At 55.8% G+C, this 56,394-nt stretch carries 54 protein-coding genes, 2 tRNA genes and 1 other RNA gene (2 of these 57 only partly in view); 36 read left to right on the forward strand and 21 right to left on the reverse strand.

The genetic code is table 11. The features are described from left to right. Nucleotides 1–497, forward strand: partial view of a fructose bisphosphate aldolase gene (locus Q0802_RS19810; protein WP_298921535.1) — the 3' portion only. 394 nt of this gene lie to the left of the window's left edge; the window shows 497 of its 891 coding nt (coding positions 395–891); the start codon falls outside the window, past its left edge; the stop codon is at nucleotides 495–497. Here the strand turns inward: Q0802_RS19810 and Q0802_RS19815 are convergent. The 3 genes from Q0802_RS19815 to fumC are packed head-to-tail and all read right to left on the reverse strand — an operon-like array spanning nucleotide 479 to nucleotide 2,285. Beyond that, nucleotides 479–724, reverse strand: coding sequence for a ribbon-helix-helix domain-containing protein (locus Q0802_RS19815; RefSeq protein WP_298921537.1), 246 nt, complete (start codon nucleotides 722–724; stop codon nucleotides 479–481). The two genes, Q0802_RS19810 and Q0802_RS19815, sit on opposite strands and share 19 nt — an antisense overlap. Continuing rightward, nucleotides 721–897, reverse strand: a complete 177-nt coding sequence (locus tag Q0802_RS19820) for a DUF4169 family protein (protein WP_298921539.1) — start codon at nucleotides 895–897, stop codon at nucleotides 721–723. The genes Q0802_RS19815 and Q0802_RS19820 overlap by 4 nt, the downstream gene beginning before the upstream one ends. Further along, nucleotides 894–2,285: a class II fumarate hydratase gene (gene fumC / locus Q0802_RS19825; protein ID WP_298921631.1), complete on the reverse strand. Its 1,392-nt coding sequence runs from the start codon at nucleotides 2,283–2,285 to the stop codon at nucleotides 894–896. The genes Q0802_RS19820 and fumC overlap by 4 nt, the downstream gene beginning before the upstream one ends. Before the next feature lie 178 nt (nucleotides 2,286–2,463). On the opposite strand from fumC, the gene Q0802_RS19830 reads away from it, so the two are divergent. Next, nucleotides 2,464–3,075 carry a hypothetical protein gene (locus tag Q0802_RS19830; protein ID WP_298921541.1) on the forward strand — a complete coding sequence of 204 codons (612 nt, stop codon included), beginning with the start codon at nucleotides 2,464–2,466 and terminating at the stop codon, nucleotides 3,073–3,075. A gap of 3 nt (nucleotides 3,076–3,078) precedes the next feature. On the opposite strand, the gene Q0802_RS19835 is transcribed toward Q0802_RS19830, so the two are convergent. From Q0802_RS19835 to Q0802_RS19855, 5 genes are all read right to left on the reverse strand, one after another. Then, complete coding sequence (locus Q0802_RS19835; RefSeq protein WP_298921544.1) at nucleotides 3,079–3,597, reverse strand: ClpXP protease specificity-enhancing factor SspB; 519 nt, start codon at nucleotides 3,595–3,597, stop codon at nucleotides 3,079–3,081. A 91-nt stretch (nucleotides 3,598–3,688) separates the two neighbouring features. Then, nucleotides 3,689–4,936 (reverse strand): chromate efflux transporter, encoded by a 1,248-nt coding sequence (gene chrA, locus Q0802_RS19840; protein ID WP_298921546.1) that lies wholly within the window; start codon nucleotides 4,934–4,936, stop codon nucleotides 3,689–3,691. Then, entirely contained in the window at nucleotides 4,933–5,739 is an 807-nt protein-coding gene (locus Q0802_RS19845) for a chromate resistance protein ChrB domain-containing protein (RefSeq protein WP_298921548.1), read from the reverse strand. The genes chrA and Q0802_RS19845 overlap by 4 nt, the downstream gene beginning before the upstream one ends. Before the next feature lie 131 nt (nucleotides 5,740–5,870). Further along, nucleotides 5,871–6,218, reverse strand: a transfer-messenger RNA (tmRNA) gene (gene ssrA, locus Q0802_RS19850). A 42-nt stretch (nucleotides 6,219–6,260) separates the two neighbouring features. Then, nucleotides 6,261–6,614 carry a DUF4345 family protein gene (locus tag Q0802_RS19855; RefSeq protein ID WP_298921550.1) on the reverse strand — a complete coding sequence of 118 codons (354 nt, stop codon included), beginning with the start codon at nucleotides 6,612–6,614 and terminating at the stop codon, nucleotides 6,261–6,263. A 332-nt stretch (nucleotides 6,615–6,946) separates the two neighbouring features. Between Q0802_RS19855 and Q0802_RS19860 the strand changes: the two genes are divergently transcribed. Both Q0802_RS19860 and Q0802_RS19865 read left to right on the forward strand, forming a co-directional pair. Beyond that, nucleotides 6,947–7,384 (forward strand): GAF domain-containing protein, encoded by a 438-nt coding sequence (locus tag Q0802_RS19860; protein ID WP_298921552.1) that lies wholly within the window; start codon nucleotides 6,947–6,949, stop codon nucleotides 7,382–7,384. Nucleotides 7,385–7,496: 112 nt separating this feature from the next. Further along, the gene (locus Q0802_RS19865; RefSeq protein WP_298921555.1) at nucleotides 7,497–7,844 is read left to right on the forward strand and encodes a hypothetical protein; all 348 of its coding nucleotides are present in this window, start codon (nucleotides 7,497–7,499) and stop codon (nucleotides 7,842–7,844) included. Here the strand turns inward: Q0802_RS19865 and Q0802_RS19870 are convergent. Continuing rightward, entirely contained in the window at nucleotides 7,841–8,587 is a 747-nt protein-coding gene (locus tag Q0802_RS19870; protein ID WP_298921557.1) for a GntR family transcriptional regulator, read from the reverse strand. The genes Q0802_RS19865 and Q0802_RS19870 overlap by 4 nt on opposite strands. A 75-nt stretch (nucleotides 8,588–8,662) precedes the next feature. Between Q0802_RS19870 and Q0802_RS19875 the strand changes: the two genes are divergently transcribed. From Q0802_RS19875 to acuI, 5 genes are all read left to right on the forward strand, one after another. Beyond that, on the forward strand, nucleotides 8,663–9,451 hold the full coding sequence (locus Q0802_RS19875) for a DUF2182 domain-containing protein (protein ID WP_298921558.1): 789 nt from the start codon (nucleotides 8,663–8,665) through the stop codon (nucleotides 9,449–9,451). Nucleotides 9,452–9,455: 4 nt separating this feature from the next. Then, nucleotides 9,456–10,163 (forward strand): DUF1326 domain-containing protein, encoded by a 708-nt coding sequence (locus Q0802_RS19880; protein WP_298921559.1) that lies wholly within the window; start codon nucleotides 9,456–9,458, stop codon nucleotides 10,161–10,163. Beyond that, complete coding sequence (locus tag Q0802_RS19885; RefSeq protein WP_366523342.1) at nucleotides 10,160–10,669, forward strand: DinB family protein; 510 nt, start codon at nucleotides 10,160–10,162, stop codon at nucleotides 10,667–10,669. The genes Q0802_RS19880 and Q0802_RS19885 overlap by 4 nt, the downstream gene beginning before the upstream one ends. A gap of 1 nt (nucleotide 10,670) precedes the next feature. Further along, nucleotides 10,671–11,774, forward strand: coding sequence for a dimethylsulfoniopropionate demethylase (locus Q0802_RS19890; RefSeq protein WP_298921560.1), 1,104 nt, complete (start codon nucleotides 10,671–10,673; stop codon nucleotides 11,772–11,774). A 73-nt stretch (nucleotides 11,775–11,847) separates the two neighbouring features. Then, on the forward strand, nucleotides 11,848–12,840 hold the full coding sequence (gene acuI, locus Q0802_RS19895; RefSeq protein WP_298921561.1) for an acryloyl-CoA reductase: 993 nt from the start codon (nucleotides 11,848–11,850) through the stop codon (nucleotides 12,838–12,840). Nucleotides 12,841–12,937: 97 nt separating this feature from the next. Here acuI and Q0802_RS19900 read toward each other — a convergent pair whose 3' ends face one another. Continuing rightward, nucleotides 12,938–14,779, reverse strand: a complete 1,842-nt coding sequence (locus Q0802_RS19900; protein WP_298921562.1) for a BCCT family transporter — start codon at nucleotides 14,777–14,779, stop codon at nucleotides 12,938–12,940. Nucleotides 14,780–15,059: 280 nt separating this feature from the next. On the opposite strand from Q0802_RS19900, the gene Q0802_RS19905 reads away from it, so the two are divergent. The 9 genes from Q0802_RS19905 to Q0802_RS19945 all read left to right on the forward strand — a co-directional run bounded on the left by Q0802_RS19905 (nucleotide 15,060) and on the right by Q0802_RS19945 (nucleotide 24,935). Beyond that, nucleotides 15,060–16,283 (forward strand): aminotransferase class V-fold PLP-dependent enzyme, encoded by a 1,224-nt coding sequence (locus Q0802_RS19905; protein WP_298921564.1) that lies wholly within the window; start codon nucleotides 15,060–15,062, stop codon nucleotides 16,281–16,283. A gap of 67 nt (nucleotides 16,284–16,350) precedes the next feature. Next, the gene (locus Q0802_RS19910) at nucleotides 16,351–17,769 is read left to right on the forward strand and encodes a deoxyribodipyrimidine photo-lyase (protein WP_298921565.1); all 1,419 of its coding nucleotides are present in this window, start codon (nucleotides 16,351–16,353) and stop codon (nucleotides 17,767–17,769) included. A gap of 73 nt (nucleotides 17,770–17,842) precedes the next feature. Next, a complete protein-coding gene (locus tag Q0802_RS19915) occupies nucleotides 17,843–19,051 on the forward strand; it encodes a cyclopropane-fatty-acyl-phospholipid synthase family protein (protein ID WP_298921566.1) in 1,209 nt (402 codons plus the stop codon). A 28-nt stretch (nucleotides 19,052–19,079) separates the two neighbouring features. Further along, nucleotides 19,080–19,520, forward strand: a complete 441-nt coding sequence (locus Q0802_RS19920) for a TrgA family protein (protein ID WP_298921567.1) — start codon at nucleotides 19,080–19,082, stop codon at nucleotides 19,518–19,520. A 7-nt stretch (nucleotides 19,521–19,527) separates the two neighbouring features. Next, the gene (locus Q0802_RS19925) at nucleotides 19,528–20,640 is read left to right on the forward strand and encodes an NUDIX domain-containing protein (protein WP_298921568.1); all 1,113 of its coding nucleotides are present in this window, start codon (nucleotides 19,528–19,530) and stop codon (nucleotides 20,638–20,640) included. A gap of 54 nt (nucleotides 20,641–20,694) precedes the next feature. Then, complete coding sequence (locus tag Q0802_RS19930) at nucleotides 20,695–21,732, forward strand: cysteine synthase A (RefSeq protein ID WP_298921569.1); 1,038 nt, start codon at nucleotides 20,695–20,697, stop codon at nucleotides 21,730–21,732. Beyond that, complete coding sequence (locus Q0802_RS19935; protein ID WP_298921570.1) at nucleotides 21,729–24,056, forward strand: DUF3772 domain-containing protein; 2,328 nt, start codon at nucleotides 21,729–21,731, stop codon at nucleotides 24,054–24,056. Before Q0802_RS19930 ends, Q0802_RS19935 begins: the two co-directional genes overlap by 4 nt. Continuing rightward, nucleotides 24,053–24,775 (forward strand): alanyl-tRNA editing protein, encoded by a 723-nt coding sequence (locus tag Q0802_RS19940; protein ID WP_298921572.1) that lies wholly within the window; start codon nucleotides 24,053–24,055, stop codon nucleotides 24,773–24,775. Before Q0802_RS19935 ends, Q0802_RS19940 begins: the two co-directional genes overlap by 4 nt. Nucleotides 24,776–24,845: 70 nt before the next feature. Then, nucleotides 24,846–24,935, forward strand: a tRNA-Ser gene (locus Q0802_RS19945). 435 nt (nucleotides 24,936–25,370) lie between these two features. On the opposite strand, the gene rpoN is transcribed toward Q0802_RS19945, so the two are convergent. Then, complete coding sequence (gene rpoN, locus Q0802_RS19950) at nucleotides 25,371–26,669, reverse strand: RNA polymerase factor sigma-54 (protein ID WP_298921574.1); 1,299 nt, start codon at nucleotides 26,667–26,669, stop codon at nucleotides 25,371–25,373. Between the two features lie 131 nt (nucleotides 26,670–26,800). On the opposite strand from rpoN, the gene Q0802_RS19955 reads away from it, so the two are divergent. After that, entirely contained in the window at nucleotides 26,801–27,760 is a 960-nt protein-coding gene (locus Q0802_RS19955) for a hypothetical protein (protein ID WP_298921577.1), read from the forward strand. Here Q0802_RS19955 and Q0802_RS19960 read toward each other — a convergent pair. Genes Q0802_RS19960 through Q0802_RS19970 form a run of 3 tightly spaced genes read right to left on the reverse strand, consistent with a single transcriptional unit; the run spans nucleotide 27,754 to nucleotide 29,370 of the window. Then, nucleotides 27,754–27,936: a hypothetical protein gene (locus Q0802_RS19960; protein ID WP_298921580.1), complete on the reverse strand. Its 183-nt coding sequence runs from the start codon at nucleotides 27,934–27,936 to the stop codon at nucleotides 27,754–27,756. The genes Q0802_RS19955 and Q0802_RS19960 overlap by 7 nt on opposite strands. Nucleotides 27,937–27,962: 26 nt before the next feature. Continuing rightward, nucleotides 27,963–29,090, reverse strand: coding sequence for a WD40 repeat domain-containing protein (locus tag Q0802_RS19965; protein ID WP_298921582.1), 1,128 nt, complete (start codon nucleotides 29,088–29,090; stop codon nucleotides 27,963–27,965). Further along, complete coding sequence (locus tag Q0802_RS19970) at nucleotides 29,083–29,370, reverse strand: hypothetical protein (RefSeq protein WP_298921585.1); 288 nt, start codon at nucleotides 29,368–29,370, stop codon at nucleotides 29,083–29,085. The genes Q0802_RS19965 and Q0802_RS19970 overlap by 8 nt, the downstream gene beginning before the upstream one ends. Nucleotides 29,371–29,420: 50 nt before the next feature. On the opposite strand from Q0802_RS19970, the gene Q0802_RS19975 reads away from it, so the two are divergent. The 9 genes from Q0802_RS19975 (at nucleotide 29,421) to Q0802_RS20015 (ending at nucleotide 39,780) form a co-directional block, all read left to right on the forward strand. Beyond that, the gene (locus tag Q0802_RS19975; protein ID WP_298921588.1) at nucleotides 29,421–29,693 is read left to right on the forward strand and encodes a hypothetical protein; all 273 of its coding nucleotides are present in this window, start codon (nucleotides 29,421–29,423) and stop codon (nucleotides 29,691–29,693) included. A 1,012-nt stretch (nucleotides 29,694–30,705) separates the two neighbouring features. Then, the gene (locus tag Q0802_RS19980; protein WP_298921590.1) at nucleotides 30,706–32,370 is read left to right on the forward strand and encodes an aromatic/alkene/methane monooxygenase hydroxylase/oxygenase subunit alpha; all 1,665 of its coding nucleotides are present in this window, start codon (nucleotides 30,706–30,708) and stop codon (nucleotides 32,368–32,370) included. A gap of 89 nt (nucleotides 32,371–32,459) precedes the next feature. After that, the gene (locus tag Q0802_RS19985) at nucleotides 32,460–33,521 is read left to right on the forward strand and encodes a 2Fe-2S iron-sulfur cluster binding domain-containing protein (protein ID WP_298921591.1); all 1,062 of its coding nucleotides are present in this window, start codon (nucleotides 32,460–32,462) and stop codon (nucleotides 33,519–33,521) included. A gap of 53 nt (nucleotides 33,522–33,574) precedes the next feature. Next, nucleotides 33,575–34,639, forward strand: coding sequence for an aromatic/alkene monooxygenase hydroxylase subunit beta (locus tag Q0802_RS19990; protein WP_298921592.1), 1,065 nt, complete (start codon nucleotides 33,575–33,577; stop codon nucleotides 34,637–34,639). A gap of 18 nt (nucleotides 34,640–34,657) precedes the next feature. After that, complete coding sequence (locus tag Q0802_RS19995; protein WP_298921593.1) at nucleotides 34,658–35,029, forward strand: MmoB/DmpM family protein; 372 nt, start codon at nucleotides 34,658–34,660, stop codon at nucleotides 35,027–35,029. Nucleotides 35,030–35,115: 86 nt separating this feature from the next. Beyond that, nucleotides 35,116–36,141: an amidohydrolase family protein gene (locus Q0802_RS20000; RefSeq protein ID WP_298921595.1), complete on the forward strand. Its 1,026-nt coding sequence runs from the start codon at nucleotides 35,116–35,118 to the stop codon at nucleotides 36,139–36,141. Nucleotides 36,142–36,145: 4 nt separating this feature from the next. Beyond that, nucleotides 36,146–36,964: an iron-sulfur cluster assembly protein gene (locus tag Q0802_RS20005; RefSeq protein WP_298921596.1), complete on the forward strand. Its 819-nt coding sequence runs from the start codon at nucleotides 36,146–36,148 to the stop codon at nucleotides 36,962–36,964. 74 nt (nucleotides 36,965–37,038) lie between these two features. Beyond that, the gene (locus Q0802_RS20010) at nucleotides 37,039–38,676 is read left to right on the forward strand and encodes a molecular chaperone GroEL (RefSeq protein WP_298921597.1); all 1,638 of its coding nucleotides are present in this window, start codon (nucleotides 37,039–37,041) and stop codon (nucleotides 38,674–38,676) included. 60 nt (nucleotides 38,677–38,736) lie between these two features. Further along, nucleotides 38,737–39,780: an NAD(P)-dependent alcohol dehydrogenase gene (locus Q0802_RS20015; RefSeq protein WP_298921598.1), complete on the forward strand. Its 1,044-nt coding sequence runs from the start codon at nucleotides 38,737–38,739 to the stop codon at nucleotides 39,778–39,780. Nucleotides 39,781–39,867: 87 nt separating this feature from the next. On the opposite strand, the gene Q0802_RS20020 is transcribed toward Q0802_RS20015, so the two are convergent. Together Q0802_RS20020 and Q0802_RS20025 are read right to left on the reverse strand one after the other, a co-directional pair. Then, nucleotides 39,868–41,895 (reverse strand): sigma-54-dependent Fis family transcriptional regulator, encoded by a 2,028-nt coding sequence (locus Q0802_RS20020; protein ID WP_298921599.1) that lies wholly within the window; start codon nucleotides 41,893–41,895, stop codon nucleotides 39,868–39,870. Between the two features lie 74 nt (nucleotides 41,896–41,969). Beyond that, on the reverse strand, nucleotides 41,970–42,452 hold the full coding sequence (locus Q0802_RS20025) for a hypothetical protein (protein ID WP_298921600.1): 483 nt from the start codon (nucleotides 42,450–42,452) through the stop codon (nucleotides 41,970–41,972). Nucleotides 42,453–42,980: 528 nt separating this feature from the next. On the opposite strand from Q0802_RS20025, the gene Q0802_RS20030 reads away from it, so the two are divergent. The 6 genes from Q0802_RS20030 to Q0802_RS20055 all read left to right on the forward strand — a co-directional run bounded on the left by Q0802_RS20030 (nucleotide 42,981) and on the right by Q0802_RS20055 (nucleotide 47,370). Then, nucleotides 42,981–43,274 carry a GNAT family N-acetyltransferase gene (locus Q0802_RS20030; RefSeq protein WP_366523343.1) on the forward strand — a complete coding sequence of 98 codons (294 nt, stop codon included), beginning with the start codon at nucleotides 42,981–42,983 and terminating at the stop codon, nucleotides 43,272–43,274. 391 nt (nucleotides 43,275–43,665) lie between these two features. Beyond that, on the forward strand, nucleotides 43,666–43,821 hold the full coding sequence (gene pufB, locus Q0802_RS20035) for a light-harvesting antenna LH1, beta subunit (RefSeq protein ID WP_298921602.1): 156 nt from the start codon (nucleotides 43,666–43,668) through the stop codon (nucleotides 43,819–43,821). A 12-nt stretch (nucleotides 43,822–43,833) separates the two neighbouring features. Next, a complete protein-coding gene (locus Q0802_RS20040; RefSeq protein WP_298921603.1) occupies nucleotides 43,834–44,181 on the forward strand; it encodes a light-harvesting protein in 348 nt (115 codons plus the stop codon). 102 nt (nucleotides 44,182–44,283) lie between these two features. Then, complete coding sequence (locus tag Q0802_RS20045) at nucleotides 44,284–45,741, forward strand: PucC family protein (protein ID WP_298921604.1); 1,458 nt, start codon at nucleotides 44,284–44,286, stop codon at nucleotides 45,739–45,741. Next, on the forward strand, nucleotides 45,738–46,784 hold the full coding sequence (locus tag Q0802_RS20050) for a PucR family transcriptional regulator (RefSeq protein WP_298921605.1): 1,047 nt from the start codon (nucleotides 45,738–45,740) through the stop codon (nucleotides 46,782–46,784). The genes Q0802_RS20045 and Q0802_RS20050 overlap by 4 nt, the downstream gene beginning before the upstream one ends. Nucleotides 46,785–46,968: 184 nt before the next feature. After that, nucleotides 46,969–47,370 carry a nuclear transport factor 2 family protein gene (locus tag Q0802_RS20055; RefSeq protein ID WP_298921606.1) on the forward strand — a complete coding sequence of 134 codons (402 nt, stop codon included), beginning with the start codon at nucleotides 46,969–46,971 and terminating at the stop codon, nucleotides 47,368–47,370. Nucleotides 47,371–47,452: 82 nt separating this feature from the next. Here Q0802_RS20055 and Q0802_RS20060 read toward each other — a convergent pair whose 3' ends face one another. The 5 genes from Q0802_RS20060 to Q0802_RS20080 form a co-directional block, all read right to left on the reverse strand. Then, entirely contained in the window at nucleotides 47,453–49,495 is a 2,043-nt protein-coding gene (locus Q0802_RS20060; protein ID WP_298921607.1) for a hypothetical protein, read from the reverse strand. Between the two features lie 41 nt (nucleotides 49,496–49,536). Further along, a complete protein-coding gene (locus Q0802_RS20065) occupies nucleotides 49,537–52,533 on the reverse strand; it encodes a hypothetical protein (RefSeq protein ID WP_298921608.1) in 2,997 nt (998 codons plus the stop codon). A 644-nt stretch (nucleotides 52,534–53,177) separates the two neighbouring features. After that, nucleotides 53,178–53,267, reverse strand: a tRNA-Ser gene (locus Q0802_RS20070). A 54-nt stretch (nucleotides 53,268–53,321) separates the two neighbouring features. Next, nucleotides 53,322–53,528 (reverse strand): hypothetical protein, encoded by a 207-nt coding sequence (locus tag Q0802_RS20075; RefSeq protein ID WP_298921609.1) that lies wholly within the window; start codon nucleotides 53,526–53,528, stop codon nucleotides 53,322–53,324. 3 nt (nucleotides 53,529–53,531) lie between these two features. Further along, a complete protein-coding gene (locus Q0802_RS20080) occupies nucleotides 53,532–54,365 on the reverse strand; it encodes a hypothetical protein (RefSeq protein ID WP_298921610.1) in 834 nt (277 codons plus the stop codon). Nucleotides 54,366–54,922: 557 nt separating this feature from the next. Between Q0802_RS20080 and Q0802_RS20085 the strand changes: the two genes are divergently transcribed. Both Q0802_RS20085 and Q0802_RS20090 read left to right on the forward strand, forming a co-directional pair. Further along, nucleotides 54,923–55,717 (forward strand): DUF2059 domain-containing protein, encoded by a 795-nt coding sequence (locus Q0802_RS20085; RefSeq protein ID WP_298921633.1) that lies wholly within the window; start codon nucleotides 54,923–54,925, stop codon nucleotides 55,715–55,717. Nucleotides 55,718–55,719: 2 nt separating this feature from the next. Then, on the forward strand, nucleotides 55,720–56,394 hold the 5' portion of the coding sequence (locus Q0802_RS20090; protein WP_298921611.1) for a DUF2059 domain-containing protein. It continues 135 nt past the right edge of the window; the window shows 675 of its 810 coding nt (coding positions 1–675); its start codon is at nucleotides 55,720–55,722; its stop codon lies beyond the right edge, outside the window.

Genomic DNA, 56,394 nt, shown 5'->3' on the forward strand with positions numbered 1-56,394 from the left:
CACAGGCGAAAGGCATCTTTGGCACCAAGGAGCGTTCAGTGATCCACGAAGCAAACGCCAAGGGCATTGCCGATATTGTTGCTCAGCAATTTGAAGTGGGGCAAACGGTGACGGGCGCCGGGCTTGTTCCGATCCTGGAGCCTGAGGTCAACATCCATTCAGACACCAAAGGTGAGGCGGAGACCTTGCTGGAAGGTGAAATTGCCAGGTATCTCGACACGCTGGATGACGGCGTGGACATCATGCTCAAACTCACGCTGCCGGATCAACCTGGTCTCTATGATGGTCTGGCCGCACACCCACGCGTCCTGCGTGTCGTCGCCTTGTCGGGCGGGTATTCGACGGACGAAGCCTCTGCCAAGCTCGCAGAAAACAAGCACATGATCGCCAGCTTCAGCCGCGCGCTGACTGAAGGGTTGAACGTGCGGATGTCAGATAGCGAATTTAACGCGGCTCTGGGTGGGAATATCGACAAGATCTATCGCGCGTCGGTCTGAGACCCCGCCAAACGGTCTTGTAGATTGCGCAGCACATAGAGACGGATCGCGGAGGCCAATCCCATGTCGCTCCCGCGATCTACATCAATTTCAGCCACTAGCGCATTGATTGGAAGTGATTTTTCTGCTGCCAGATCACGTAGGGCCCGCCAGAATTCATCCTCCAGAGATATTGAGGTTCGGTGCCCTTTTAAGGTCACCGAGTGTTTGACGGGCCGACCGCTCATGTCTCGCGTTTGTGAGCGTCCAGATTGCGCGCGATTTTCTCCGCTTTGGCCTTGAGCGCTGCTTTTTGCGCTTTGGTCTGTCCGAAGGCCACCGCGTTCTCATCCGCCCGCGCCCTGCGTGAGGCGCGGTTGCGTTCTTTTTTTACTTTGTTGAGATTGATGGGCGTGCTCATTTGGGTCCGATCATGTTTTCCGGGCGCACAACGCGCTCGAAAGTTTCCGCGTCAACAAATCCCAGCGCAATCGCCTCTTCTTTCAGGGTCGTGCCGTTTTTATGCGCGGTTTTGGCAACCTTGGTCGCATTGTCATAGCCGATTTCCGGTGCAAGTGCAGTGACCAGCATCAGGCTTTCGCGCATCAACCTTTCGATCCTGTCCGCATCGGCTTTCAGGCCAACCACGAGATTGTCCGTAAAGGCCGAGGCTGCATCCCCCAGAAGTTGCATGGATTGCAACACGTTATAGGCCATCATGGGCTTGTAGACGTTAAGTTCGAAATGCCCCTGGCTCCCCGCAAAGCCGACGGCGGCATCATTGCCGAACACATGGGCGCAGACCTGCGTCAGGGCTTCGCATTGTGTGGGGTTCACCTTGCCCGGCATGATCGACGAGCCCGGCTCATTCTCCGGCAGGACCAGTTCTCCCAACCCGCAACGCGGGCCAGACCCCAGCAGGCGGACGTCATTGGCGATCTTGAACAAAGAGGCCGCGACCGTCTTCAAAGCGCCCGAGATTTCGACCATGGCGTCATGGGCGGCAAGCGCTTCGAATTTATTGGGCGCGGTCACAAAGGGCAGGCCGGTGATCTCCGCCATATTCCGGGCAACTGTCACATCCCAGCCCTTGGGGGTGTTCAGACCGGTGCCCACCGCAGTGCCCCCTTGCGCAAGTTCATAGATGCGGCCCAAACCATCCTTCACGCGCTGGATACCCATGGCGACCTGATGGCTGTAGCCCGAAAATTCCTGGCTGAGCGTAAGGGGTGTGGCGTCCTGGGTGTGCGTGCGTCCGATCTTGATGATACCGTCGAATTCGGCGACCTTGGCCTCCAGCGCGCGGTGCAGTTTTTCCAGGCCCGGCAGCAACACGTCATGCGCGGTCATTGCCGCGGAAATATGCATTGCCGTGGGAAAGGTGTCGTTGGACGACTGGCCCATATTGCAGTGATCGTTCGGGTGCACGGGGTCTTTCGATCCAATCTCACCGCCCAGAATTTCAATCGCGCGGTTGGCGATCACCTCGTTGGCGTTCATGTTCGACTGGGTGCCGGAACCCGTCTGCCAGACCACGAGCGGGAAGTTGTCGTCGAATTTGCCTTCGATCACTTCGCCAGCGGCCTGCACGATGGCATTGCCGCGATCCGTGTCGAGTTTGCCCAAAGCGATGTTGGCCTGGGCGCAGGCTTTTTTGATCACGCCCAATGCGCGCACTACTGCGACGGGTTGTTTTTCCCAGCCAATCGGGAAATTTATGATCGAGCGTTGGGTCTGCGCGCCCCAATATTTGTCCGCGGGCACTTCAAGGGGGCCAAAGCTGTCGGTTTCAGTGCGGGTCGCTGACATAATATGCTCCGTCATTTGAGTTACCTGCGGTTTACAGTTGCCGGCAGGGCCGTGCAACTGAGCATTGACGATATCTTTGAAAATGCCCCCTTCGGGTGGATCTGGTCTGTCCAACAGGTGTCATCTGTCGTTGAATAGCTGGTGTGGGGTGCTATCTTGAAGAGAAGGAGGCAGGGCGATGTCAGACCTCCGTTCAGTCGTCGACAAAAGGTCCGTCATCATGATTTCACAGCCACGCACGATCAGAGCCCAGCTCGCACTTTGGCAGGCTCTGTGCTGCATTCTGGTGGCGGGGGTGATGCTGACCGCTAATATGGCGCAGGCCGATATTTCCCGATTTGTCGGGGCTTACAAAGGGTCGGCGGAAGTGACGTCGGCGGATGGCACCAAACGGCACAGGGACATGGACGTCGAAGTTACCCAAACCTCTGACGGTTTTCGGGTGGACTGGACATCGACGACTTATCGGCCCAATGGCACGGCCAAAGAGAAATCCTACTCCATCGAATTTGTCCCGTCAGACCGGGGGGATGTTTATGCATCGGCAATGAAACGCAACGTTTTTGGCCATGATGTACAGCTCGATCCGATGAAGGGGGAACCCTATGTCTGGAGCCGGATCAATGGCGATACCCTCAGCGTCTATTCGTTGTTCGTGGCGGAGGATGGAGGCTATGAGATTCAGCAATTCAACCGCACGCTGGCAGAGGGCGGGCTACAGCTGGATTATCAAAGCGTGCGCAATGGTGAAATCCAGCGCACGGTTTCCACATTCCTGACCAAGCAGTAGCGGCTATTTTCTGAAGCTGTCCAAAGAAACGATTTCTGCGTCTTTTGCATCATCTTCGCTGGATTCTTCCGCGTCATGGGTTCTGGTTTTCGAAGCAGGCTGCACCGCCGGGACGGAGGCGGTTGTCGTGGGGACCAGATCGGTTGGCCCGATGTTTTCGTCCTCATCCTCTTGGGTCTCAAAACGCAGGCCGAACTCAACGGAGGGGTCGACGAAGGTTTTGATCGCATCGTAAGGAATAAACAGCGGCTCCGGCGCGTCGCCAAAGTTCAACGTTACAGAGAAGCCGTCATCGCCCACATCCAGATTGTCGTACCAGTGCTGCATCACAACCGTCATCTCACCGGGGTAGCGATCGGACAACCAGTCGGCCAACTCGGCATCCGGATGGCTGGTGTCAAAAGTGATGAAGAAATGGTGCGCGCCCGGAAGACCGTTTTCAGAGACATCTCGCAGCACTTTTTGAATCAGACCACGCATGGCCTCATGCATCAGGTTACCATAATCAATGCTGCGGCTCATCGTGATCCTCTGAGCTAAGGGTGATCGGTGGTTAAAGCATAACCGATTCCCGCTCAGAGGAAAGAGGTTGCAGACCGAAATCGGCCTTGCCTCAAAGAACGCCGACACAAAGGCCGGCGATGGCCAGGATGAAGAGGCTCTCCACCATCCCCCGTTTCAGCCAAAGCAGCAGCGCGGCAGCCAGAAACGTGAGCGCCAGGGCGCGCAAGTCGAGAGAGGTCATGTCGGGCAGGGGGGCAGCGGTCCAGCCTCCCGTGTCAACCCGGTCAAAGAGCACATGGACCGCAAACCAGATCGTCAGATTGAGAATGACGCCGACAACCGCCGCGGTGATGGCATTGAGGGCGGAGGAAAGCCGCGGTTTCGCCGCGATCCTGTCCAGATAGGGACCTGCCAGAAAAATCCATAGAAAGCAGGGGGTGAATGTCACCCACAAGGCCACTGACCCGGCCGCGACAGCCAATCCGACCCCGCCTTTTGCAAAGCCTGCAAGCAGGGCGACGAATTCGGTCACAAGGATGAGAGGCCCCGGTGTGGTTTCTGCCAGTCCAAGCGCGTCAATCATTTCGGCGGTGCTGATCCAGCCGAAATCCTGCACCACCGTTTGGGTCATGTAGGCCAGAACAGCGTAGGCCCCGCCAAAGGTCACAACCGCCAGTTTCGAGAAAAACAGCGCGATCTGGCTCAGGAATGCGTGATCCATGAACCAGAGAGCCAGCACGGGCGCGCTCCATAATCCGCCCCAGATCAGCAGCGTCTGCAATGTATTGGGCGGGCGGGTATGGACGATGGTCTCTTGTGTCTCGGCAGATTTGCGCATGGCGAAACCGTATAATCCTGCCGCGATCACGATCAGCGGAAAGGGCAGCCCAAGGAAATAAAGTGCGACAAAGGCGGACCCTGCGAGCAGGAGAGCGTCCCGCCCTGTCAGGGCCTTGCGAGAGACTTTCAAAAGCGCTTGAAGAACGATGATGATCACTGCCGCCTTGATCCCTTCGAAGGCGGCCTGAACCAGCGGTACCTGTCCGTAAAGCGCATAGCCCAATGCCAGACAGAGAATAACAAGGGCACCGGGTACCACAAAGAGCAGACCCGCGATCAGCCCGCCAAAGGTGCCGCGCAATCGCCAGCCTGCATAGGTCGCAAGCTGCATAGCTTCGGGGCCGGGCAGCAACATGCACAAGGACAGAGCGCGCAGATAGCTCTCTTCGCTGAGCCACGGGCGGTTTTCGACCAGTTCGCGGTGCATTAGCGCGATCTGTGCGGCAGGTCCTCCGAACGACAGCAAACCAATGCGCCCGAAAACACGGATCATCTCGGCAGTTGATGGGGCGTTCATCCGACGTCTTCCTGCCAGTCATGTGTTTCGCTCTGCCCATCCCGCGCCCAGCGAAAGAGCGCATCATAAAGAACCATAGCTGCCTCCAATTGCGCCAGATCATCCCGAAATCCGCGCGACAGCCCCACGGACATTGCCAGCAAACCCGCGCATTCGGGGGCCAGATCATGACGGTTGGTGTCGGCTCCGCGAATGATCTTTGCCATGGTTTGCAGGGCGGGTATCTGCAGGCCAAACCCATGCAGCATCGTATCAAATGTGCATTGCGGACCGTCGTGGGTCCAGGGAGCCCCCGGCACATCAAAGGCGGTTGCGTGAAATTTCTCTGCAACGTCTGCGACTTGCGCGGGGGGTACAAACAGAAACTCAGCGTTGGGATCAACGAAACGCCTGATCAGCCATGGGCAGGCAATGCGGTCAATTTTGGGCCGCCAGCGCGTGACCCAGCGGGACGCGGGCGTGGCTGTGGGCAGCTTGCCCACGGGGATGCGCGGCAGGCCCGCCTGCTTCCAGGCAATGTTGCCGCCCTCCAGAACTTCGGCCTCAATGCCGTGGGCTCTGAGAAGTGCTGCACTCCCGTGGCTCAGTTTCAGCCCCTTTTGACAGATCACGACGACGCGCTGGCCAGTGAGGTCACCGACCAATTCGGGGATCTTCGTATGTGGCCAGCGACACGCCGTCGGCACCAATAGCGGATCAGCGCAGAAATCTTCATCAATGCAGACGTCTATGATAGCGGGCGCATCGGGCGTTCCAATCAGGCGCATGAGGGCAACGGGGGATATTGAGGCAAATTGGGCCATAGAACAGCATCCTTTTGTCGAATCAACAGGATGCGATACTTGGGCCTGAGCCTCACGGGGCTATCGCTCTATCCCCATATGAGACAAATGCCACAGTTGCGGGGGCGCGGTCAATGCAGGCAAAGGAGAGAAGTGCAGGCTTCTGTTGCCAGGTGCCTGCGGACCCCGCCTTACGTCGCTAAACGCAAGGAGTTAGGTTTCAGTATCTCAGGTCGCTTACGCGGCCATTGCTACTGGAGCACGATTGTCATTTGCAATTGTACATGTTTCGCCGATAACGGTGGCAGACAGCCGAGACAAAGCAAACCCCTTTAGACGTTCGTCGATCCTGTTTCGGCCCCATAATCCCCAAATGAAGGATTTTGGTGGAGCCGCCGGGTACCGCCCCCGGGTCCGATCCGCTTATTACGAGCGCGTTTATGTCCATAGTCCCGAAGGACGCTTTAGATATAAGAGGATCAGGCTGCTGTTGCAATCAGACTGGGTAAATTTGCCGGAAATTGTTCCATGGACTCGGATTTTTAAAGATTGAGGCCAAGGCCAAGCATGCCAATAATGGTTTCACAAATCAGGAACACCCATTTCTTGCGGGACTGTCCGTCCAGCATCAGTGAAGTCAGTCGCCCTATCGCCCCACCAGCCCAGATAAAACCGATCATGGCGTAGGCGTCGGGCGTATTGAGGGCGAGCGCGCCGATACCTGCAAGGACGTAGAGAGCACCAGAGGCTGCGCGCACTTCCGACATGCCCATGGTCGATCCGCCGTCTCGAAGGTCAATCGTTGACATTGTGTATCTCGGCGCCAACCACCCGAAAATACCCAAGGCGATGCTGATCAATGCGAGAGAGATGTTAATGCCGGTTACAATGTCCATTCTGGGCCTCTGTTGCTTTTGTTCCCGCGAAGCTAAACCGAATTGCCGAAATGGCTAGCCACGTCCGCTGATGCCTGACGGCAAAGGACCCTTTCGACGCAATTGTTGCTGTGTTAGCTAGAAACCATGTCCATTAACCGGGTCCACTGTTATCGGGGCGAGTGGTATGTGATATGCGCAGGTTCGCGCATGTGCTGGGAAATTGTTCTTTCAATTGGGAAAGCATTGGCCAGAATTTAAGGACGCTCCATTGTCGGTGCGGCCTGTGACGATTGAAAAACGAAGCGTTTTTGGTTTTGCCGGTTTTTGTGATTCTGCACTGCGGGTGAATTATGGAAAATCAAGACAACATTTTGACACTGGAAGCACTGGCCGAATGGCTGAGCGATAAAATCGGCAATTGCAGTGTGCTCATTACGCAGGTGCAGACGGATAAACAGTTGAATTTGGCAACCAGTGGTCAAGCGCTACCAGATGCGGTGCGGGATGAGGTCCCTATTGGCTATTCTATTTGCCGTCATGTTGCGGCGATGGATTTTCCGTTGGTGATTGATGACGCCTTTACGCACCCCTTGCTGAAAGGCAACGCAATGGTCACAGAGTTTGGCGTCGGTGCCTATGCAGGCGCGCCCACCCACAGCCATAATTCAGAGCCTTTTGGGGCTGTCTGTGTGTTGAAACAGAACATACACCGTTGGCAGGCGCCTGAAATCTCCCTGATCATTCGCGCAGCGAGTATGGCCGACAAGGTATTCGCCGCCGCGGGATAGTGTGCAGCCATGCTTGACAGATGATTTGCTCTACCTAGAATGTTTTTCTTGCATAAACTTCAATCAGTGGTCGTATTGTAAAAGTGCAGTGGCTGCCTGTCAGGGTGGTACCATGACGAAAGGAAGATCTGTTTCGCTTATGGAAAACGTCCCGCCAATTCGTCTGTTGTCAGAAGAACCCGGTTCTGACGACGCTGAGAAGGCGCAGATCGTCCGTGCGTTTTTTGATTTGGCGGATGCGATCATAGAGGACGCACCCAAGGAAAATCCGCCCCCCTTTGAACTCTCCTTGTCTCGCAGCAGGATTGATGAGCTGATTGATAAACACAGCGACGCGCAGTCTGTCGAGCACATCAAGAACATCTGGAATGCATTGCAGTATCTTGTTGATGAATCTGCTGCGGAAAAAAGTACTGATCCAACAGCCTCCGAGGCTTCGGTGACTAAAAAACGTACCTAGCTCACGGGTTTACTGGATTTTTTCAGACGTGAGGCAAAGACGCTCTGGGCAAGCGTCTGAGTTTCTTCTTCCAGCGCTGACAGGGCGGCCTGGGTTGCTCGGGGATCCTGCTGCTCCAACGCGTCCGCGATGCTGGTGTGCAGCGCGACAATTTTGCCCCGTGACCGGGCGGTGAAGGTAATCATGTTCATCAGGGGCTGCATTGCCTCTACCGCGCCTGACAGCTGATAGGACAGAACCGGGTTTGACGCGCCATCGACAAGCGCCCGGTGAAACGCAACATCGGAGGCACAAAAGGCTTCGTCTGTAAGCCCAGGATGCCCCTGGCGCAGAATCTCCGCGCGCATTGTCGCTAGATGATCCGCCGTGCGACGTTCGGCAGAAAGCGGCGCGCAGGCGCGCTCCAGGGCATAGCGTGCTTCGCAGGCGGTCTCAAAACTCACGGCATTCATGCTCAGAAGCAGCGTGGACGTGGTGATTTGCTGTGGCTGTGCAGCTTCGAAACTCAGACGATTTACAAATGCACCGCCCGTGGCTCCGCGCTGGGTGCGGATCAGCGATTGCGCTGCCAGCCGTTTCAATGCCTCTCTGACCGTAGGACGCGACACATTGAACTGGTCAGACAGCTCTGCCTCCGAAGGCAGCCTTTCGTCAACGATCAATGTGCCATCCACGATGGCATTTCTTATGGCGGCGGCGATCTGCGCGGACAGATCAGCAGGGCTGTCGGGGTCAATTTTCATTTGTCTTACATTTAATGTTTGATCGACTTCTAATTGTCTGGCATTTGATTGGCAAGGATTAAGGGGACTCACTTCGTGCACGGCATCATGCGCTCCACACTCTGGCTTGGGTTTTTTACCGCCATTCTGGCGGCCTGGTGGGTCATGTACGCGATGAGCATCGACATGGACCTCGATCTTCTCGGAAGACCGGGCGAGATGGGCGCACGCATGGCCGCGATGGACCCGCGCATGCCCATGTATATGCCCATGGCCAATTTCGGCCCGCTGTTTGCCATGTGGGCGATTATGATGGCGGCGATGATGTTGCCCACCCTTGTACCGACCTTACGCGCGTACGAGGACCTGATGGTTTCAGCAAACGGCACGCGGGCAGGGTGGTTGGGCGTTCTGCTGGGCTATTTCGTCATCTGGGTTGGCTTTGCCGCTGTGATAACGGGCGCGCAACTCGGCTTGCTGTTCGGCGGCATCATCGACATGCTCGGTGTTGCCAAATCGCCGCTGGTGGCGGGCGCGCTGCTTATCATGGTCGGTCTTTTTCAGTTTACCCGCGCCAAGGAAATCTGCCACGGTGTCTGTCACGCGCCGGCGATGTATTTTCTGGGCCATTGGCGCACAGGGTTTGGCGGCGGGCTGGGCATGGGGCTGGGCCTTGGTGCATTTTGTGTCGGCTGTTGTTGGGGTTTCATGTCGCTGGGATTTGTCGGTGGGGTGATGAACCTCGCCTGGATGGGCTTAGCGACACTCTTCATGATCCTCGAAAAATTGCCGCAAATCGGACATTACGTGACAAAACCTATGGGGGTCATCTTATGCGCTGCGGGGCTCGCAGTGATGGGCTGGCCGAGCTTGATGGGAGGATAACATCATGGCAAAGAACAGACGCGCGGACGCTGACAAGCTGCCCATCAGCCAGCGGATTGACCAGCGAATGCCCAACCCCAAACGGCGGCAGACAAGCCCGACGGAATGGGCGATCAAGGGCGAGCTTTTCCTGAACTGCTCCTGCACGGTGTTTTGTCCCTGCGTTGTCAGCCTGGGCGCGCATCCCCCTACCGAAGGCCACTGCCATGCCTGGATGGCGATCGCCATCGACGAGGGCCACTACGAGGGCGAAGACCTGGGCGGGTTGAACATCGGGCTTCTGGTGGACATCCCGGGCCGCATGGGCGAGGGCAACTGGAAGGTCGCCGCCTATGTGGACGAGCGGGCAACCGGCAAGGCCTACAATGGTATCTTGCAGATATTCTCAGGTGCAGCCGGAGGCACCACAGGCCTCTTCACCATGCTGGTATCGGAAATCATCGGGGCGGAGCGCGCGCCCGTTGAAATCGTTCGCGACGGCAATCGCCGCTCCATCATGATCGGCCGCAAGATTCAGGGGGAGATCGAAATGCTGACCGGTAAAGACCCCGAACATCCGGTTATGGTCAGCAATTCCAAATACTGGATGGGCCCGGATATCATCGCCGCAACTGGCCTGAAAAGTCGCGTGCGGGATTACGGTCGCGTCTGGGATTTCGGTGGAAAATCGGCAGAGATTTGCCCGATTGATTGGAAAGGCCCTAAACCGTGATCGACCCGGCTTATGCGGTGATGATGGCACGCTACAACGGCTGGCAGAACGGCCAGTTGATGCCCGTGCTGGAAGCCATGTCGCATGAGGACCTGACCCTCGACAGGGGTGCGTTTTTTGGCTCGCTACTGGCAACGGCGAACCACCTGCTTTGGGGCGACACCCTCTGGATGAGCCGGTTTGACCCGTCGGTGGAGCCCCCCGCAGTGCCGCCCAAGGATCATGCAAAGCTGCATCCGACCATCCAGTCATGGGCGGCGGACAGGTTTCGGATGGATGGCAAAATCCGCTTTTGGGCCGAAGGGCTGCGCACTTTGGACCTCAAGGGAGATCTGATTTTCACGCCCAGCACTCTGGGACGTGAAGTGACGGTGCCTTTGGCCTCATCCATCGTGCATTTTTTCAGTCATCAGACCCATCACCGCGGACAGATTCACGCGATGCTTACAAGTGCAGGACAGAAGGCCCCAGTCAGCGATCTGTTCCTGATGCCAGAGGATGCCTGACATGGCGTTGATTTCACCTTCGCGGCGGTTGCGCCGCACGCCCTTTTCCGCGGGCGTCGAAGCGGCGGGTGTCAAAGCCTATACCATCTACAACCACATGCTATTGCCAACGGTCTTTGAAAGCGTCGAGGCGGACTATCATCATCTGAAAAACCACGTTCAAGTCTGGGATGTCTCTGTAGAGCGACAGGTGGAACTGCGTGGTCCGGATGCCGCACGATTGATGCAGATGCTCACGCCGCGCGATCTCAGAAGCATGTTGCCCGGGCGCTGTTTTTATGTGCCTATCGTCGATGAAACAGGCGGTATGCTGAACGATCCTGTTGCGGTGAAACTGGCCGAAGATCGTTGGTGGATTTCAATCGCTGACAGTGACCTTTTGCTATGGGTCAAGGGGATCGCGAACGGTTACCGTCTGGATGTGCTTGTGGACGAGCCTGATGTGTCACCGTTGGCGGTGCAGGGCCCCAAGGCAGATGACCTGATGGCCCGGGTCTTTGGCGATGCGGTGCGCGACATCCGGTTTTTCCGGTTTGGCATGTTTGAGTTTGAAGGGCGCGATTTGGCGGTTGCGCGATCCGGTTACTCCAAACAAGGGGGCTTTGAAATCTACGTCTCCGGCAGCGACATTGCGATGCCGCTATGGGAGACGCTCTTTGCTGCGGGCGAGGATCTGAACGTACGGGCAGGGTGCCCCAACGCCATCGAGCGGATCGAAGGCGGGTTGCTCAGCTACGGCAATGACATGACCGATGACAACACACCCCATGAATGCGGATTGGGCAGGTTCTGTGACACCCAGACGGCGATTGGCTGTATCGGACGGGATGCTTTGTTGCGCGTCGCAAAGGAAGGCCCGGTTCAGCAGATCAGGGCGATTGCCATTGAGGGCGATCCCGTGCCGCTTTGTGATCGCGCCTGGCCGCTCTTTGCACAGGGTCGGCGAGTGGGCCAGATCACCTCGGCCACCTGGAGCCCGGACTATGCCACCAATGTGGCCATCGGCATGGTGCGGATGACCCATTGGGACAGCGGCACCGCACTTGAAGTCGAGACCCCCGACGGCATGCGATCCGCGACAGTGCAGCCGGGGTTTTGGCTTTAGACGATTTCAGCGCAACATGATGCGTGTACCCAAGAGACAGTAAAACTGGGCAGGGACCCGAAAGGAGACAAGGATGTTCAAGGCACTTGTGGTGAACAAGGATGACGAGAGCGGCAAAACCTCCGCCGCTGTCGAGGAGATTTCAGAGGATCAACTGCCCGATGGGGACGTGACCGTCGCGGTTGAATATTCGACAGTCAACTACAAGGACGGTCTGTGTATCGGGCCGGGCGGTGGTTTGGTGCGCAACTATCCTCATGTGCCGGGGGTTGATTTTGCGGGCACTGTCGAAGCCTCCGACGATGATCGTTATAAACCGGGGGACAAGGTTGTGCTGACCGGTTGGCGTGTCGGCGAGGGCCATTGGGGCGGTTACGCTCAAAAGGCGCGGGTGAAGGCTGACTGGCTTGTGCCGCTGCCCGATGGGCTGGACACACGCGCCGCGATGGCCGTGGGGACGGCCGGTTTTACCGCGATGCTGTCTGTTATGGCCTTGCAGGATCACGGCTTGAACCCGGGCGACGGGCCGGTGCTGGTCACGGGGGCCGCAGGCGGCGTTGGGTCCGTTGCCGTCGCACTGCTGGCGTCACTTGGTCATGAAGTGGCTGGTGTGACGGGACGACCGGAAACCGCAGACTACCTCAAGGGCCTCGGGGCCAGCCAGATCGTTGCGCGTGAAGAGATCAATGAGACCGTTAAACGCCCGTTGGAGGCCGAAACCTGGGCCGGATGCATAGATGCGGTTGGCGGCGCGATGCTGGCGCGTGTCCTGGGGCAGATGAAATATGGCACCTCCGTCGCAGCGGTGGGCCTTGCGGGCGGTGCCGGGCTGCCGGCAACCGTGATCCCTTTCCTGTTGCGGGGCGTGAACCTTCTGGGCATTGATTCCGTCATGCAGCCCTATGAGAACCGCGTTCGGGCCTGGCAGCGGGTCGCCACCGATCTGCCGATGGATAAGCTTGAAGCTATGGTTGTGCCCGCGACGCTTGCTGATTTACCCCAACTTGGAGCAGATATTCTCAGAGGTCAGGTCAAAGGCCGCGTCGTCGTCGATGTGAATGGTTAAGTCGCCGTTCGGGCGCCATCCTAAGCCTTTGCGGATTTGAACAGCGCAGCAAAAAAGGGACGCTCAAAGGAGCGCCCCTTTTTTTGTGAGCTAGAGATTACTCAGCAGGCTGAGCCTCGGTATCTGTAGCAATACCCGCTTTTTCGCGACGACCGTCGTTGAAGAGCGCCTTGATCAGAGAAATCACCATCAGAACCATCACCATGGTAAAGGGCAATGCGCCGATGATCATGGCGTTCTGCAATGCGCTCAGACCACCACCGCCAGCCAGCAGCAGGGTGCCGATCACAAGCGTCAGAATGACGCCCCAGATAATCCGGTGCTTGACACCTGTTTCTTCCGCACCGCCGGACATGATGGTGTTCATCACCAGAATGCCGGAGTCGGCGGAGGTCACAAGGAAGGTCATGATCAGCACAACGCACATGATGATGATGCCTTGCAGGAAACCGCCCGAGAGCATGTTTTCCAGCGTGACAAACAGTTTCGCGGAATTGGAGGCACCAATGATGGCCCCTTCGGCGGCACCATTGATTTCCAGATCAATGGCCGTGCCGCCAAGGATTGTCATCCACGCAAAACAGACCAATGCCGGGGCGATGACCGCGCCAAGGACAAACTCACGTACTGTGCGACCTTTGGAGATACGCGCCAGGAAAAGCCCGACAAAAGGCGAGAAGGCAATCCACCAGGCCCAGTAGAAGGTTGTCCATCCGGCCTGCCAGCCAAACAGACGTCCCTGATCCCCTGCATCATAGGCGGCTTCAAGATCAGCGGCAGGCAGTGCGGCCGCCGCACCTTCGAGGCCCCCTGTAAAGCCCGACAAGCTGCCCCAGGGGTTTGTCGCTCCCGAGTAGATGGTGCTCAGTTCTTCGGCAGGCAAGGCTTGTACCGATGCAGGTGCCGCCTGCGCAAAAGCGCCTTCGCTCAAGGGCGAATAAGCCTCGAAGCTCAGACCGGTGAAGCTGATCACATAGTCGATCAGGGCAGTGGCATAGGTGGTCATCGCAAAGAGAAACGAGCCGAAAATCACAAAGGTCATCAGCAAGATCAGCGACAGCACCAGATTGAGATTGGAGAGATATTTCACGCCGCGCCCAACGCCTGACACCGCCGAGATGATCGACATGCCCATGATGACCACCAGGGCAACGATCAACCCGGTTTTGGTTGCGACCGGTGTGTCGCCCGAGGTGTCCATCATCCATTGTGCACCGGTGATCGAAAAGACCCCGTCGACCAACTGGCTGACGCCGAAACCGATGGTTACGGAGACACCAAGGATGGTTGCGACAACGCCCAGCACGTCGATGATATGACCGAAAATGCCGTTTGCGAACCGACCGATCAGGGGCGTCAGGGCTGAACGGATCGTCAGCGGCATGCCGCGTGTGTAGGCGTAGTAGGCGAGGCTCAGGCCGGTGACCACATAAATGGCCCAGGCATGGAAGCCGTAGTGCAGGAAGGTATAGCGGAAGGTGGATTTCAACGCTTCCGGCGTGTTGCCTGCCACCTCACCGGCGACCACCACCGGATTGGACCCCCAAAGCCCGAGCGGTTCCGCAGTTGCAAAGGTCATGAGACCCACGCCCAGCCCTGCACCAAACATCATCGAGAACCAGGAGAAATTCGAGAACTCCGGTTTCTGCCCGGGCGTGCCGAGCACCCGGCTTCCGGAGGACGGTATCAGCGCGACGATGAAAAGAAAGAAAGCAAATACGCCAACCGACAGAATGTAGAACGTGTTGAAGGACAAGAGCAGGGTGGTGTTGATCGACGAAAGCATCGCCCCGGCGCCTGCGGGAAAGACAAGGGCCCAAAGGACCAAAAGGACCATGCTTACCTTGGATATCAACGCGATGGGAAGGCTGTAGCCTTCATAAAAGCCGGTATCCTGAGTATTGATCTCAAGATCCGTAAACGGTGGTTTCACAGACATTTTGGTTTCCTCTGTTGCGATCCGACCGTCTTGGCGGGCCGTGACCGGTGTTTGACCGGGAGCAAATAGAGGCTCCAAATGTGTCCGATACCTTATTGTTGCCGGTCATTTGGTGTTGGGTGCATACCACCCATCGCGCGACTGTGACAAAATAAATTCCGGTGCGTTGGTTTTCAGGCGACGTTTGAGGTGCAGCAGCGACCTTTGGTGACGTTGAAGAGGTGCATGTTTGGCCAATAGGGCTCTTGACCTGTGAAGCGTTGCGAGGGACCGTGGCCCCATGACATTAGATTTGAATTTCGTCCGCTCACAGTTTCCCGCATTCGATGTCCCGAGCCTGCAAGGTCAGGCTTTTTTCGAGAATGCGGGTGGCTCCTATACATGCACGCCGGTCATTGACCGGCTGACCCGGTTCTACAACGAGCGCAAGGTGCAGCCCTATGCGCCCTATGAAGCCAGCCGTTTGGGCGGCGAGGAAATGGATGAGGCGCGGTCCCGTCTGGCGGCGATGCTGGGGGTGGAAACAGAGGAGCTGAGTTTCGGGCCGTCGACCACTCAGAACGCCTATGTTCTGGCACAGGCTTTTGCCGAAATGATGACACCCGGCGAGGCCATCGTCGTCACCAACCAGGATCATGAAGCTAATTCCGGCCCTTGGCGCCGCCTTGCCGCCCGAGGCATCGAGATTCGCGAGTGGCAGGTTGATCCTGATACCGGACACCTTGATCCGACCCGATTGGAAAACCTGCTGGACGAGAAAGTGCGACTGGTTTGTTTTCCCCATTGCTCCAACGTTGTGGGTGAGATCAACCCGGTAACCGAGATCACCGCATTGGCGCATGCGGCCGGTGCATTTACCTGTGTCGATGGGGTGTCTTATGCGCCGCACGGCTTTGCCAATGTTGGCGAGTTGGGTCCGGATATCTATCTGTTCTCAGCTTACAAGACCTATGGTCCGCATCAGGGTGTCATGGTGATCCGCCGTGCACTGGGTACCCTGCTTCCCAATCAAGGCCATCATTTCAATGGCGACAGCCTTTACAAGCGCTTCACACCCGCTGGCCCCGATCATGCCCAGGTGGCTGCCTGCGCCGGTATGGTTGACTACATCGACGCTCTTTATGATCACCATATCGGTGAGCAAGCGACGCCTGCCAAGCGTGGGCAAGCGGTTCACGATCTGATGCGCGGTCACGAGATCGATTTGCTGGAACCTCTTTTGGCCGCAGTTAAATCGCGGAATTCGGTGCGGTTGATCGGCCCATCGGATGCGCGCCGCCGTGCCCCCACCGTGGCGCTTGCCCTCAACCGGTCCGGCGAAGATGTCGCGGCAGAATTGGCATCGCGCGGGATCATGGCCGGGGGCGGCGATTTTTATGCTGGCCGGGCGCTATCCGCCATGGGCGTGGATGAAACCACGGGCGTGTTGCGCTTGAGCTTCACCCATTACACCTCTGCCGAAGAGATCGACAAACTTCTGGCCGCGCTTGACGACGTTTTGTGATCCTGTCGGTGATCCAAACGCTTCCGGCATACGTAACATTTTAGATGAAACGTGAAGGCCGTATCGAGTGACGACGTCTCCAATTTTGATCTGGTTCCGTCGGGATTTCCGGCTGACGGATCACCCGGCGCTGAGTGCAGCCTGTGCCACCGGATCTCCGGTTATTCCGGTTTTCATTCATGATCGTGAGGTTGATGCTTTGGGCGCGGCGCCAAAGTGGCGTCTGGGACTTGCCATTGATGCGTTTGCGCAAAGCCTCGCAGCCAAAGGCAGCCGTCTGATTTTGCGCCGCGGCTCCGCATTGCAGGAGTTGCAGAAGCTTGTCACCGAAACAGGGGCCAAGGCTGTCTACTGGTCGCGCCTTTATGATCCGGCAAGCATCGCACGCGACACAGAGATCAAGAGCACCCTGAAAGAGCAGGGTGTTGCGGCCCAGTCTTTTGGGGGCCATTTGCTGTTTGAACCATGGACCGTCGAGACCAAGACAGGTGGTTTCTACAAAGTCTACACGCCCTTCTGGAACATGGTGAAAAACCGTGATGTAGATGCGCCGCTGAAAGCACCCGACAATCTCCCCGCACCGGCGCACTGGCCGGATAGCGACGATCTGATGCAGTGGAACATGGCGGCTGCAATGAACCGTGGCGCTGACATTGTGCGCCCGCATGTACGGTTGGGGGAGAAGACAGCTCAGTCGCGGCTGGGCGCGTTCATAGACCGGATCGTGGATGGATATGACGTCACCCGCGACCTGCCTGCGGTGGATGGCACATCGGGCTTGTCTGAAAACCTCAGCCTGGGCGAAATCAGTCCCCATCAATGCTGGCACGCAGGCCAGCGCGCGCGGCAGGAAGGCAAGAAGGGTGCTGAGACCTTTTTGAAAGAACTGGTCTGGCGCGAGTTTGCCTATCATCTGATGCATCACACACCGCATCTTCTGACCGGGAACTGGAAGCCCGATTGGGACGGTTTCCCCTGGCGAACAGATGATGCTTCGCAAGACGTCATGGCGTGGAAACAGGGCCGCACGGGCATTGAATTTGTCGATGCTGCGATGCGGGAGCTTTACGTAACCGGTCGCATGCATAATCGCGGCCGCATGATCGTTGCGAGTTATCTGACCAAACATCTGCTGACGCATTGGAAGATCGGGCTTGATTGGTTCGAAGAATGCCTGATCGACTGGGACCCCGCCAGCAATGCGATGGGCTGGCAGTGGTCCGCCGGGTCAGGCCCCGATGCCACGCCGTACTTCCGGGTTTTCAACCCGGTCACACAGCTCGAAAAATTCGACAAGAACCGCGACTACGCAGACCGCTGGATCGCTGAGCAAAGAGCCAAACCTGCACCGCAGGCCCTGTCCTATTTTCAGGCGATCCCGCGGTCCTGGAACCTGTCGGCAAATGCAGAATATCCCGCCCCGGTTGTACCCGCGGATGTGGGCAGAAAAGTCGCACTTAATGCGTATGAAAACAAAGGCTTCTGAAACTCTTGATCGCGCAGATGCGTGTATCTTAACAATGGGCTCACGCCCGACTGTCACAACGAGCGAAACCTGTATGATCCTGACGACGACGAACGGCCAAGACAATCTGCCGCGCTACTTCCCCCAAGTTTTTGCGATGGCTGAAAAGATGAATAATGGTCGTGTAGAATTTGTGATGCCCGACGCGCGGCGTTTTCGCGCAGAGGGCAAGAACCCGGGTCCCGTGGCTGAACTTCACATCCACAATGATGATCTTTTTGCCCGCTTGGTCCGGGAAGGAGACCTGGGCTTTTGCGACGCCTATCTGGACGAATGGTGGTCGACACCGGACCTTCAGGCTTTCATGAATCTTGTTCACGCCGATAACGAAGACATCTACGATGGCTTCCCCGGCATGTTCTTTTTGCGTAATTTCGAGAAATTCCGGTTCTGGTTGCAACGCAATCACAAAAATCAGGCCCGCAAGAACATCAGCCACCATTATGATCTGGGCAACGCCTTTTATGGTTTGTGGCTGGATGACACCATGACTTATTCATCAGCCATCTTCGAGACCGGCCAGGAAAGCATGGAGAACGCGCAAATCGCCAAGTACAAATCCATGGTCGATGAAATGGGGGCGCAACCGGGGGATCATATCCTCGAGATCGGCTGCGGTTGGGGTGGATTTGCGGAATATGCTGCCAAGGAGCGGGGCCTGCGGGTCACCGGTCTGACGATATCCGAAGAGCAGTTTAAGTATGCCATAGATCGTATTGAAAAAGCAGGGCTTTCAGAGAAGGTGAGTTTCAAACTTCAGGACTATCGGGATGAGACTGGCCTCTATGACGGGATTGCCAGCATCGAGATGTTCGAAGCCGTCGGCGAAAAATACTGGCCCACGTATTTCGATGTTGTACGCGAGCGCCTCAAGCCGGGAAAGACGGCGACGCTACAGGTTATTACGGTCGCTGACAGGCGCTGGAAGGTTTATCGGCGGGGCGTGGATTTCATTCAGAAATACGTCTTTCCCGGGGGGATGCTGCCAAGCCCGACAGCTCTGCGCGTCCAGATATCGCGCGCCGGATTGGCGGTGGAGCGATCGATCGAATTTGGCCACAGTTATGCCGTAACTTTGCGCCGATGGCATGATAGCTTCAATGAAAAATGGGATCAGGTAAGCGCGATGGGGTTCGATGAACGCTTTCGCCGGATGTGGAATTTCTACCTGACCTCATGCGCCGCGACGTTTGAAAGTACCAATTGTGACGTGATTCAGATTACTGTGAGGCGGCCGGGGTAGGGTCGCGAGACCAAAAAGGAACGACCCAATGCCCGACGCCGCCAGATTGTTTGCATCCATTTGCATCGGAATAGTTGGGTTTCTGGTTTCCTATCAGATCATGCCTTTGATGCCGGAAAGCACTGATTTCGGCAGCTTTGCCTATATTAACGGGATCATCGGTATCTTTGTCGGTTGGCGGGTCATGGGCAAGCGGGCAGGGCGCGGTGTTGCCGCCGCCATCAACAACGGTATGGGTGGCGTTCTTGTGCTGGTGTTATGGGGTCTCTTCATCCACTCCAGCTATCAAATGTTCGACCGCGCCATGGCGAATTGGTATAACGGTGCGTTTCAGGCGCTGCTGGCGATTTTCAAATTCATGGCGGAATACGGGCTTGTCATGATCAACCCCTTAGTTATGTTCACGCTGATCTCGGGCGGCATTCTGTCCGGACTTGCAACAGAATACGCTTGGCGTACTTGGCGGTGAAATAAAATTGAACCCTAAACCATTGTTTTTGTTCGGGACGCTGCGGCATCGCGCGCTTCTCGACGCGGTCATCGGTGTTAGCACACATTTGCGTATTTCAAAGGCGGAATTGTCTGGTTTTGCCCTTCATGCGGTTGCAGAAGGACCATTCCCGGCAATTGTTCCCAGCCAAGCTGCCAGTTGTCTGGGCAGCCTTGTCGAAGGGCTGACCTCATCGGATTTGGAACGACTGGCTTTTTATGAGGGTGCTTTTGGCTATGCCTTGGAAGATGTCGTCCTGACTGATGGTGGCCTGGCGCGTGCCTATATGCCGGAACCCGGGCGATGGACGGCAAAGGGGGATTGGTCCCTTGATGATTGGGTCCGGGACTGGGGGTCGCTGAGCGTTATTTCGGCGTGCGAAGTCATGTCCTACATGGGCAAAAGGGCTCCCGACGAAATCGCGGCGATGTTTCCCATGATCCGCGCGCGCGCATGGTCGCGGCTGAATGCGGCGCAGGGCAAACATGATGAGCAAACCCTGCGTGGCACTGTGGATGTTCAACACCATCACCGAACGTATGCGCAATATTTTGCGCTGGATGAGTATGACCTGAGCCATGAGCGTTTTGATGGGAGCATGACACAAACTGTCAAACGCGCCGTGTTTCTGTCACCCGATGCAGCCCTCGTGCTGCCTTACGATCCCGTTAGAGATCGCGTGTTGGTCGTGGAGCAAATGCGCATGGGGCCCTTGGCGCGTGGGGATAAGACCTTATGGCAGCTTGAACCTATCGCCGGTCGGCTCGACCCCGGGGAAACCCCGGAAACAGCCGCTCGGCGCGAAGCCATGGAGGAAGCGGGCCTCTCCCTTGGCGCGCTGCATCCTGTGGCCGAAACCTATTGTTCGCCCGGTAATTCATCAGAGTTTTACTACATCTATGTCGGGCTGGCCGATCTGCCAGAGGATATTGCTGGCGTTGGTGGGCTGGAAGCAGAGCACGAAGATATTCGGGCCCATTTGATGCCTTTCGATGATCTTCTGAAGCTCTGCGACGATCAGGGTGCGGCGAATGCGCCATTGGTGCTGTCGGCTTACTGGCTGGCACGACATCGTGACCGGTTGCGGACCACCTCTTGAGGTCACGCCGGTGCAACGCTAGGTGTGGTGCAAGCACTTAGAAGGGGCATGGTGATGCACGTTGCAAGCGATCTGGCCGCGGCCATTGGAAACACACCTTTGATCCGGTTGAAACAGGCCAGTGATGCCACGGGTTGCGAAATCCTGGGAAAAGCCGAATTCATGAACCCGGGCCAGTCGGTCAAGGATCGCGCGGCGCTTTTTATCATCAAGGATGCGGTCGAAAAAGGCCTGCTGAAACCGGGTGGCACCATTGTTGAAGGAACCGCCGGAAACACAGGGATCGGTCTGGCCCTGGTCGGTGCCTCGATGGGATTCAAAACCGTCATCGTCATTCCTGAAACGCAAAGTCAGGAAAAAAAGGACATGCTGCGCCTTGCGGGCGCTGAATTGGTTCAGGTTCCGGCAGCACCCTATCGCAATCCCAACAACTTCGTGCGTTATTCTGAACGGTTAGCGGCTGAACTGGCGCGCACCACCAATGAAGGTGTGATTTGGGCTAATCAGTTCGACAATGTCGCCAACCGGCAAGCGCATGTGGAAACCACGGGGCCCGAGATATGGGCGCAAACCGATGGCAAGGTTGATGGCTTCATCTGCGCGGTCGGATCGGGCGGAACCCTCGCAGGCGTTTCCGAAGCCCTGAAACCAAAGGGCGTCAAGATCGGCCTTGCGGATCCGGATGGGGCGTCGCTTCACAATTACTACACGAATGGCGCGTTGGAGATGTCTGAAGGGTCTTCCATCAATGAGGGGATTGGCCAGATCAGGATCACCAAGAACCTGGAGGGGTTCACGCCTGATTTCAGCTACAACATCCATGATGCCGAAGCCCTGCCCATCGTGTTCGATCTGCTGGAACACGAAGGGCTCTGCCTTGGTGGCTCCAGTGGCATGAACATCGCAGGTGCCATACGTATGGCGCGGGATATGGGGCCGGGGCATACCATCGTGACCATCTTGTGTGACTATGGCACGCGCTATCAGTCGAAACTTTTCAACCCGGAATTCTTGCGGGAGAAAGGGTTGCCAACGCCGGGTTGGTTGGAGCAGGCGCCGGCGAGTATTCCGGGCGTGTTTGAGGACGTATGATCCAACGGGCCAAAGTGCTGGCATGGGGTATTTGTTGCGCCGTTTTCCTGTGTGTGGCGTCAGCTATGGCGCAGGATGCAGACAAAACCGACATCGAGGCGACGTTCAAGGCATGGGAGAATGTCGCTGAACTGGCGGAAACTGCCATTGACCGTAACATTGCAAGCAACGAGCGTTTGGAGCGGTTGCGGGCGGAGATCGCTGTGTATCGCAGCGATTTCTCGGCGGCCAGTCAGGTCAATGCCGAGCGCATTGCGACGCTGCGCAAGCAGATCGAAGCTTTGGGGCCAGTGCCTGAAAATAGCGAAGAATCCATAGAAATCAGAGCGCGGCGCACGGAACTCGATACCCAATTGGAACGGCTTCTCGAACCGGTGCGCGTTGCCGAAGAAGCCTTTCGACGCGCGGACGGTCTGGTGCGCGAAATTGATGCGATCATCCGCGACAGGCAGGCGCGCAGGTTGCTGTCTTTGGGACCATCACCGCTAAACCCGGCAAACTGGCCGGTTGCCGCAGACGAATTCTTCAACATCCTCAAGCCAGGCTCCGATGAGGTTGCGGCCTTTCGAGATCCGGATTTGCGAAAGGCGTTTCAGGAAAAACTCCCGCTGATCCTGCTGCTGATCGGTATCGCCCTGGCGCTGATCATTCGAGGGCGGACCTGGGCCGGTATCTGGCTCAACTACCTCAGAGAATGGGGTGGACGTGGTACCGGGGTTTGGGGTTTTTTGGTCTCTTTGCTACGCATCTTCCTGCCGCTGACAGGCTTTTTCATCCTGACATATGCCATTCGCATGACCGGCATGATTGGCGAGACAATGGATCTGTTCCTGAAGTTCCTGCCTTTCTTTGCCTTTGTTCTTTTGTGGTTCAGATGGTTGGCCGAGAGGCTATTTTCACGGTTCGATGACATTGCCCTGATCCAGTTGCCGCCCGAAAAACGTCGGGCTCAACGGCTCTATGTCTTGCTGTTGTCAGTGTTCTTCGTGTCAACCGGCGTCATTGAACTGCTGTTGGAAACCGGCGTCTCCGGCCCGGCAACGGAAGCAGTTTTGAGTTTTCCATTCATTGTGCTGATAGCACTTGTCCTTGGCGGTATGGGGCGGATCTTGCGTGGTTACGTTGTAAGCACCGAACAGGCCGGAGAAGAGACCCCTCGCGGCGGCGGGTTGGCGCGGGTATTGCGCGGCTTCGGCACCGCAATGATGGTCGTCTCCGTGGTCTCTCCGATCATGGCTGCGATCGGCTACGGCGAAGCGGGCAGCGCGCTCCTTTTCCCCACGGTCATCAGCGTGCTCATTTTGAGTTTCATGCTGACGCTGCAAAGATTTTTTGCAGATGTGTACTGCCTGATAACCAAGCAAGGTCCCGAGGCCCGGGAGGCGCTTATCCCTGTCATAACGGGGTTTGTTCTCGTCCTGCTGTCGATGCCGCTGCTGGCGCTGGCCTGGGGTGCACGGGTTGCGGATCTGACCGAGCTTTGGGCCAACTTCAGTCGCGGCTTCGAAATCGGAGACACGCGGATTTCGCCCGGTGACTTTGTCACTTTTGCAGTCATCTTTGTCGTTGGCTATTCGATCACCCGGCTCGTTCAAAGCACCATTCGAGTCAATGTGCTGCCCAAGACCAAGATGGATATTGGCGGCCAGAATGCCATCGTATCAGGGCTGGGATACATCGGTATTTTCCTGGCTGCCCTTTTGGCGGTTACAGGGGCAGGGCTTGATCTGTCTTCACTTGCCATTGTGGCCGGGGCGCTTTCGGTGGGGATTGGCTTTGGTCTGCAAACCATCGTCTCCAACTTTGTTTCAGGCATAATTCTCTTGATCGAGCGCCCGATTTCGGAAGGTGACTGGATCGAAGTGGGCGGACAGATGGGCTATGTTCGCGATATTTCCGTGCGGGCCACGCGCATCGAAACCTTCGACCGGACTGACGTTATCGTTCCGAACGCGGATCTCGTGTCGGGCACCGTCACAAACTATACGCGGGGCAATAAAGTTGGCCGCCTGATCGTTTCAGTTGGGGTTGCCTATGGCACGGATACCCGCCGGGTTGAGGCGATCCTGAAAGAGATCGCAAACGCGCAACCCATGGTCCTGTCCAAGCCGGAACCGATGATCCTGTTCAATAATTTCGGGGCCGATTCCCTGGAATTCGAAATCCGCATGATCCTGCGGGACGTGAACTGGATCATGGCCGTGAAGAATGACATCAACCATGAAATTGCGGAACGTTTCGCCAAGGAGGACATCGAAGTGCCCTTTGCCCAGCGTGACATCTGGTTGCGCAACCCCGAAGCCCTCAAGGACGCCAAGTCATGACAACCCAGATGCTTTTTCGGGCGGATCCTTACCTGAAATCTGCTGATGCGTCGGTTGTGGCGCATTCGGATGACGGTGGTGTGGTTCTGGATCGCACCGTTTTCTACCCGACCGGAGGTGGGCAACCGGGAGACAGTGGAAAGCTGGATTGGCCGGGCGGCTCATTGTTGATCAAGACCACTGTAAAGGGCTCCGACGGATCAATCGTTCTGCTGCCCTCGACGGAAGCAGAGTTGCCTCCGCTAGGTCAGCAGGTGACGCAAACTCTGGATTGGGAGAAGCGGTACGGACATATGCGTATCCACACGGCGTTGCATTTGTTGTCTGTCGTCATCCCATTTGGCGTTACCGGTGGATCGATCAGCGCTGACAAGGGGCGATTAGATTTCGACATGGCCGATCCTCCCGAGGACAAATTGGCCATCGAGCAGGCGCTGAACGAAATGATCGCCACGGACGCATCTGTAAGTGAAAGCTGGATCACTGAAAGCGAACTCGACGCGCAGCCTGATCTGGTGAAAACCATGTCCGTTCAGCCCCCGCGCGGCGCAGGACGCATTCGCCTTATTCGGATCGGCGATGCCGCCCATCCCTTGGACCTGCAGCCTTGCGGTGGCACCCATGTTGCAAAACTGGGTGAGATTGGTCGTTTACGCATTGGGAAAACAGAGAAAAAGGGCCGTATGAACCGCCGGGTCTATCTGCATCTCGAAGACTGATCGGATTGAAGTGCAAAAGGCTATTTTCTCCCTTGCATAACTTGTGCCTGGCGCGCTACACCGCGCGAACGGAGCGGTGGCCGAGTGGTCGAAGGCGCACGCCTGGAAAGTGTGTAGGCGGGAGACCGTCTCCAGGGTTCGAATCCCTGTCGCTCCGCCACTACCATATTTTATTGGTTTTACTTGGTATCGTTGCGCGGCCTTTTTCTTTGCTGTGCAGGCAATTGCGACGTTTATCATGACGTTCGTTTCTTTCGATGATGGCTGCACTATTTCCCTGAGTGGTAGAGCCTGAGTGGTAGAGAATGTGGTGTTTCTGAAGCGGCCCTATCCGGCAAGCTGACAAAGAAACTGGTCGAGGATCTTGAGGTCGCAGATGCAGCGCGCGAAGTGGTGGAAATGAGTTTGGCACACCAAGTTGGATCAGATGTGGAGCGGGCATGGGTGGCGATCAACCATACATGAGACCGTCTCGAAGCGCTTTGTGAGACCTGCGAACGCCCATGTCAAAAGCTCAGTGCCGAGGCCAGTTTGGCGGCTTTGAACGAGGTATTCGCCATTGACTGACGCAGCGGGTCGCAAGCCTAGTCAAACCTCACAAACGCGCATTGCGCGGTGCTTTCTTGGCCGCTTTGCGCCGAAGGCGAGGGGACACCAGACCAAGCTCGTTGCGATATTTGCTGATCGTTCGCCTTGAGATTGAAAACCCAAGTTTCTGAAAACGCGCTAGAATTTCCTCATCTTTCAATGGCGTTTGCTGATCTTCCGCAGCAACCCATTGCCGGATTTTTTGCAATGCGGCGTGTTTGGTTTGTGTTTCGTTGCCGTAAGTGAGCGCGTTACAGAACAATGCTCGCGCGGGTACGTTACCTTGGGAGCACAGTATCGTGAGGCCATGCAGAATTCGGCTGACTGTCGATTCGCTCACACCGATTTCACTGGCCAGATCGCGCATGCGCATGGGGCGGAGCGCAGCAAACCCTGCCTTAAGAAAATCCGGTTGGCGGATGAAGATCGCGGTCACCAGGGAAAGAGTCGTTGCATTGCGAAGTTCACAGGCTTTCTTGAGCGATCTGGCCTCTTGAACCAAGTGCCGCAGTCGTTCGGTATTTGGTCCACTGCGATGGTTGGTCGTGTCTAGATGCAGAGCTCGAACGGACGGGAAACTGAAGTTATTCAAGGTGACAGTCAATTTCCCATCAACGACAGCTACTGTCACGTCATCGGTTTTGCGCGGCGCTTCCTGAAAATCGAACTGCGCGCCGGGTTTTGGGTCCATGCGTCGAATAAGGCGGACACGTTCGAGAATGTCTGACGTGTTGCAGCCAATACGCTTTGCCAAGTGCTCCGGATCGAAACACCGCAGCTCATCAAGATGAACAATAATGCGCCGCATGATGTCGTCCAGCTGGCCTCTATCAAGTGCCTGCAGGCTGATACACTCCCTGAGATTTCGAGCAAAAAGACCAGCGGGCTCTAGTGTTTGCAATCGGACGAGCATTTCTGCGCAATCTGGCGCGTTCAAGGCATATTTCTCCGCGATCTCTTCGACCGACACGCTCAACCAACCGCTAAGGTCAAGTTCCAGCAAGAAGGCCCGCGCAATTTCCAAGTCGCCCGGAGAGGTGCAAACGTAGGGTAACTGTTTGACAACATGCTGGAAAATTCCACGCTCACTCACATCTGCAAGATCAGTCGACATCGCATCGACATCATAGCTTGCCTGTCCGGGTGTCGAATCCTTATGACTTTCAAGTTCGATAAACGGGTTTTTCTCTGCGGCATCCGACAGAAATTTGTGCATTTCAACTCTGTTCATCCGCATGATCGCAAGTGTTTCGATCATGGTTTTGTTAAGGCGCTGGCTTTGGTGGCGCGTCTGCGAAAAATTCATCGACATGGATCACTGTCGGGCCGCAGATGCCTCCCGAAACCATGATAGTTGCTGCGATGATGTGATGCGGGCCATTGCCCGTAAGCGGCCCTCTGATAGGCTGACATCGACAGGGTTGGGAAAACTGACGCATGAAAACGCCGTCTGAGACAGACACGCCGGTTTCGCTGGAAAGATACTACGCGGGGGTATCGCCACAATTGCTGGCGCGCACCAGGCAGATGTGGTCTGCGCGAGGCTTGGATCTGGACGCCGCGTGGCGCGTCACGATATGCCGTTTGCGAGGCTACCGTACGATCGATCATTGCAACGATAAAATCGACAGCGTTCCGATCGATGGCGTGTTCATGTTTGACCAGGCTGTCATCTGGGTTGCCTCGTTGAGTGACAGCGCAAGTATCGCAATGCGGCTGGATGGCATGCGATTGATACCGCAGCAATGGGAAGCCCTGCATGCCGTCACTTTCCGGATGATCGAACAGCTTGATGCTGTACGTTTGTTGTTTTTGACACAACTGCCGCTGCCCTCGATGCAAATCGCCCGGTCGATTTCGGAGAATGTGGATATGGCCCTCGCGTTCCTGTCGCGCCCCAAGCTCGCGCGGCGTTTTGTTGAATGCGCCACGGTTGAGGAAGCCAACGAGTTTTGGCGTCGCCACATTGCCGGAGGCCGGGCGTTCAGAACGGTCAGTCAACAACTTTACAGATCGGGATTGGAGTTTGATCAAAGCGGCGAATATGAAAACTGGCGCAACAGCGTCAAAGCCGTTCTCGGGACTGCGGTGCACACCTCGTTTCACCCACCAGGCACGCCCACAATCGACAGTTCGCAAGACAGCTTTCGTGAGATCAGCGATTGCCACTGGTTTGTAACGTTTCGGTTGCAGGAAATGTGTGCCTATTCTCATGTGCTTCAAAAAAACCTGCGCGAAGATCTGGATGCCGTTTCAAAACATCTCGCGCCTGAAGATGGCTTGAATTTGGGTGCGTGGACCTCGCAAATCTCCGAGATTGCGGTGGACCAACTGCGTTGGAGCCTTGCCAATGGCGCGGCTGACGCAACACCGGCTTTGTCACATGGGCTTCAGTGACGGGCACCGGTCTGAGGTGGGCCGCTTTCCCCTTTTGCAATCCATTGCGCGGCAAGAACCAGAGCGCCCATTGCGAAATCCTTTCCATGATCCTCGACCATTTCCTCAGATAACTCAGCCAGTTTTGCAAACAGCCTGTCCTTGTTGATCTCTTCTTTGGAAAGCTTTTGTTCCATTGGTGTCTCCAGTTTGGATTGGGGTTTTACTTGAACAATTGTGCGGGGAAGGTGGCGATCGCGGCCTTGCCGGATGCAAATCCCAAGGCCAAGTGTTCACCGGTTTTCGACCAGCCCAGAGCGCTGATGCTTGTGCCCATTTCATGGTGCAACATCATCTCTTCAGGTGTGCCAACGCGCGAGATGGCAGCAAGCCCGTTGGCATAGCCGGTAGCGATCAGATCAAGAGTGGGGTGCGCAGCGATTGTGTCGATCACCACCAGACCGGGTTTGCCTGTGCTCAAAGGTGTGCCCGGCAGATCATCATGGGGCAGATCGACGCTGGACCATCCGGCCAGACGATATGCACCAGCGGTAACGAGAGCGTTTCCTTTTTCGCTGAAGGCAAGACAGCGCACGGGCGCGGGGTATCCTTCGACACGCTGTACGTGCTGCGATGCAAGGTCGATGATATGAAAGCTCCGGTCACTGGAGGCGCAAGCGAGATGACCGCTTGCTTCATTCCAGACGATATCGGTCACAGGGCCAGCGCATTGAATATGGCAGGCGTCAGCTGAGGTTCCCTGTAGGTTGATGAGGCTCAGGGTGCCTTTGCCCCAGGCGGCCAGTTTCGTACCGTCAGCAGACATTGATTGGCAGGTCACCGGGTGGTCGAGAGCAATTTCCGCAAGGACCTCCATATCCGGCAGAGAGTGCAAAGTCAGCTGCGCGTCCCGGGCAATTGACAGTAGATGCCCGGAGCAGCTGCTGCAGATTGACGTGATGCTGTCGCCGGGTTTGCCCCTCTCTATGATCTGGCCGCCAGCAGTGATCTGCACAATAGCTCCCTGCGCGTCGACACCCGCAAACCCCTGAGTGCCAAAGCGCGCGACAGGCAAATCGGGATCCAGAACAAGCTGAGGCGAAATGAGAGGTGCAATCGGGTTTTCACGCGGCTTGATCGTTGTTCGCCCGGTATCGAGTTCCATACGTGTCCGTACTTTTGGGCTCTCGCTGTCTTTTTGTGCAGCCAACGCGACAGCACCCGAGGCCAGCCGGAAAAGAACTGCCGTATCCTCCTCGTTGAATGCAACCTGAACCACCGCTTCTTGCAGCGTCCACTCCCGTGCAAGCAGATCAAACAACTTCAATCCGGATGTGTTTTGTTCACCCATGATCAGCCTCCTTAACTGCCGCTTTTTCGATCTTCTGATCCAGTTCAGATAGCTCTGTTTCCAGCCTGTCGATGCGCGCCCGACATGCGTCGACTTCGTTGTTTGCCTTGTCCTGTGACGTGGTTGCGGAAGGGCAGGGCTCTTCCATCAACAACAAGATGCTGTTTCCGCTTTGCATTTGTAACGCACGCAGACAATCGGCATTGGCCTGGGACAAGGCGCTGATCAAAGACATGCGTTTCTGGAAAAGACCGTCGAGTGTGTTGGATTGACCGGTCATTCAATTGCCCCCTATGATCTGACAATCATCGAATGCGGGAGCGTTTTGCTATGAAAACAGACGCGACACTGCGATTTTTTATGGCGCTGAGTGAGACCAGCAAGAGGATTGCCGGGGCTGATAGTCGCTTGGCGAAGGCCGCTGCCGAGGCTGTCTCCGATCCAAAACCTGCAAATTTTGTTGGCACGCAGGAACAGCTTGCCCTTATTGACGAGGAACTGCGCGAACGAATACTGCGTGAAACGCATCAACATATGAGCTGCGACATCTCTGCGATTTGGGACAGTATGTCGACCGCGCCGCGCACCAATCGCCCCAATTGATCCGGTGCCTTTCACGTAAGCGTCCCGGTACATAGCCTCGATCCGCATCACCTCTTCCATCCCTCACCCTTTCGCAGTGACCAGCAAGAATTCGCGAAGCGTCAGAGCTCCGAGTTCAGGCGTCCAAGCGCACTGTTTTGCCACGATGAATTGATCAAAACCCCGCACGTTTAAAACGACGTCCGATCACCAGAGATTAGCACTTCGTGGTCTCGTCACAAAGAAGACTTGGCGCTCTCAAGACTGCGAAATGAAAGTTTTTTTGACCCGCGCGCTGCGGTTCGTTTCACTTCGTTACGAGGTGTAACGTCGATAGTTTCATAAGTTCACACAGCATGAGATGTGGAGAAATTACGTCTCGTAAATTTCCGAATCGCTGACCCGAAACGCGCTCCCCTCTGCGGGAGAAACGCGCGTCCATCGGATGGGTGCGTTTGAGGCAATCTGCCCCAACCCGTCGGTTGTCAGCCGTCATCGCCAGCGTCTATGGCGGGAAGTTTCCGGCGCGCGAAGCAGCGTCTGAGGCATATGTAAAGCAAAGTGTAACGCCGCGCGAAGGGTGTAACGCTGTGTAATGAAACAAAACACAGTCAGAGCATTCTGAAGGCCAAGCCATAAAGCTGAAATGGCGAATGCGCAAAATTTCCAAAATAAAAATATAATAATTACAGTATATTATGCGGTAGTGTGAGGATTTTTCGAAATTATTTCCGCAGTTTCCGGTTTTTGGCACGGAACTTGCATCTACCCAATCATAACGCCGTGTTTCCAGGAAAATGGAAGCCATCAAGAACGAAGGAACAGGGAGAACGTTCCGCTCACGATCCGCCGGCTGGCCCTTTGTAGGGGTGATAGGGCAGGCGTGTGTGGGCCTATCCCTCCAACCTTTGCCGTGACGTGAACGACTGGTTTTTCGGCCGCGCTTTGCCGGCGGAACCCGTCAAACAATCGGTAGCATGTGCTGCCTCCAACCGGCCGATCCAATCGGTCAAAACACAAGGAGACTCATGGCATGGCGATAACGCTAAACAAGATTACCTCCCAACGGGGTATCTCGGTGGGAGAGGCCACCAAGAAGATTTCTGATCTGGGCTGGAATCCCACTTACGTTCAGGAAGCCAATACCTTTCCGACAGATTACAAGATCACCAAAGCTCCACGCGATCCGATGAAACAGGTGCTTCGGTCCTACTTCCCGATGGAAGAAGAAAAGGACAACCGGGTTTACGGTGCGCTGGATGCAGCCTTGCGGGGCGACATGTTTGCCAATGTCGAGCCGCGCTGGATCGAGTGGATGAAGCTGTTCCTGGCGATCATTCCTTTCCCGGAAATCTCTGCGGCCCGGTCGATGGCCATGGTCGCGCGGCTCGCGCCGGGTGAAGACCTGCGCACAGGCTTCACCATGCAGATGGTCGATGAATTCCGGCATTCCACCATTCAGATGAATCTGAAGAAGTGGTACATGGAAAACTACATCGATCCCGCCGGATTTGACATCACCGAAGAAGCCTTCGGTAAGTGCTATGCGACCACGATCGGTCGTCAGTTCGGCGAAGGTTTCATCACCGGTGATACGATGACCGCAGCCTGCATGTATCTGACGGTTGTAGCCGAAACAGCCTTCACCAACACGCTTTTTGTGGCGATGCCCTCTGAGGCTGCGCGCAACGGTGATTATGCGCTGCCTACGGTGTTCCTGTCGGTCCAGTCGGACGAAAGTCGCCATATCGGCAACGGCCACTCCCTGCTGATGGCAGCGCTGAAGGAGCCGGAGAACCATCTGCTTCTGGAGCGTGATCTGCGGTATGCCTTCTGGCAGAACCACGCAATCGTCGACGCTGCGATTGGCACATTCATCGAATATGGCACCACAAACCGCGACAAGGAAAAGGAATCCTATGCGGAAATGTGGCATCGCTGGATTTTCGAGGACTACTACCGGACGTATATGCTGCCGCTCGAAAAATATGGCGTCAAAATCCACCACGATGATGTCCAGGAAGCCTGGAAGCGGATCACGGAAAAAAGTTACGTCCACAAGGTCGCACAGTTCTTCGCTGTGGGGTGGCCGGTCAACTTCTGGCGGATTGAGGCTCAGACCGAAAAAGACTTCGAATGGTTCGAGCACAAGTATCCAGGCTGGTACGCGGAGTTTGGCGAGTTCTGGAAGTGGTATGCGAAACTGAGCGTGCCGGGCCAGAAGGTCATCACGTTCAATGAGGACGTAGGCTATGTCTATCCGCACCGCTGCTGGTCTTGCCTCGTACCCTGTCTGATCCGTGAAGACACCGTCGTGGACGAAATCGATGGTCAGCTGCACACCTTTGCGCATGAGTTGGACCGTTGGACGGCTGTTGAGGCTTTTGCTGACGAGTATCAGGGGCGTCCGACACCGGCCATGGGCAAGTTCTCAGGCAAGCGGGAATGGGAAACCGTTTACGATGGCTGGGATCTGGCGGATGCGATCACCGATCTGAACTTTGTCCGGGAGGATGGCAAAACGCTGGTGCCGCAGCCGCACCTGCGCTTTGACAACAAGGACATGTGGACGCTTGATCACGTGCGTGGACATACGTTGGGGTCACCGCTCAACGCCCTGCGTGCAATGTCTCCAAGCGATCGCGAAGCCCATCTCGCGGATTATCGCGCAGGCTTCACCATCAATCCCTGCAATTAAACAAGCACCTGTCGAGGCCTTTGCGGCCTCGGCAACCCACTATTGAACCGAGATCCGGCGCGCAGCTCTGGATCGCAGGAGACTAAAAAATGAGTGAGATTTACAACGTCCGACTGGAACCTGTTGGTGTGGAGTTCGAGGTGGAGGAGGACGAGACAATTCTGGATGCGGCGTTCCGTCAGGGCATTGCATTGCCGCATGGCTGCAAAGAAGGGCAGTGCTCCGCTTGCAAATGCGTCCAGAACGACGGCGAAACCGAGATGCTGAAATACTCGACCTTCGCGCTGAGTGATTACGAAAAGGAGACGGGGCATATCCTGATGTGCCGGGCCATCGCCTACAGTGACGTGGAAATTGATCTCCTGAATTACGATGAGGAGCTTTTGTCGAAATCCATCCCCGTAAAGAGTTTTGACGGGCGTATTGTTGATTTCCAGAAACTCACCCATGACATTCGCGGCGTAGAGATTGAAATTGATAAGCCGCTCAAATTCTGGGCGGGCCAATATGTCGACATCACGGTTACCACCGAAGCGGGGGAGGAGATTACACGCTCGTTCTCCATGGCAAATCCGCCGAGCGAAACCCAAAAACTCTCCTTCATCATCAAAAAATACCCGGAAGGGAAGTTCTCAGGAGAACTCGACGCCGGAGGCATCAAAAAAGGCGCCTCCGTCGCGATCAGCGGACCCTACGGAATGTGCTTCCGACGCGAAGACAGAGACGGACCCGTAATTCTGGTGGGAGCCGGGTCCGGGATGTCGCCCGTTTGGTCTATTCTTCACGATCATCTGGTAAGCGGCGAGGATCGCCCCGTGATGTTCTTTTACGGTGCGCGCACGCAGGATGACCTGTTCAAACTGAACGACATTGCTGCGCTGACCGATGCCCATCCGCAGGTCGAGTTCATCCCCGTGCTGAGCCACGCGGAGGAAGATGGCACCTGGCAGGGGGAGCGCGGATTTGTGCATGAGTGCGTCGATCGTCGCCTGAAGGACCTGGATATCGACGGAGAAGGCGATGTCTACGCCTGTGGACCTCCCCCGATGATCGACGCACTCACCCCGGTTCTCTTTATGAACGGGTTCGAAACCGAACGAATTTTCTTCGACAAGTTTACGCCAACTTCCGGTTCATCGGCTCTCCACTGAGTTTTAGGGCTGATCGCTAGTCGCGTAAATTTAACCAACCAAGGGAGGCTACCATGGTAGCAACATCAAGTTCTGTCGGGTCCGGCGCTGCAGGTTCAGCCACATTTGTCGGGTCAACCAGCCGCAAATACAACTACTTTGAACCCAGAGGCAAACGCGCCACACATTACGAAGACGTCACCGTTGACGTGCAACCTGATCCGGAACGGTACTTGATCCAGGATTGGATTATCGACTTTGGCGGCGCCAAGGGCGGCGGCGCTTACCAGAAAGACTACACCGCGCTAAAAAGCTCGAACTGGCATGCTTTCCGAGCCCCGGATCAGGAATGGGAACGCACCCATTACCAGCGCCAATCAAAGATCTGTTCGATGGTGCAATCGGTCATCAGCAACGCGCGCAAAGCTGGCGCGCCGGCTGCTTTTGACAAGGTATGGAACCGCATTCTGCAAGCGCATCTGGGTGCCTGGAAGCACGCAGAATTCGGGCTGGGCACCTCGCTGATGCAAGCGCAGCGGTATGGCTATACCCAGATGATCAACAATGCGACGTTGACGAATTCATCCTACAAGATGCGCCTGTCGCAGGACATCACGCTCTATCTGGCCGAAATCGGAATGGATATCGAAGGCTGGGATGACGATCTGGGTAAAAAGACCTGGCTAGAAGATCCGCTCTGGCAGCCAACCCGTGAAGCGATCGAGAGCATCATGGGCAGCGAAGATTATCTTGAGCAATACTTTGCCATAAATCTGATCTTCGAGCCTTTGGTGGGCGAGCTGTTCCGGTCAGGTTTCCTGATGCAGGCGGCCGCAGCCAACAATGATTTCATTACGCCACCGGTGATTTCGGCCGCTGAAGCGGATTACGAACGGAATTTGGCCAATGCCATCGACCTGATGTATCTGCTGGTGAACGACCAAGAGCATGGTGCCCACAACAAGGGCCTCTTGCAGTCGTGGGTGACAAAGCACGGTGACCTGGCGGACAAAGCCGCGACCGCGCTGCAGCCGATCTGGTCGCAACCTCATTCCAAACCGGTCTCATTCGAAGATGTCAAAGCCGTCTCTCACGAGCGTCTTGGACAGATATTGAATGAACTCGGCCTGACCCGCTGATTGAAGGGAGTACCAGCAATGTCAACAATAGCTCGCGACGCAACAAAGCAGAATATCTTCAAATCAATGAAGGATATCACCTTTGAGCAAACGATTTCACATCAATGCGGTGTGACAATGAACGACTCGGTCGAAGCCCGCGCCATCGCGGAATTCATGGACGAGGACCCGAAAGTTACCGTCACCCATAACCCCGCGACGATCCGCGTGGATGGGGAGGGCAAACTGGTCTTCAAAATGGATGAGATCGGGGAGTATCTGGGCCGCGAAATGACGGCTGAAACGTTCGAGGTCAATACATCAACCCACTATGGGCGGATGGTGCGGGTGGATGACAACACCGTCGTGCTCTTCGGCAATATGGACGATGTGTTCGAGTATATCGAATAAGAATGCCAGCCTGACAAACCCGGAACCCACCGGGTTTGTTACCTAAATTTCCAAGATCACCATTCGAAATATCCCAGGAGGTACAGATGTTTGTCACCAAGGACGGCAAGGAAATCTTCATCGTCGACGGCCACACCCATTTTTGGGACGGCAGCGCCGAAAACCAGAGCAATGTGCATGGCAAACAGTTCATCGAGTGCTTTTACGCCTATCACACCAATCTCAGCCCTCCCGAGGAGTTGTGGGAAAAGGATCGGTTCGAAAAGTACACGGAGGACGATGTGTACCGGGACCTCTTCATCGACGGCCCGGATGATGTGGCCATCATCCAATCGACCTACCTGAAGGATTTCTACAAGAACGGGTTTTCCAGCATCGAGCGCAGCACAACGATGGCAGAACGCCACCCGGAGCGGTTCATCATCAACGGCTCGTTTGACCCGCGCGATGGCGAAAAAGCCCTGGAATACATTCATTACATGAAAGAAACCTTCGATATTCAGGGTGTGAAAATGTACACCGCTGAATGGAACGGCGAAAGCAAGGGCTGGGCCCTCAACGATCCGGCCGCTTACAAGTGTTTTGAACTTTGTGACAAACTCGGCATCAAGAACATTCATGTTCACAAGGGCCCAACGATCATTCCGCTGAGCAAGGATGCCTTTGATGTCCACGACGTGGACTATGCCGCGACGGATTTCCAGAACCTCAATTGGATTATCGAGCATTGCGGTTTGCCCCGTCTGGATGATTTCTGCTGGATCGCCACGCAGGAAACCAATGTCTACGGCGGTCTTGCCGTGGCGTTGCCCTTTATCCATTCCCGTCCACGCTACTTCGGCGAGGTGATGGCTGAGCTTCTGTGGTGGGTCGGCGAAGACAAGCTTTTGTTCGGATCAGATTATGCCATCTGGACGCCCAAGTGGCTGGTTGAAAAGCTTTGGGAGTACCAGATTCCCGAAGACATCTCAGCCGAACGCGGCGGCGTGCAGCTCACCGATGAGGTCAAGGAGAAAATTCTCGGTCTGAATGCGGCCAAGCTCTACGACATCGACGTCGCGGCCAAGAAAAAGCAGCTCAGTGCGGCACCTGTGCAGATCGCGGCGGAGTGACGCGATGTTTGCAGAAATTCACAGAACGGAGCTGGAAGCGGAAGTCTGGGATTGTCTGGACCAGGTGACAGATCCCGAGCTGGACGAACCGATCACAGACATGGGTTTTGTCGAGCGAATTGATGTGGATCAGAGCAGCGGAAAGGTGGAAGTCGATTTTCGACTTCCGACCTACTGGTGCTCGCCAAACTTTGCTTTTCTGATGGGCTTCGACGTGCGTATCGCCGTCAGCAAGTTGCCCTGGGTGAAGAACATCAGGGTGACATTGAATGACCACTGCTTTGCAGATCGCGTGAATGACGGTGTGAACGGGTCCAGAGATTTCGCCGATGTTTTTGCGGAGTATTGCGATGGTAGCGATCTGGACAACGTGCGCCTGAAATTTCAGGAGAAGGCATTCATCCGTCGTCAGGAAACGGTGCTTCTCGGTCTTGAGGCGCGTGGTTTCACCGGTGAGGACATCGTTGGAATGACCCTGGAGATCTTCGACAGGGTTGCCTTCCAGGGTCAGGAAGAAGCCAGGCAAAAACCACGGTATCGCGAAATTCTTCTGGCGCATGGCCTGGCCACGCAATCAGATGATCTGGCGTTTGTCACCTGGGAGGGTGCGCCATTGAGCGCGCAAGGGTTGCGGGACTATCTGGCGCGGCTGCGCGGGGTCCGGATCAACATGGAATTCAACGGCGCGCTTTGCCGTGGGTTGCAGTCGACTAGGTACAAGGAAGTCAAGATCGGAGCGGAGGGCCCGACGCTGATTGACTTCATTCAGAACCGGGTGCCGCCACGCGAACCAATCCATCCAGAGCGGCAGGCGGCGCCCTGATCGGGTTCCGGCAAGGCAACGGTACTTAATACCACAAAACGACCAGAGGATCATGCTCTGGCAGGGAGATAAACATGGCTAAACTATTGACACATAACGGTACTGCCCGGGCTGCTCTTGCGCGCGGAGTTGCTAAACTGGCGGCGGCAGTGGAACCGACGCTGGGCCCCAAGGGCTTGAACGCGATGATTGATCGCCCAGTTGGCACGCCGTTGATCACCAGAGATGGGGTCACGATTGCATCGGAAATCGAACTCCCTGACCGTTTTGAAAACATGGGCGCTCAAGTCGTGCGGGAAGTGTCGATGCAAACCAATGAAGTCGCCGGAGATGGGACCACGACAGCCATCGTTCTGGCCAATGCCTTGATACAGGAAGGGGTGAAGATAACCGAGCAGGGGGTCAAACCTGTCGATCTGTGCAAGGGCATTGATCTGGCTGTGGAACGCATCATCGAAGGGTTGGATCGCTCCTCGCGGTCTTGTGACGACCACCCCGAATACCTGAATGCCGTTGCGCGTGTGTCTGCCACCGATGCGGATTTGGGATCGCTTGTGGCGGAAGCTTTCAACCGCGTGGGGAAGGATGGCGTGATCAGCGCAGATTTCTCCGTGACAATTAATACGACGCTTGAGGTTGTCGAAGGCATGTCCTTTGATCGAGGATATATTTCGCATCACATGGTGACCGATCAGGACAATATGGAAGCGGTTCTGAACAACCCCCTGATCCTTCTGACCGATCAGAAAATCCTGAGCCCTGACATTTTGAAAAACGCCCGCGACATTGCCGATGAGCAGGACCGACCCTTACTGATCGTTGCCGAAGAGATCGCACCCGAGGTCGTGATCTCGCTGATGGATTCTGGTGGTGCAGGCAAATATCTGATCGTCCATCCGCCGGAATACGGACATTGGCGTGCCGCTATGATGGATGATCTGGCAATACTGACAAATGGCGAGGTTCTGGCCCGCGATCTGGGCAAGAAGATTGAAAATGTCACTCTCGCTCAATTGGGCGGTGCGCAACAGGTCAAGGTAAGTTCATCATTCACCAGCATCATTCGGGGTGAAGGGAATCCGGATGCGATCCGGGCGCGGCGCGATCAGGTTCAGCGTCAGCATGATGTCGCACCGCCAAACATCGAGCAGGACAAGTTGCGCGAACGGGTCTCCAAACTGTCTGGCGGTACGGCGGTGATCTATGCGGGCGGCTTCACGCCGGTGGAACAGAAACGCAAGATACAGCTTATCGAGGACTCGCTTTGTGCCGTCAAAGCAGCATTCGAGGATGGTGTCGTAGCCGGTGGCGGGACGGCGTTGGCGCAAATCGGATCTACTCTCGACAACCTTGTCTCGGGCAACGATGGCGATGTGTGCACAGGGGTCAATCTTGTACGGTCCGTTTTGACGCGCCCTGTCGAGCGGATTGCCAGTAACGCAGGGGCGGATCCCACGGCGGTGATTGCCTCGGTTGCCGATGGTCAGCCCGGGCGCGGTTATGACGCCAATAGCGGCATCTTCGTCGATATGTTTGAAACAGGCATCATCGATCCGGTTCGGGTCACGGCCAGCGCGCTGGTGAATGCAGCATCTGTTGCGACACTGATCCTGACCACTGAGACCCTTGTGGGTGATCTTGAGGAGGGGGAGGCCGACCCGACAGAGGGGCCAGCCCTGGGTGGTGGCGCCGAGTTGTTGGGCCGACCCTAACCAGAATGTGAGCGCGGCAGAAATGCCGCGTCCTTGTCCAGCAAGAAAGAGGAACAGGACATGAAAGCTGCGAGGCTATACGATTACGACCCCGAGATGAACGTTCAGCTCAAGATCGAGGAGGTCCCGGCGCCGACGGTCAATGGCCCGGACGAGGTCATCGTCAAAGTGGGAGCGGCGGGCCTGTGCCGCACGGATTTGCATATCATCGAAGGGGTATGGAAAGACGTGATGGATGCGGATGGCGGATTGCTGCCTTATGTCATGGGGCACGAAAATGCCGGCTGGGTCGAAGAGGTCGGTTCGAATGTGACGTCAGTGAAAGCGGGCGATGCGGTCATCTGCCACCCGCACCGCAGTTGTGGTATTTGTCTCAACTGTCGCTACGGTCATGACATGTATTGTGACCACGGGCTGTTTCCGGGGCTTGGCTTGGATGGTGGCTTTGCGGAGTATTTCATCACCAATGAAAGCTCCGTCATCAAGCTGAACACGAACATCACCCCGCTGGAGGTCGCCCCCATGGCAGATGCGGGCATCACAGCATACCGCGCCGCCAAAAAGGCTGCGGGTCTGGTCCATCCGGGGGCTTATGTGACGGTGCTAGGCGTTGGAGGTTTGGGCCATATTGCGATCCAATGCCTGAAAAACCTCTGTGGCGCGCGTGTCATTGCCGTGGACCGCGAACCGGGCGCGCAGGTTCTGGCCAAGGAATTGGGGGCAGATATCGTGTTGGATGGCGGGCCCGATCTGATCGAGCAGGTCAAGGAAGCAACCGGTGGTGGCAGTGACGTTGTCATCGACTTCGTTGGTGAGTTGGGTGTCGAAAACATCTGCTGGAAACTGCTGCGGCAGGGCGGCGAACTGATTGTCGTTGGCTATGGCGGCACCATCGAGATTCCAACGCTGGAACTGGTGATCAACGAGATCAAGATCGGTGGCAGCCTCGTTGGCGATTACACGGAATTGGTTGAGCTGATGGAGCTGAATGCAGACGGTTTGGTCAAGATGCACTACACCGAGTATACGCTTGATGACATCAACAAGGGCATCGATGACTTCAAGAACCGGCGCTTTACAGGTCGGGGCGTGATCGTTCCGTAGCGCAGGCATCGCTGCTAAAACAGCCACTCTTTGCGGTGGCTGTTGACTGTCTTCCGGCACGATTTCATGCTGAAAATAAGGCCGTTTCTACTTTCCCCGGTGCAACCCATATTGTTTGATTTTCCGGTACAACGTCGGGCGCGAAATACCCAATGACGCCGCAACCTTTGTGAGATTTCCATTGGAATTCGTAATGGCGCGCTGAATGGCATGAGACTCGATCTGATCCAGATCCATTTTGTCGGTACTCATGTAGTTTCTGGAACCGGTTGCAAGAAAACTGGTATCCGGTTCGGTGATGTCCTTGGGAAGATCTGCCAGCGTCACGACAGTGTCATTATGCAACAGGCACACTCTTTCAATGACGTTTCGCAATTCGCGCACATTCCCCGGCCATTGATAATCCTGCAAGGCAGCCAGTGCCTTTTGGTCGAATACCAGTGGTGCACGGTCAAATTTTTGCGACAGCTTTTGATTGAAGTGACTGAGCAAAAGGTCAATATCCTGGCCGCGTTCGCGCAGGGGCGGGACGTCGATTATGATGGTGCCAATGCGATAGAAAAGGTCCCGACGAAAACGTCCTTTTTCGATGTCCTGTCGCAGATCGCGGTTGGTGATGGCAACAAGTTGCACGTCGACGGCGCGTCGCTTGTTGCAGCCCACCCGGTAAACTGCCCGTTGCTCCAGCGTGCGCAGCAGATATGTCTGAAGCTCAAGTGGCATATCGCCAATTTCGTCAAGGCAAAGTACACCGCCGTCTGCCTGCTCAAATTTCCCCGGCTTGCCTTCCCTCAAGGCCCCGGTGAAAGCGCCCGCAACATGCCCAAATAGTTCTCCACCGATAAGTTCGCCCGAAATGGCAGCACAATTGACCGCCACGTAAGGCGCGTTCTGGCGTGCATTCTGACTGTGGATCAGGCGCGCAAAAAGCTCTTTGCCAACACCGGTTTCGCCCTGCACCAGAACCGTTACATTGGCCTTTGCAGCACGGCGCGCAAACTCAATTGTCTCCAGCATCTTCGGGCATTCGCCGATGATCTGAATCTCTTGCTCTTCCACACCACGGCGCGGGGAAATTCTGATACCACTCGGATTCACGGGCATTTTCGCAGCCGATGTTTTTGGCGGCAGGATCAGGGCCGCACCCTGTATGCTGGCGCCGGACTTCAAAATGTCGATCGCCTTGGTGGTGAGACCGGGCGGCAATGCGGCGGCCACTTCACCGTCTGACATCTCAGGGCCCAGGCTCACCAATTGCCGCCCCATAAGGAAATCATCGGCGCGGCCATCCCCGAAGGTTTCAGTGTTCTTGCTGTACACAATGCGCCCGGATTCGTTCAGAAGCACGATGGCATCTTCCTTGTCTCGTGGGTTTGGCAAATCAATGAAGGCTTCCAGTAAAGACGTGCGTTCGTCACGCTGATGTTCTGCCAGGGCAATTTCGATTTCGCGTGCGGCCGCGACAACAAGCGCGACATTGTGGCGGCGAAAGATATCGGGTGGGCCCGACAGATCAACAACCCCGATGACCGTTCTGTCGAGCGGATCAAAAATCGGCACGCCGGCACAGGTCCAGGCCTTTATTCCCTGGCAAAAGTGTTCCGAGGCATGGACGTAAGTGGGCATGCCTGTGCGCAATGCTGTGCCAATGCCATTGGTACCAATCACGTCTTCGTCCCAAACGCCGCCAACTTCCAGGCCAATCTCGCGCCCGGTGTCGAGCGTTTTGGCGTCCCCGGTGGCTTCAATGACCGTTCCGGTCTGGTCGGTCAGCAGCAGGATCGCGCGCGATTCAAGAAGATGCGGAGCCAAACGTTGGAACGCATATTTTGCCGCGCGACACAAAGCACGATTCTTGCGTCGCAGCTCTTGAACGCTGTCCTCGCTCATTTTCTGGGGAGTTGAGCGGCACAGGGCATTGATACCGGAATCGGTACAGCGGGCCCAGGAATCCAAAATCTCCGCGCGCACTGATTTCTCTATATCCGCAGTTGCTCTGCCACGCTCGACGAAACTTTCCCACGCACGCATGGTATCGCGTTGTCTGTTGTCACTGGCCAGAGCAGCCTGGGCTGACGCTTTGCGGTTTCTGGGGCTGAAGTAGGTTGATCGCATCAAATCTCTTCCACAAGGTGCAGCCAAAAATGGCGTTCCTGCTCAGGAGAAAGCAGCGAACGATAGGAGTTTTTTCATAACCCCAGTCGAACTTTCATAACGTCGGAAAACTTGTCCTCGATGTCGCGGGTCTCGATGATCACACCGTCAAGATCACGCAAACAGTCCTGCGTCTCGTCATCCAAGGGAGCAAAAAAACCGTTTTCCTTGGTAGCAAGCGCAAAGTACTTCTGTTTGTCTTTACGGCGCATCTCGCCCAGGAACATAAGTTGCTTTCCAGAATTCGCGTCCATGATCAGGACCCGGTCGTTCAGACTGATCTTGAATACCGGCTTGGGTTCCACCGCTTTGCTGGTGTCTCCCAGAATATGGATGCTGAGACCGTCGGGCTTGGGAGTTTCTTTTGCTTGCGCCATCGCAGCGCGTGATTTGGAAAATCCGCCATTGCTGATCTGATCCGCGAGACGGTGAATTGTTTCCCTGTTTTCGCCTATGATGCGTTTGGCTACGACATCCTCACGACGCGGGCCTTCCTTTTTGGAAAAAATATCGACCATTTGTCCGGCTTTCTCCCCACAAGACACACCGTCGCGCCGTGCGCTCCGATGAAGCCATTCGCATTATCGAGATGTCCAAGCCTCCTCCTCAAGAGCTCGGACAGCGAGTGCGTCACATTGACCACTGGCCACCCACGTCACAACCACACATGCACAGTTAAACCTACTTGGTTGGCCCCGAAAGATCAACAAAATAAGGCAAACTTGAAAACGCCCACCGAGGATTTGCGTTGCGCGCGCGTGTTTGTTCCGGCAAGCTGACGGGAGTGCCGCACGTTTCGCGGGGCGTTCAGTTTGTTGCGGGTAGGGCGCGGTTCCCGTTCCCATGCCGGGCGCAGAATATGTCGATGAGCGTCAGGAATTTTGACCCTTTTGCATTGAGGGATGAATAGAGCCATGATCCGGCCCTTTGCAGCCCAGGACACGGAAACGATTGTGTCAATCTGGCGTGTTGCGAGTCAAAAATCTCACCCTTTTCTTAGCGACGCCTATTTGGACATATTGCAAAAAATCATCCGAAAACGTTTCGTGGAACTGGCCGAGACATGGATCTGGGAACAACAAGGCGTGCCGGTTGGGTTCATTTCAGTGTTGGAGGATGACGTCACAGGACTTTATGTCCGGCCCGAATGTCAGCATCAGGGGATCGGGCGCGCGTTGTTGAACTTTATTTTGTCGCAGCGCGAAACGGTCAAGCTGGACGTGTTTGCGCGTAACCGCTCAGGGCATCGCTTCTATCTAAGATATGGTTTTGCCGAAATCGGCCGGCGATTTGATGACACATCGGGGCACGAAATAGTTCGCATGAGCTATGCGCCGTAGCGGAAACCGCAAAGCGGCTTCCGTTCCGCTCAAATTGACTGCAGACGGGTTGAGGCGACCACATCAAAGACTTCGGACCTTGAGTGGATCGGGTATTTCTCGCTTGAGGATCAACGTTGAAATTTTTGCGCAAACCGCCCCTATTTCATTGGCTGGATGGGGCAAGCCACTGCACGCGCCAGAACAAAGCGATATCTGAGCGTATAAGTGCTGCTTCTTTGCGCTGAGAGGGCGTAAAGTAAAGTTTACACTTGCATTGTCTGTAAAATATGACACTCTTGATGTATGGAGCGAGTGTGCGTGTCGCGACCATAGAGCTGCTCGGCAGCGCTGCGCCTTCACGTCGGAGGCTGCTGGAGCACTTCATATGAAGCGAATTGGAGGAAACACTATGTCCGACGACCCAGACAAGGTTTGGCCAACCGGTCTAACATTGCACGAAGCCGAAGAAGTTCACAGTTATCTTATTGATGGTACACGCGTTTTCGGTCTCATCGCGCTCATCGCCCACATGCTTGTCGCTGCCGCGACACCCTGGCTCGGCTAAAGGAGGAATATCATGAACAATGCAAAAATGTGGCTTGTCGTTCCCCCTGCCGTCGGCGTTCCATTGTTCCTCGGCGCAGTCGCCGTAGGTTCATTCTCGGTTCATGTTGCTGTTCTGAGCAACACGTCCTGGGTGTCCGATTTCCTCTCCGGGGTCGAACTGGGCACAGGTGATCAACAGGCAGCCGCCGCGACACTTCCCGAAAACACGGCCAAGGCATCCTATGCGTTGCCGATGCAAAACGGCGGACAGCAGGTTCTTGTCATCATGCCGGACGGCACCACGACAACGGCCGTTTTACAAAGCCCGGATGTGGTCAATGCAAGTGCGGCCGCGCCGCCGGCTATCATCAAGAATTAACGGATGGTCCCTTTCGCTGATGCGATAAGGGGCCTGACACGGAAACGACCTGCGGGCAATGCGCCCGCGGGCCGCTAACGGATTGCGAATTGCGAGAAGTTAATGTTCGACTACCGCACATTTGCCTTGCGAAAGCTGGCATCAATTGCGCCGCGCTATCTGCCCTTTACGGATGTAGCGAGCAAGGACGTGCCCCTTTCACGCCTGCTGCGATTATCTCTCTTTCAGGTCACCGTCGGCATGGCGGTGGTTCTGCTTGTCGGCACATTGAACCGCGTCATGATCGTCGAATTGGACGTTCCTGCGACGCTCGTGGCCGTCATGCTGGCATTGCCACTGCTTTTCGCCCCGCTGCGCACAATCATTGGATACAAATCTGATGTGCATGTATCAGCGCTTGGCTTGCGCCGCGTGCCCTACATTTGGAAAGGCACGCTGTATCAGTTTGGCGGGTTCGCCATCATGCCTTTCGCGCTGCTTGTCCTCTCAGGATACGGTGAAGCGGTGGACGCGCCGCGGTGGATGGGCCTGTCTTCTGCCGCACTGGCATTTCTGTTGGTTGGTGCTGGCGTGCATATGGTCCAGACCGTCGGCCTGGCACTCGCAACCGATCTTGTAGACGAGCAGGATCAGCCCAAAGTTGTGGGCCTGATGTATGTGATGTTGCTCGTTGGTATGGTCGTGAGCGCGCTTGTTTTTGGTGCCTTGCTGGAGAATTACACGCCCGGCCGTCTCATTCAGGTGATCCAGGGGGCGGCGGTTGTGACCGTTGCGCTGAACCTTCTGGCTCTTTGGAAACAAGAGGCGCGAGACCGGGTACGCGCACAGAAAATGCAAACCACACAGTTCCTACCCTTCCGTGCAGCTTGGACGCAATTTGTTGAAAAGCCAGGGAAAAAGAGACTTCTGGCGGTTATTGCCCTGGGGACATTCGGTTTCGGGGCGGCGGATGTGCTGCTGGAACCTTATGGCGGACAGGCATTGGGATTTTCTGTGGCGCAGACCACAAAATTGACTGCGATTCTGGCTGGCGGCACGTTGATCGGTTTTGGCGTCGCCTCACGCGTTTTGGGCGCGGGTCGGTCTCCCGCGCGGCTTGGTCTGATCGGCGCGATGATTGGCATTCCCGGCTTCGCAGCCATAATCCTGTCTTCGCTCGGCGGTGGCTCGTTCATGTTTTTGGTGGGCACCCTGACAACGGGTATCGGTGCGGGGCTCTTTGGTCACGCAACCCTGACGGCGACAATGCGGTCGGCGGCGCGCGACCAGATCGGCCTTGCGCTAGGGACCTGGGGCGCGGTTCAGGCGACATCAGCCGGTCTCGGTGTGGCTCTTGCAGGCATCGTGCGCGACGTGATCGTCGCCATGTCAGCGCAGTCAGACCTTGCGGTGCACACGCCTTACAATGCGGTTTTCTTAATTGAGATTGTTTTCCTGGCGCTGGCTTGCGCTATATTGTTGCCCCTGTGCGGGGCTTGGCGCGCGGCAAATGCCCGCGCCCCTGACATAACCCAGCGGTCTGTAGCGGACCTGCATTCCAAACCGGCGGAGGCATCATGACACAAGTCATTACGCGGTACTTTGAGAGCGCGCGAAAGGCTCAACTGGTCAAACAGGCGCTGCAATTCGAGCGGTTCCCCAAAAATGACCTGGTTGTCTTTACCGATGCGACGGGTCTCTCGGATGTGTTGGCTGCGGAGCATGTCGAAGCCAAGACCGCAAAAGCTTACGAAAAACGCCTGGAATCAGGCGGGGCGGTTTTGCTGGCCAAAGCAACCTACAAGCCATTGGGTGCTGCAAGGAAAACCCGGGAGCTGACTGCCGAAATGGGCGCCGTGGATATGGGCCAGCTGATCGAAGAGGTCTATGTAAAGGACAAACCTCAGGCGGCGGCGACAATCCTGAAAGATCATCCGCATATTCTGACCCGGGACAAGGATTTGGCACCTACCGGTTACTATATGGCAGATTGGCCGATCCCACTGATCAGCCGTCGAAAACCATCCGAAGCATTCCTTTTCCCGCGTCACGCAAGGATGGCAAATTTTCCAATTCCACTGATCAGTCGCCGGAAACCCAGTGATCGCTTTGCATTTCCACGCCATGCCCGGATGGCGAAGTTCCCGATCCCGTTAATAAGCCGTCGTAAGCCATGGAGTGAGTTTGCATTTCCGCGTCACGCCCGGATGGCGAAATTCCCGATCCCTTTGATCAGTCGGCGCAAGCCTTTCAGCGGGACAATCATCGGGCGCCACACCCGCATGGCGAACTGGCCGTTCCCGCATTTGATCAACGGGAAAACAGGAACCAATGCTCTCGTGCCTGGTGGGGCGAGAATGGCAAATTTCCCAATTTCCCTCATCAGCAATCGCAAGCCGGCTGATAAGTTCGCTTTTCCGCGGCATGCACGGATGGCCGGTTTCCCGATCCCGTTGATTAGCGGGCGCAAGCCTTTTACGGGGTCGATTTTCTCGCGTCATGCGCGGATGGCCGACGCCATCCTGCCGCTGATCATCAAGCATGCGGAAGCCAAGGATGCTGAGGGTGGCGCCGGATTTTCGCTCTCAAGGCTATTTGGTCTCCCAACGCTCAGGAAGCGCTGAGACATCCTGTCTTTTGATCTATCCGGGCCGTTTTTCTTGAGAGATACCACGGAACGTTAGCGGTCGCGCCTGCGTGTGACCTCAGCTATTTTGCTGCAGCTCAATCCGGGTCGAAATTGACAAATCCGGATATTGCGGCGACCGTTTTGTCAGATATGATTTCTCATTACCAACGGATACCTCAATGTCTTTCAGTCAAGCCGCCTTGGATGAACTTGCCACGCGTTACACCGCCGCCTGGAACTCAAGAATTCCCGAAGAAGTCGCCGCGTGCCATGCACCCAACTCGCAAATTGTGATCAATCGGGGCGATCCTTCGGTCGGTCACACAGGGTTGGCCGAAATGGCTGCGGGGTTTCATGCCGATGTCCCTGATCTGCTTTTGACCAGCGGCGGCATTCGCGCCGCAGGCAATCATGTTATATTTCTTTGGACCTTTACAGGACATCATGCTGAAACCGGCAATCCGCTGGATGTCAGCGGGTGGGAAGAGTGGGAATTAGACGAGAGTCTGAAAATCACATCCTCGCAAGGATGGTTCGACGCGGAAGACTATCAGATGCAAGTGGATGGCTCTGCAGGCTGAAACTGCACTGATCCAGATTTTGGATGCCTGATCCGTTCGGCCGCGTAGTTTCACCTGCGCGGGGAGAAACATCCAGCGGTGTTCACGATCCAAACAGGGCTCGAAGTGCGCGGATCATATCGGGGATCGGCCAATTGCCTGTATTCCAGTTTTTGAAGGACCGTGCGCTGAAGGGGCCTGCCGACGATGGATGCCAGTGTCGATGTGATACCTGCTGCCCGCGGATCAACAGTTCCCCCAGATTGTTCTGACGTTCGACCAGTTGTTTGACCGAGCGCCTGCCTGATCTTTTGATGAACTGAGTTTGAAGCAGGTAATGGGGCGATGATTTGAATTTATTGCTGAAGACGCCATTGGCGAAATCACTGGTCTCCGTATAGGCGATAGGCCCGTCTGTCTTGCCTTTTTCCTTGAGATCCCAGAACCCGAAAGAAGCAACAGACTCTCCAAACAAGCTAATGATTTTGAAGAAGAACTTGCTGCCTCCTATGATCTCATTCTTCATCGCACTCGAACACAGCTGGACAAAAGGCACCGATTGGCTCGCCGTTGACATGCGCCCGACGATCTCAAAACCATAGTGAACGTCGCCTGACAGAACGATCAGCGGGTTGGGTTGCGCATCCAGAAACAGGTCGAATGCATCGATGAAATTGCGCGGGTTGCTGGCCCAGCTTTCCAGATCAGCCGCAGTGCCCGACTCGCGCCCAATGACGCGTTGCACCCATTCCATCGGCGGAAATCCGAAAATCGGCGCGGCCGCTATCACGATGAGGGGCTCACCGGAAGCTGAATGCTTGGATATCAAGGCGGTGAGCCGCGCACGTTCGCCACTGTCCAACAGGCGCGGTGCATCCTTGAGGCGCAGGGTTGTCCAGGTGATTGGTCCGGTAAGCCCCCTGTCAGCACGGTCAATATCAAGCGTTTTTGGAGATTCCTCGCGCTTGGTCCGGGTGTCGAGGAAGATCGCGGGTGGCGAGGTCGGGGCCGCAAATGACCAATCCGTTTTGATCAGGGTTGACCAGGCATCTTCAGTCCCGCGACCGCGTGTTTCCGCAAACCTGCTGATGGTCGAGCGATACGTATCGTCAAACGCTTCGGGATCATTTCCCCATCCCTGAAACGCCCAATAGGCCGCCATGCCATTTGTCAGAATTCTTTGTCCGGAGCTGAATTTTGTGGCGTTCAGCTGCCATTCGGGATTGAGAAACCAGTCGTCGGTCACCTCGTGATCGTCAAAGATCATGTAGCAAATTGAATTGGCCAGCACCCGCCTGGCGCTCTTTGCCCCCAACGCGCCGTCGAGGACTCTCTTGCCAATGATCCGGTTTGAGAAATCCGCCTTGTCGAGTGACGAGAATTTCCCCGCCTTCAGCAACGGCTCCCATAGGTCCCCGTTCCAGGACATGATGTAGGTCGCCGCATATTCCGCAAAAGTCAGCAGATGATGCGGCATGTGCCCAGATGTAAAGAAATGTTCAAGAAATTTGGAGCGATCAATGGTGTCGCTGAGCGCAACGGGGCTGAGGCCCGGAATTATTTCACGTTTGCCGCCAAAGAGCGCATCGCGCAGAGGTCGCGTTAGCACCAGCAACTGACTGTCGACATCATCCGCATAAATCTGGTCGCCGCCGAGAAAGAAATACTGCGGCCGGTTCTTTTCGGTAGCGTCCTGCAGAATTTCATCAGCCGCTTTCATCATGTCGGGATTGGGCCCATGCAGTTTGCGACAGGACCCGTAAAGCGCCCGCAAATTGTTCTGGCCTCTGGCCCCAAGCATAAAGGTCGGCAGCCGATTTCCTTTAAGAAGGAACTGCCGGTAATCGTCGGATTTAAACAGCGGACGTGTCCCGTCGAGCCGAACATCGTAGAAATATATCCGCCCTCGGTCCAGCGGCGTGTCCGGCGTCGCGCTCAACATGTAAATCCACATGTTGTCGGCCACGGCGACTGGGTAGTATTCAATCTTGGCTTTGACCGGGCCCGGTGAGGTAGGCGAATTGCCATCCGTAAAGAGCATCAGATGAGGCGGATCGAGCAATTCGCTTGTCGCGAGCCACACCCAGATTTTTTCTGGCGTGGCCCGCCGCACGATCGGGCCCGCAAGGATCAATGGTAAGCGCATCTTAGCACCCGGGAGTATGTGTCGGCACAGCGGTAGCGCGCTTAGTCATCCGGCTGGTCGACCGGATGCCAGCGGCCATCCTCATCTTTGACCCATTCAGGCAGCGCATTGTCTTGTCGCAATTTGACCAAAGTGGTCGGCACCCTGATTTCCCAAGGATCTCCGACAGGGATTTCACCTGATCCTTCCGGGGTGGCAAGCGGCCCGTCCCCAGTTTCGCGATTCCGTACGGCTTCCACCTCATCCAGCATCGCTGCATATTCTTCCGAGGTGACACTGGGCTCGTCGCCACCTTCCCAAACACCGCCTGTTTCCAGGAAGTGCAGCACCGCCGCCTCATAACCCGGCGATACTGCAAAGCGCACCAACGCAGCACCGGCACTGATGAACTCCGCATGCAGCGGATCAGTGTCTTCGTAGAGCATGCGCGCCCACGTGTCCCGCGACGTCCAAAAATAAGGGAGAAGCTCCCACTGTAACTCGTTCCACTGAATGGCCTTTTCCCAGAAGCGGGCATAAACGCCCGCGCGTTCGGCTGCGTCGAAATTGAACTCAGCCGCCTGAGGTGAAAGATGCACGCCCGTATTGGCGAAGTGCTGGCCGGTCATCATGGCGATCGACAAACGTTTTATCTCCCGCCGTTCGATCAGGCGGTTCTGACCGGGGTTTCGACCTTCGGGCGCGGCACCTGATCGTTCGGCTTTCAGGATGGCCAGTTTCTCTTCATAGCGTCCGCGCTGCGCATCATAACCGCGCAGCAACGCATCGTAGGTTTCAACCTGCCACTTCTCAAACGCGGCTTGTGTGTGCACGCAATGAATGGTGACAGTCGCCGAACAATTGAGCACGTTTACAGCATAGAAGGCGACAGGCACTTCGCCAGCGATTTCGGGCAAGGTATCATGCAGGTCGCTGCTGTCGGGCGATGCCGACCCCTCGGCGCGTTTCTTGAGATGCAGCGAATTCGATCCGACAGAGACATAGGCCCGTCGTGTATCGCTTGTGAAACCGTAGTGCAGGATTTTCGCGCTACAGGAGACAGCCTTGAAACCCTCTGGCACATTGAGCAGCGCTTCGGAAGTATTGTCTTCGGCCTCGCCACTTTGGGAGGTGAAGGTGAAACTCTTGCCGATGCGCGTGGCAAAAGCGGGCGGCGGTTGAACGCCTTCCGCCTCGTAGCGCCGTACATATTTGCCGTAGTTTGTGCGGGTCAGATGCCCCGGTCCAAAGGAAGGTTTGCGGGGCGGCTTCAATCCTTCCGGCTTGCCAATCTGGTGCTCGATTGCTCGCAGTAGCAGTGCCGACGGCTCCGGCACCACGAATTCGAAAAGCACCCGCAATCCATAGTTATAAACCTGAAGCTCATAGACACGGTCAAGCCACTGGTAGATGCCGGACAGATGTTCGGTACCTTCCGTATTGTCGAAGCCGTGTTGGTTTTTTTCTTCAAATTCCTCGATGGTCTTACGGGTTTGTTCGCGTCGCGTTCGTAACGCCACTTTTGAAGCGGTCCGCTCGGTCACCTCTTTGGCGTAGCTTGTGGCCAGCTTGTTGATCTGTTCCTGCGATGTGCCTGTTTCATAGGCTGATGACACTTCGACCTGGACAAAGGGTCCGTATCCCGCAGACACCGACCCCCCAATGTTGAATTGTTTGTCCTCGCGCAGGGTATTTTGAATTTCACTCTGCATTTCAAGACGTTCGGTCGTCTGGAGATCGCGTTCCTCCTCCTTTTTCTCCTCTTCTTCGAACACGAAGGTTTCTTCGGTGCGGCGCAGGCGGCGTGTCTCGCGGTTACGGGATTCCGATTGCAGAACATTTTCTACATGGGAGATTTCGCCCGCCTCATAGCGTTTGATCTGCTGGCGCGTGACCAGAAGATCGCCCACACCGATGGGTTTGATCGGGCCAACAGTTGTTGGCGGTAGGCTTGACGGGTCAAGAATGGTTCCCATTCCGGGAAACAACGGGCTGGCCGTTCCTGCGGCAGGCATCACGGCTGATCCCGTGCGAATACGCGGCCCGGCGCCATCGGCAGCATCCGCATCGATCAGTCGCAGAGTGGTCATCTGGTGTTCGACCTCGATACGGTCAAGCACCTCGTCATAGGGTCGCCCGGTGATGTCGACATCGAGCTCGGCCAAAAGGTCCTGGGTGTCCGACGACAAACGGCCAACCGCTGCCTGCGAGACACCAATGAACGAGATTTCGTCAGGTATATCGTCTGCCTCATCGCTGAGCCGCGCGGCGGCAGCGGTTGTTGCAGTTCGACCTGTAGTGCTTTCCCGTCCTCCCGCGCTCAATGCGTCTGGTCCGCCTGTCGCCACCCGGGCGCGACGTACCCTTTCGATACCGGATCCGGAAAGACCGACCACCTCCGCAGCGGCCAGTTCCAGGCGTTTTGCCCGTTCTTCCAGTTTTTCTGTGGTCAGGTCCTCTTCTGGTGGCTCCGGTTCTTCCTCCAACTCGACAGGGTCTGCTGGGGGGAACAATTCGGGAGGCAGGGCAATCACCGCTTTCAGGAGCGCCGAGGAATCCTCGAAATCTATGGCATCCGGGTTCTGGTGCAGCGTCAGCAGGAGCTCTGACGCCCGCAACATATCGGACGCGCGACGGATGGGCAGAGATTCCGGAAGGACCGCAAGTTTCAGCGCGATCATTAAGTCCCGCAGAATGTCGCGTATTCGGTTGAATTCGTCGTCGCCAACGACGTCCTCAACCGGTCTGTTGAAAATTGCCAGGACCATTGCACGCGCTGCATCAAGGGTGTCGGGTGCATCATTGTCCCAACTTTCTGCAAATCGTCTGAGGGGAAACCTGCGCTCGATATCATCAAGCTGCTGGGTCGCTGTGTTCTGGGCGATATGAGCACGCGACACGCTGCGCACGGCTTCTCGAGCTCGGGGCGAGGCGGCGGCGGCCAGAATATCCCGACTGAACGTGGTGTTCAGTTCTGCAAGGATCAACCGGTAGACAATTCGCCGCGGTCTGGGAGCGCGGCCCACGAAATAACGAAATAGCTCAATTGGGGCGACCATAGGAATACCATTTTTGAAAATAATACCTTAAGCGTACATCCCGGTTAGATTCCCGTCAGCGTTGAAATTTCTCCGGACTTGTTTGCGCGGAATTTGACCGAAACTAGCCTTCAAAAATCTCCAGAGGATTTCGAAGATGCTCCGGTTTTTTAAGGGAAACGGCGCTGTTAGGGGGAAGTTTTCGAGCCACGGCGGTTTTCCGCCACCTGATGCACGTCACTAGGGCTTTTGAAAAATTATCGTCACCGAAGATCGGGCCGTTCGCTCTCCTTGTTGAAACGGTCGGGGCGATGTCTTGGCAATCGACAGCTGAGCGGGGACCGACTTAATCTGCATCTTTGTTGGTGTTAGGATGGTGAGGGTTTTCAGGTCGGCAAAGCGGCTTGCTTGGTTTTTACAAGAGGGAAGACAGAGTTTCGAAATCGCTTGACTTACGGGCTCCTGGGAGCTGCCAAGTACCCAATACCCATGTGTTTTGGAGGGCGGCTAAAGCAGGGGGTGGCAGCTTGAAAATCCAGACGGTGCCGGGTCCGCGTGGTCGCCCGAGATGGGGTATTCCACCTGCCTGCGTATGGTCCATCGTGGACGCCGGTGCGACTGATGCCTCGTAAGTAACTCTTTTATTTACAATTGCTTAATGATGGTGGCGGAGAGACAGGGATTCGAACCCTGGGTAGGCTTGCACCCACAACGGTTTTCGAGACCGCCCCGTTCGACCACTCCGGCACCTCTCCGACGCTGATTTCCCTATGCTTTTCCTTTTGCGTCCGCAAGGGGGCTTGCTGCTTTTAAGATTGCTTTTTTGGCGATTCATGCTCTGATCTGTCTTTGTCCGGTTTCGCTTCTGCTTTGATCGCACTGGCTTTTTGCAATCCATTAGCCGCGTCATTGTCGATCGCTCCTGCGATCAGATTACTGACACAATCGCCGCAACGTGACCAAAAGCTTTGGTTGACCCGAAGTCCCAGAATCCGCGTTTGGCTGCTGGTGCCCATACACTAAACACCCCAAATCAGGTAAACGACCATCCCTGTCAGGATGCCAAGGAAGGTGAACGGGGCCATATGTACGTTGGAATTGAGTGCCAACCATTGGTTGACCCGCAATGCTCCCGAAAGCAGCCGGGTAAGCGAGCCAAGCAGCAACGCGATGATCTGCACAACCGAGAGGAACACTATCGAGTTACCGCTGAAAATTACACCGGTAGATAGGGCGACGAAGAAACCATCGAGGGAGAAATAATCGCCGAAACTGTTGATGCTTTCGGTATCATACAAGGGTTCTCCCCCAAAAAAACTGATAGATAGTATCGCGACAATGAGAACACCCCAGACCAAAAGCGAAGCGACGGCGTCAACCAGTATCCAGAACGGATATGTTGCCAGCGAACGTTGTTCGTGCACAAAGATGGCACGCGTGATCCTTGCGCTGATGAAATCGTTTGGAAGACTGAAAGTCGCAAAAACGGAAATTGCCACAGCTGCTTGAAAGAGAAGCCAAGCTACGGCACCGTAGCCTTCGGCCAGCGCCACTTGATATGCGTGTCCATCGCCTCCAGTCTCGAATGTCCAATATGAGCCGATTGAATAGCTAAGTGTCAAAGCTGCCCAGGAAACCATCCAAAGCCTGAATACACTGAGAATAGGGCGACCGCGCGGCAGCACGAAACCTATCAAGCTATCCATCAGGGCCTTTTCCATTTTAGGGAAATCGCAACCCTCGAAGCCAAAGATATACATTGAAAAACTCTCCCTGGCTTCACGAGAGAGCAGGGCGTCAAGAAGGCCGAAAAATGCGGCGTAGGCGCCAATATGTGCAATGAAAGCGGTCAATAGAAGTCCGGAAAAGCTAATTGAGGCCAGTCTACATTCGCGATGATGTATCGCAAACTTGAATTGCAAATTACGAAAATTCGCCGTCGCAAAGTCCGAATTCTCCAAAATGGGAGAACCAGATGCGCTGACTTGACCGATTTTTGCTGATCGATTGCAAAGGGTCGTGACGGCACCGAATAGCTAGCAAATGTTGCGTGCGTTGACCTCACTGTTGAAGGCCGGTTTGGAAAGCACGATGTGCAATCAGAGGAATTTATTTATTTTCATAACCTTACATGCGAATTTTAAGAGTTCGGTTTGATTTGAAATGACGCGCCGAGGTTTTTCAACCAGCGTCGGCACCGTGCCGCAGGTGGCTGGCAGAAAGAGGCCGATTTTGCTTTCAGAGTACTGACAAGAAAAGATCGGCCGGCATTCGGTGAACACGGGAAATTTCATTGCTCGTTCGTACAAATGCCCTAATCTTCGGTCCAACAAACAGCAAATCCGAGCAGATACAGGAGTTCCTGATGACCAAATGGTTCCATCCCGGCCAATTTTTCCTAGTGATCACGATGATCGGTACAATATTTCTGTCGCCGGTGCGGGCGGCGAACTTGGACCGGTTGGAGGCGTTTCTGGAAGTAACTGGCTTTGATGTTGCCTTGGAAAGCATCCGGTTGAGCGCGGAAAATGCGCCCAACATGATCGGTCTTGAAGCTGAGGATTTTGGATCTGAATGGACGCGTCTGGTGGAGGATGTGTTCGATACCGAACAGATGCATGCCATGGCTTTGGATATCCTCTCACAGACCCTTGAGGACGATTTATTGACCCACGCGGTGGACTTTTATGCGTCCGATCTGGGGCGACGGCTAGTGGCTGCGGAGAACACGTCGCATATGGAAGAAGATGAAGCCCTGCGCACAGAGAGCGGCGAAGCCATTGTCGCCGGTCTGGTTCAGATCGGGTCTCCACGTCTTGAAGAACTCAAGCGGCTCAACAAGGCCGTAGGCTCGGAAGATGCTTCGGTCCGTGCCATTCAGGAGGTGCAGGTGCGTTTTCTCATGGCCGCGGCTTCTGCGGGCGTCATTGAGTTGCGGATGGAGGAAGCGGATTTGCGTGAAAGTCTGAAATCGCAAGAGGGCGAGCTTCGGCGCAGCATGCAACTGGCTGGTCTGACAGGATCGGCCTATACCTATCAGGCCTTTTCTGACGACGATATCACCGCCTATGCTGATGCGTTGGAACATCCAAAGATGCAGCAGGTTTATGAGCTGATGAATGCGGTTCAATTCGAGATCATGGCCAATCGCTACGAGGCTGTTGCTGCACGCTTGCAAAAGCTGCAGCCGAGCCAAGACCTCTGATCATGCGGGTCGTTTGCGCAGCGATTGTTTTCCTGACGATGGCTGTTCCTGCCTGGTCAGATGCACGGGTGACCGTGTTGATGGATGCGTTGCGCCTGCCTGAATTGACCGTGATCATTCGCGCCGAAGGGTTGCAGGATGCGGATGGGTTGGATGCCGATCTATTGAGCGGGCAGGGTGGGGCGCTTTGGCAGACCCAGGTTGATGCGCTTTATAACCCGATACGCATGCAGGAATTGCTCTACGCTGCGTTGGGGGATGCCCTGAATGACGATGAACTGGATCAAAGCATCGCGTTTTTCGACACGGTGGTGGGTCAGACGATCACCGAGTTGGAGATTGCCGCGCGTCGCGCCATGCTGGATGAGACGGTGCAGCAGGCGTCCGCCGAGGCTTATCAGGATCTTGAAAACCGGAACGATCCCAAAGCCGCTCTTGTCGCGGAGTTTATCGAGGCAAACGACCTTCTTGAGCTCAATGTGGCGATTACCCTGAGCACCAGCTTTCAGTTTTATCAGGGTATGGCGGATGGTCGCCTCGTGGAGATGTCCGAAGATGACATACTCAAGGAAGTCTGGGCCTCAGAGGAGAAGGTGCGCCAAGATGCGCAGGCATGGATTTACGGCTATTTTCTGTTGGCCTATCAGCCCCTGGAACAAGATGATCTGAAAGCGTAT

This window comes from uncultured Roseobacter sp., assembly GCF_947495275.1.
Taxonomy (GTDB): Bacteria; Pseudomonadota; Alphaproteobacteria; order Rhodobacterales; family Rhodobacteraceae; genus Roseobacter.

Bases quoted from the DNA above. Each gene is read 5' to 3' on its own strand.
- Q0802_RS19815 (WP_298921537.1), bottom strand. From the start codon at position 724: ATGAGCGGTCGGCCCGTCAAACACTCGGTGACCTTAAAAGGGCACCGA.
- Q0802_RS19820 (WP_298921539.1), bottom strand. From the start codon at position 897: ATGAGCACGCCCATCAATCTCAACAAAGTAAAAAAAGAACGCAACCGC.
- fumC (WP_298921631.1), bottom strand. From the start codon at position 2,285: ATGTCAGCGACCCGCACTGAAACCGACAGCTTTGGCCCCCTTGAAGTG.
- Q0802_RS19830 (WP_298921541.1), top strand. From the start codon at position 2,464: ATGTCAGACCTCCGTTCAGTCGTCGACAAAAGGTCCGTCATCATGATT.
- Q0802_RS19835 (WP_298921544.1), bottom strand. From the start codon at position 3,597: ATGAGCCGCAGCATTGATTATGGTAACCTGATGCATGAGGCCATGCGT.
- chrA (WP_298921546.1), bottom strand. From the start codon at position 4,936: ATGAACGCCCCATCAACTGCCGAGATGATCCGTGTTTTCGGGCGCATT.
- Q0802_RS19845 (WP_298921548.1), bottom strand. From the start codon at position 5,739: ATGGCCCAATTTGCCTCAATATCCCCCGTTGCCCTCATGCGCCTGATT.
- Q0802_RS19855 (WP_298921550.1), bottom strand. From the start codon at position 6,614: ATGGACATTGTAACCGGCATTAACATCTCTCTCGCATTGATCAGCATC.
- Q0802_RS19860 (WP_298921552.1), top strand. From the start codon at position 6,947: ATGGAAAATCAAGACAACATTTTGACACTGGAAGCACTGGCCGAATGG.
- Q0802_RS19865 (WP_298921555.1), top strand. From the start codon at position 7,497: ATGACGAAAGGAAGATCTGTTTCGCTTATGGAAAACGTCCCGCCAATT.
- Q0802_RS19870 (WP_298921557.1), bottom strand. From the start codon at position 8,587: ATGAAAATTGACCCCGACAGCCCTGCTGATCTGTCCGCGCAGATCGCC.
- Q0802_RS19880 (WP_298921559.1), top strand. From the start codon at position 9,456: ATGGCAAAGAACAGACGCGCGGACGCTGACAAGCTGCCCATCAGCCAG.
- Q0802_RS19890 (WP_298921560.1), top strand. From the start codon at position 10,671: ATGGCGTTGATTTCACCTTCGCGGCGGTTGCGCCGCACGCCCTTTTCC.
- acuI (WP_298921561.1), top strand. From the start codon at position 11,848: ATGTTCAAGGCACTTGTGGTGAACAAGGATGACGAGAGCGGCAAAACC.
- Q0802_RS19900 (WP_298921562.1), bottom strand. From the start codon at position 14,779: ATGTCTGTGAAACCACCGTTTACGGATCTTGAGATCAATACTCAGGAT.
- Q0802_RS19905 (WP_298921564.1), top strand. From the start codon at position 15,060: ATGACATTAGATTTGAATTTCGTCCGCTCACAGTTTCCCGCATTCGAT.
- Q0802_RS19915 (WP_298921566.1), top strand. From the start codon at position 17,843: ATGATCCTGACGACGACGAACGGCCAAGACAATCTGCCGCGCTACTTC.
- Q0802_RS19920 (WP_298921567.1), top strand. From the start codon at position 19,080: ATGCCCGACGCCGCCAGATTGTTTGCATCCATTTGCATCGGAATAGTT.
- Q0802_RS19930 (WP_298921569.1), top strand. From the start codon at position 20,695: ATGCACGTTGCAAGCGATCTGGCCGCGGCCATTGGAAACACACCTTTG.
- Q0802_RS19935 (WP_298921570.1), top strand. From the start codon at position 21,729: ATGATCCAACGGGCCAAAGTGCTGGCATGGGGTATTTGTTGCGCCGTT.
- Q0802_RS19940 (WP_298921572.1), top strand. From the start codon at position 24,053: ATGACAACCCAGATGCTTTTTCGGGCGGATCCTTACCTGAAATCTGCT.
- rpoN (WP_298921574.1), bottom strand. From the start codon at position 26,669: ATGAATTTTTCGCAGACGCGCCACCAAAGCCAGCGCCTTAACAAAACC.
- Q0802_RS19955 (WP_298921577.1), top strand. From the start codon at position 26,801: ATGAAAACGCCGTCTGAGACAGACACGCCGGTTTCGCTGGAAAGATAC.
- Q0802_RS19960 (WP_298921580.1), bottom strand. From the start codon at position 27,936: ATGGAACAAAAGCTTTCCAAAGAAGAGATCAACAAGGACAGGCTGTTT.
- Q0802_RS19965 (WP_298921582.1), bottom strand. From the start codon at position 29,090: ATGGGTGAACAAAACACATCCGGATTGAAGTTGTTTGATCTGCTTGCA.
- Q0802_RS19970 (WP_298921585.1), bottom strand. From the start codon at position 29,370: ATGACCGGTCAATCCAACACACTCGACGGTCTTTTCCAGAAACGCATG.
- Q0802_RS19975 (WP_298921588.1), top strand. From the start codon at position 29,421: ATGAAAACAGACGCGACACTGCGATTTTTTATGGCGCTGAGTGAGACC.
- Q0802_RS19980 (WP_298921590.1), top strand. From the start codon at position 30,706: ATGGCGATAACGCTAAACAAGATTACCTCCCAACGGGGTATCTCGGTG.
- Q0802_RS19985 (WP_298921591.1), top strand. From the start codon at position 32,460: ATGAGTGAGATTTACAACGTCCGACTGGAACCTGTTGGTGTGGAGTTC.
- Q0802_RS19990 (WP_298921592.1), top strand. From the start codon at position 33,575: ATGGTAGCAACATCAAGTTCTGTCGGGTCCGGCGCTGCAGGTTCAGCC.
- Q0802_RS19995 (WP_298921593.1), top strand. From the start codon at position 34,658: ATGTCAACAATAGCTCGCGACGCAACAAAGCAGAATATCTTCAAATCA.
- Q0802_RS20000 (WP_298921595.1), top strand. From the start codon at position 35,116: ATGTTTGTCACCAAGGACGGCAAGGAAATCTTCATCGTCGACGGCCAC.
- Q0802_RS20005 (WP_298921596.1), top strand. From the start codon at position 36,146: ATGTTTGCAGAAATTCACAGAACGGAGCTGGAAGCGGAAGTCTGGGAT.
- Q0802_RS20010 (WP_298921597.1), top strand. From the start codon at position 37,039: ATGGCTAAACTATTGACACATAACGGTACTGCCCGGGCTGCTCTTGCG.
- Q0802_RS20015 (WP_298921598.1), top strand. From the start codon at position 38,737: ATGAAAGCTGCGAGGCTATACGATTACGACCCCGAGATGAACGTTCAG.
- Q0802_RS20020 (WP_298921599.1), bottom strand. From the start codon at position 41,895: ATGCGATCAACCTACTTCAGCCCCAGAAACCGCAAAGCGTCAGCCCAG.
- Q0802_RS20025 (WP_298921600.1), bottom strand. From the start codon at position 42,452: ATGGTCGATATTTTTTCCAAAAAGGAAGGCCCGCGTCGTGAGGATGTC.
- pufB (WP_298921602.1), top strand. From the start codon at position 43,666: ATGTCCGACGACCCAGACAAGGTTTGGCCAACCGGTCTAACATTGCAC.
- Q0802_RS20040 (WP_298921603.1), top strand. From the start codon at position 43,834: ATGAACAATGCAAAAATGTGGCTTGTCGTTCCCCCTGCCGTCGGCGTT.
- Q0802_RS20045 (WP_298921604.1), top strand. From the start codon at position 44,284: ATGTTCGACTACCGCACATTTGCCTTGCGAAAGCTGGCATCAATTGCG.
- Q0802_RS20050 (WP_298921605.1), top strand. From the start codon at position 45,738: ATGACACAAGTCATTACGCGGTACTTTGAGAGCGCGCGAAAGGCTCAA.
- Q0802_RS20055 (WP_298921606.1), top strand. From the start codon at position 46,969: ATGTCTTTCAGTCAAGCCGCCTTGGATGAACTTGCCACGCGTTACACC.
- Q0802_RS20060 (WP_298921607.1), bottom strand. From the start codon at position 49,495: ATGCGCTTACCATTGATCCTTGCGGGCCCGATCGTGCGGCGGGCCACG.
- Q0802_RS20065 (WP_298921608.1), bottom strand. From the start codon at position 52,533: ATGGTCGCCCCAATTGAGCTATTTCGTTATTTCGTGGGCCGCGCTCCC.
- Q0802_RS20075 (WP_298921609.1), bottom strand. From the start codon at position 53,528: ATGGGCACCAGCAGCCAAACGCGGATTCTGGGACTTCGGGTCAACCAA.
- Q0802_RS20085 (WP_298921633.1), top strand. From the start codon at position 54,923: ATGATCGGTACAATATTTCTGTCGCCGGTGCGGGCGGCGAACTTGGAC.